We start from the raw sequence: 56,532 nt of genomic DNA on the forward strand, positions 1-56,532 counted from the left end.
GCCGCCGGGTAGAACTCCACGATCTCCCGCGCTTCTCCGATGCGGCGCTGCATGGTCCGGTCGGGTGAGCGGAGGACGCCGCCGATCTCGGCGGCGATCGACCTGAGCGCCATGTCGTGCGCCCGCACGTTCGCCGGTGAACCAGCCGCTTCGGCTTCCGCGAGCTGGCCGGCACGGGCGAGCATCCGCACCTCCGCCACCTGGGCGGCCGCCAGCCTCAGAGCCGCGGATTCCGCCTCGAGCACGAGCTCAGGAAGCGTCACGTCACCGCCAACCGCACCATCGATGACCTGGCACAGGTCACACCACCACCACCGACGAACGGCGCACGGCCGCTGCCTCCGGGTGTGGTCGTGGGGTTCTCCATACCTGCACTGTGACAGGCACCACCGACATTCGCGCGGACCATCATCGTCGACCAGAACCGCAGATCAGATGCACATTCCACCGACATCCAACACCGCGATCCCGAGGCGTGATCCCTGACTCGACGACGCGCTGAGACGAGCGGCGGGATGCGGCAGTACCGGCACCGCTTCAGACCCTCGCCACCTCAGAACGCGCGCGCGCAGGGCAAGACCGAGCCGCCCAGCCGTGCCCCGCCCCGTCAGAACCCGAGCCGCCCCAGCTGCTTCGGGTCGCGCTGCCACTCCTTGGCGACCTTCACGCGGATCGACAGGAAGACCTGCTTGCCGACGAGCGGCTCGATCTCGGCGCGGGCGCGGGCGCCGATCTCCTGCAGGCGCTCGCCGCCCTTGCCGATGATGATGCCCTTCTGGCTGTCGCGCTCGACCCAGAGGTTGGCGTAGACCTCGACGAGCTCCTTGTCGTCGCGCTCGACCAGGTCGTCGATCGTGACGGCGAGCGAGTGCGGCAGCTCATCCTGCACGCCCTCGAGCGCGGCCTCGCGCACGAGCTCGGCGATGCGGTGGTCGAGGCCCTCGTCGGTGACCGAGTCGGCCGGGTAGAGCCGCTCCGACTCGGGCAGCAGCTTGATGAGCTCGCTCGTGAGCAGGTCGAGCTGGATGCGGCTCTGCGCCGAGACGGGGATGATCGTCTCCCACTCGCGCAGCTCGCTGATCTGCAGCAGGCGCTCGGCGACGAGGGGGCGCGGTGCGGCGTCGATCTTCGTGACGATCGCGACCTTCTTCGCCTTCGGGTGCTGGTCGAGCTGCTCGTTGATGAACCGGTCGCCGGGTCCGAGCTTCTCGTCGGCCGGCAGGCAGAAGCCGATGACATCCACGTCGCCCAGCGTCGACTGCACGACGTCGTTGAGGCGCTGGCCGAGCAGGGTGCGCGGCCGGTGCACGCCGGGGGTGTCGACGAGGATCAGCTGCCCGTCGGCGTGGTGCACGACGCCGCGGATCGCGCGGCGCGTGGTCTGCGGCTTCGACGAGGTGATCGCGACCTTCTCGCCGACGAGGGCGTTGGTCAGCGTCGACTTGCCCACGTTGGGGCGGCCGACGAACGTGGCGAATCCGGCACGGAAGAGGTGGTGTCCCATCAGCGCTGCTCCTTCTCGGGCGCCGTGGCGCCGGTGCGGATGCCGCGGGCGGGAGTGCGCACGCCGGCGGCGGGGGTGTCGGTGCCGAACGCCTCCTCGGCGTCGGCGAGGTCGGGGTCGCGCTCGACGACGACCGTGCGCAGGCGGCCGCGACGACCGTCGGTGCGCTCGGCGGTGAGCACGAGTCCGGACACGGTGACGGTCGAGCCCACCTCGGGCAGGCGGCCGAGCACCTTGGTCAGCAATCCGCCGACCGAGTCGACGTCGTCGTCGTCGAGCTCGATGCCGAACAGGTCGCCGAGCTCGTCGGTGGCGAGGGCGGCGCGCACGCGCCACCGTCCCGGCTCGAGCTCGGTCGCGTCGTCGACGTCGCGGTCGTACTCGTCGCTGATGTCGCCGACGAGCTCCTCGATGAGGTCCTCGAGCGTGACGAGACCGGCGATGCCGCCGTACTCGTCGACGACCATCGCGAGGTGGTTCGCCTCGCGCTGCATCTCACGCAGGGTGTCGTCGGCCTTCTTCGACTCGGGCACGAACTGGGCGGGCCGGGCGAGCTCGGTGACGGGCACGGCATCCGCATCCCGGCGTCCTTCGTGCAGCAGCCTGGCGACGTCACGCAGGTAGAGGATGCCGAGCACCTCGTCGACGTCGCGACCCGTCACGGGCATACGCGAGACGCCCGTGCGCAGGAACTGCCCCATCGCCTGGGCGACGGTCACGTCGTCGTCGACCGTGACCATGTCGGTGCGCGGGATCATGACCTCGCGCACGACGGTGTCGCCCCACTCGAAGATCGAGTGGATGAGCTCGCGATCGTCCTCTTCGAGCACCTCGGCCTCGGTGGCCTCGTCGACCATCGAGAGCAGCTGCTCCTCGCTCGAGAACGTCGCCGTCGACGGGCGGCCGGGCGTGACCCGGTTGCCGATCGCGACGAGCAGGTCGGCGACCGGCCCGAGGATGACGCGGATGCCGCGCACGAGCGGCGACGCGAAGCCGATCACGCCGCGAGCGTGCGCACGCCCGACGCTGCGCGGACTCGATCCGACGAGCACGAACGAGGTCGCGGTCATGATGAGCACGCTCGCGAGCAGCACCCACCACCAGTCCTCGATCACGATCGAGAGCGCCAGGGTCACGAGCACCGCGGCGCCGGTCTCCGACACGACGCGGAGGAAGTTGACCGCGTTGACGTGCGCGCCGATGTCGTCGGCGATCGCGAGAAGCGAGCGCCGCGAGCGGCTGCGCGAGGCGAGGTCGGCGAGGTCGACGCGGCTCAGCGCGGCGAGCGCCGCATCCGTCGCCGCGAGAAGGCCGCCGAAGGCGACCAGGACGACGGCGATGCCGAGGAAGACGCCGATCATGGCGCCTACCGTCGTCGCTCGGCGACGGCGAAGCCGAGCAGGATCTCGGCCTGGATGCCGAACATCTCCTTGTGCTCCTCGGGCTCCGCGTGGTCGAAGCCGAGCAGATGCAGCACGCCGTGAGCGGTCAGCAGCAGCAGCTCGTCGAGCGTCGAGTGACCGGCGGTGACGGCCTGGGAGGCGGCGACCTGCGGGCAGAGCACGATGTCGCCGAGCAGCCCGGGCGGGGTCAGCTCCTCGTCGTTGCCGGGGCGCAGCTCGTCCATCGGGAAGCTGAGCACGTCGGTCGGGCCCGGCTCGTCCATCCACTGCACGTGCAGCTGCTCCATCGCGGCCTCGTCGACGAGCTGGATCGCCAGCTCGGCGTCGGGGTGCACGCGCATGTGGTCGAGGGCGAAGGCCGCGAGCCGCTGGATGGCGGCGACATCCGCCTCCATGCCCGACTCGTTGTTGATCTCGATCGACATCAGCGGCCTCTCTGCCACGGCGGGCGGCGGTCTTGCGGGGTGTGGCCGCGGCGTTCGGCGCGGTTGGCGCCCTCGCGGGCGCCGTCGGATCGGGCGTCGCGCTGCTCGCGCTCGAAGCGTCGCGCCTGCTGCTGCTCGTCGTATTCGGTGTAGGCGTCGACGATGCGGCCGACGAGGCTGTGACGAACGACGTCGTCGCTCGTGAGACGGGCGAAGTGGATGTCGTCGATCCCGTCGAGCACCTTCGTCACCAGGCGGAGTCCGCTCGCCGCGGCGGGCAGGTCGACCTGGGTGATGTCGCCGGTGATGACCATGCGGGAGTCGAAGCCGAGGCGGGTGAGGAACATCTTCATCTGCTCGGGCGTCGTGTTCTGCGCCTCGTCGAGCACGACGAAGGCGTTGTTGAGCGTGCGCCCGCGCATGTAGGCGAGCGGCGCCACCTCGACCGTGCCGGTCGCGAGCAGCTTCGGCACGAGCTCGGGATCCATCATCTCGTTGAGCGCGTCGTAGAGCGGCCGCAGGTAGGGGTCGATCTTGTCGGTCAGCGTTCCGGGCAGGAAGCCGAGCCGCTCCCCCGCCTCGATGGCCGGGCGCGACAGGATGATGCGCTCGACCTCCTTGCGCTGCAGCGCCTGCACGGCCTTCGCCATGGCGAGGTAGGTCTTGCCGGTTCCGGCCGGGCCGATGCCGAAGGTGATCGTGTTCTCGTCGATCGCATCCACGTAGGCGCGCTGTCCGGCCGTCTTCGGGCGGATGACCTTGCCGCGGCTGTTGAGGATGACCTGGCCGAGCAGCTCGGCCGGCCTGCCCTCGCCGCGGTCGAGGATGCGCGCCGAGCTGGTCACGTCGCTGGCGCCGAGGTCGGCGCCGTCGCGCACCATCGTCACGAGCTCCTCGACGAGGGTGCGGGCGGCCCGCACCTCGCGGGCGTCGCCCTCGAGGGTCACGTGGTTGCCGCGCACATGCACGGCGACCTCGGGGTACTGCTTCTCGATCGTGGTCAGCAGGCGGTCCTGCGGGCCGAGCAGTCGCACCATGGCGACGCCGTCGACCTCGATCTCCGCGCGGTCGGCGCCGCCGATCGGGGTGGGGCGGGGGTCGATCCCCGCAGAGCTGGTGCCGTCAGGCAAGTTTTCCTTCCTCGAGGCCGCCGCCGAGCACGTGCGCGTGCACGTGGAACACGGTCTGGCCGGCCTCAGCGCCGGTGTTGAAGACGAGTCGGTACTGGCCGCCGGAGTGCTCGTCGGCGAGCTTCTGGGCGGTGGCGACGACGTGGGCGAGCAGGGCCGGATCTCCGGCGGCGAGCTCGCTGACGTCGCGGTAGGCGTCGGTCTTGGGGATGACGAGCAGGTGCACGGGCGCCTGCGGGGCGATGTCGCGGATCGCGATCACCCGGTCGTCGTCGAGCACGATGTCGGCCGGGATCTCACCCGCGATGATGCGGCTGAAGATCGAGGGGGCGCTGTCGCTCATGAGTCCATCGTAATCGGCGGGAACAGGCCGCCGCAGTGCGCTCGCGCCCGGCGAACACCGCCCCGCAGCCGCCGCGGAGACACCGTCGGCGACCCCGCTCAGGACTCGAGCTCCCAGAGCTGCCGGTACCAGCGGATGCGCTCCTCATCCGGCTCGATTCCGTACGCGGCATAGAAGGCGGCGTCGCGCCCCGGCCCGTAGTTCCACTCCAGGCTCATGCTCGCGACGGCGAGGTCGGCCCAGCGGTCGCCGGGCGCCAGATCGCCGAGGTCGACGTGCGCGGCGAAGCGACCGTGCGCATCGAGGAGTGTGTTGGGCGCGCAGGCGTCACCGTGCACGAGCACCGGATCGTCGATCGGCGGACGCGCGCCGAGCTGCGCCGGTTGACGCCCGACCCAGGTCTCATCGGCCCAGTGCGTCGGCACGTCGGCGAGCGGGAGGGCGTGGATGCGCTGCAGCCCCTCGGCGATCGCCGCGATCGCGACCTCGGGTCGCGCGCGGTTGGCGTCGGTGACGGCCGTGTCGCCGGCGAGCGCGGCGGTCACGAGCCAGGCGCCGTCCGCATCCGAGCCGGCATCGAGCACCCGCGGCGCCGGATGCCGGCCCTCGAGCCAGCGCATCCGCTCCTCCTCGCGGCGCAGCGCCGCGGCGAGCACGGGCGGCGACCACTTCACGATGCGCTCGCCGAGCCAGAACGTCAGACCGCCGAGGGAGTTCTGCCAGAGCGCCCGCGGCTCGACCCCGGCCTCCGCCGCGAGGCGGGCGATCACGCGCGGCAGCTCGAACCCGGTCGGGTCGAGCTGGCAGCTGAGGTCGGGGGCCGCCGTCAGGTCGCGGCCGCGCTCGTCGTGCGGATCCGCCTCCGCGGTCATCTCACCAGCGCCCCAGCCGCGCCGCGAGCACCGCGATCGCGGCCGGGCCCGCCGTCGAGGTGCGCAGCACCTCCGCGCCGAGCCGCACGCCGACGGCGCCCGCATCGGCCAGCAGCGCCAGCTCGCGCGGCGAGATTCCGCCCTCGGGTCCGACGACGAAGGTCACCCGTCCCTCGCTCGGCAGCTCGACGCGCGAGATCGGCTCGGCGCCGCCCGGGTCGAGCACCAGCACGAGCCCCTCCGAGCGCGCGAGCTCGGTCGTCGTCTGCGGCGCCGTCACCTCCGGCACGCGGGTGCGGATGCTCTGCTTGGCCGCCTCGCGCGCGATCGACTCCCAGCGGGCGCGGCCCTTCGCGGCCTTCGCCGCATCCCAGCGGGTGACCGAGCGCTCCGCCGACCACGGCACGATGCCGGCGACGCCGAGCTCGGTCGCCGCCTGCACCGCCATCTCGTCGCGCCCGCCCTTCGCGAGCGCCTGCGCGAGCCAGAGCTGCGGCTGCGGATCGGCCTCGACGCGCGTCTCGTCGACCTCGAGCACGAGCTCGCCCGGCTCGACGCTGACGACCGCGCCCGTGACGATCACGCCGTCGCCGTTGCCGATCGAGACGCGCTCGCCGACCCGGGTGCGCGCGACCTTGACCGCGTGCGCCGCCTCCTCACCGTGGATCGCCACCCGCGCACCGGCGACCGCCTGCGCCGCCGTCAACTCGGGGTTGAGATAGAGCCACGCCATCGGTCAGCCCTCCGGGATCAGCGGACCGCGTCGGACGCGGGCCGCGCGCGGGTCGGAACGGGTCAGAAGTTGAGGAAGCGGTCGCGCAGCTTCGCGAACAGCCCCTGCTGGAAGGTCGCGAACTCCGGCTTGATCGGCGGGCGGCTCTGCGCGAACTGCTCGAAGATCGCCTTCTCCTTCGAGTTGAGACGCACCGGGGTGATGACCTGCACGCCGACCTTGAGGTCGCCGCGGCCGCCGCCGCGCAGGTGGGTGATGCCGCGATCCTTGACGGTCAGCACCTCGGCGCTCTGCGTGCCCGGCTTGATCTCGAGGTCGACGTCGCCATCGAGCGAGGCGAGCGTGACCTTGGTGCCGAGCACCGCATCCGTCATCTGCACCTCGACCGTCGCGAGCAGGTCGTCGTTCGTGCGGCTGAAGACGTCGTGGTGCGCGACCTTGACCTCGAGGTAGAGGTCGCCGTTCGGTCCGCCGGCCTGGCCGGCCTCGCCCTCGCCGGGCAGGTGGATGCGCATGCCCGTGTCGACGCCGGCCGGCACGTCGACGCCGACCGTGCGCTTGGCGCGCACGCGTCCCTGACCCGCGCAGGTCACGCAGGGCGAGGGGATGACGGTGCCGTAGCCGCGGCAGGTGCCGCAGGGGCTCGAGGTCATGACGTTGCCCAGCAGCGAGCGCACCGAGCGCTGGATCTGACCCGCACCGCGGCAGATGTCGCAGGTCTGCACGTGCGTGCCGGGGGCGGCGCAGGCGCCGTCGCAGGTGGGACAGCGAACCGCGGTGTCGATCTCCAGATCGCGGGCGGTGCCGAACACGACCTCGTCGAGGTCGACCTCGATGCGCAGCAGCGCATCCTGGCCGCGCTCCGTTCGCGAGCGGGGGCCGCTCTGGCGCTGGGCCGCGTTGAAGAAGGTCTCGAAGATGTCGCCGAAGCCGCCGTTGAACGCGCCGGAGCCGAACGACGCCGAGTCGCCGAGGTCGTAGCGCTGACGCTGCTGCGGATCGCTGAGCACGTCGTAGGCGTGCGTCACCGACTTGAAGCGCTCGGCCGCGTCCTCACTGGGATTGACGTCGGGGTGAAGCTCGCGCGCCAGACGGCGGTACGCCTTCTTGATGTCCTCGGGCGAGGCGTCGCGAGCGACACCCAGCACCTCGTAGTGGTCGGTCGTGGCCACGAAGGTCAGTCCTCTCCGAGCAGTCGCGACAGGTAGCGCGCCACCGCGCGCACCGCCGCCATGTTGTTCGAGTAATCCATGCGCGTCGGTCCGAGCAGGCCCACGTGCGCGAGGCTGCCGCCGGCGCTGTAGCCGCTCGAGACGACGCTCGTCTCCTCGAGGCCGGTGCCCGCGTTCTCGCGCCCGATGCGCACCGCGACCCCCGCCTCGTCGATCTCCATCTCGCCGAACAGCTTGAGCAGGGTCACCTGCTCCTCGATCGCCTCGAGCACCGGGAAGATGCTGCCGGTGAAGTCGCCCTCGGTGCGGGCGAGGTTGGCGGTGCCGGCCATGACCAGGCGGTCCTGCCGGCTGTCGGCCAGCTGCCGCGCGAGCCGCGCCGCGATCCGGTCGGCCAGGGCGCGACGGGGCGCAGGGATGCCGTCGAGCAGCCGGGCGAGCACGCCGGGCGCCTCGCTCAGGGTCACGCCGATCAGCTCGGCGTTGAGTCGGGCGCGCAGCTCGGCGAGGTAGGGCTCCTCGGCGGCGGCCTGCTCGGCCGCGTCCGCGAGCTCGATCAGGCTCTGGTCGACGCGCCCGGAATCGGTGATCAGCACCGACATCAGCCGGCTCGGCGCGAGCGCCACGATCTCGACGTGCCGCACGCGCGACGAGCCGAAGAGCGGATACTGCGCCAGCGCCACCTGGTTCGTGAGCTGCGAGAGCATCCGCACCGTGCGCGCCAGCACATCGTCGAGGTCGTCGGCCTGACCGAGGAAGGCCTCGATCGCGTGGCGCTGCGCGGGGCTGAGCGGACGCAGGTCGGTGAGCTGGTCGACGAAGACCCGGTAGCCCTTGTCGGTCGGCACGCGACCCGACGAGGTGTGCGGGGCCGCGATCAGCTCCTCGTCTTCGAGCTGAGCCATGTCGTTGCGGATCGTCGCGGCCGAGACGCCGAAGGCGTGCCGCTCGACGATCGACTTCGAGCCGACCGGCTCGCGCGACTCGACGTAGTCCTGCACGATCGCGCGCAGCACCGCGAGGGAGCGTTCCGAGACCACGGTGCTCCTTCCCTGTCGCGTCCTGATCGCGTCGCCCCGGCCGTGCTCGCCGTCCGTCTCGCCGATCACGGCGAGGGCGGCGCTGGCACTCCAGTGCGAAGACTGCCAAGTCTAACCGCCGCAACACCGGGAATGTCGTTGCACCGCCGACGAGCCACCCACTACCGTGAGTGCCGCGTCCCGGCTGGTCTTCTGCGACCGAGACGGCGACCGCACGACCTCATCCCGGGAGCCGCCCCCGCGTTCCCCCTCTGAAAGGCATACGCCGCCATGACGGACCCCAACAACCCCCAGCAGCCCGGTCAGCCGCAGTACGGCGCGCCCCAGCAGCCGCAGCAGCCGGCCTACGGCGCCCCGCAGCAGCCGGGTCAGCCCCAGTACGGCGCACCCCAGCAGCCGCAGTACGGCGCCCCGCAGGGGGGCTACGGCCAGCCCGGCCAGCAGCCGCAGTACGGCGCTCCGCAGCCCGCACCCGCCCAGCCGCTCAGCCCGGCCGAAGACAAGCAGTGGGCCTCGTTCGCCCACCTCGGCGGCATCCTCGGCTTCCTGCCGTCGCTGCTCATCTGGCTCATCCTCAAGGAGCGCGGCCCGCTCGTCGCCCAGGAGGGCAAGGAGGCGCTGAACTTCCAGATCACGATCGTGTTCGGCGCGATCGCCGCGTTCATCCTCAACATCATCTTCGGCGTCGTCGCGGCCACCACCGGGGTGCCGATCGGCTTCCTCGGCAGCCTGCTGTCGCTCGCGGTGTGGGTCTGCAGCCTGATCTTCTCGATCATCGGCTTCACCCGCGTCAACGGCGGCGGCGCGTACCGCTACCCCTTCGCGATCCGCATCATCAAGTAATCGCGACGCGCGTCCGACGGCGCCGGATCCCCGAGCGGGGTCCGGCGCCGTCGCCGTCTCCGGCGCGGGCCGAGCGAGCGCGATGGGGAGCGGTGTCCCTCGACCTGGGGCGACTCGGGTGGTTCACTGTCAGTCATGAGCGACGGTCAGACACCCCCTCCCGCCGACACCCCGCAGCCCGAAGGCACGCCGGGCGTCACCCCGCCTCCGCCCGCCGGCGCGACTCCCCCGCCCGGTGCGGTTCCGCCGCCCGGCGCTCCGGGCGCATACCCGCAGCAGGGATACGCCCAGCCGGGCTACCCCACCCAGCCGCAGATGAGCCCCACCGACGAGAAGACCTGGGCGATCCTGCTGCACCTGAGCCCGATCCTCATCAGCTTCATCGGCCCGCTGATCGGCTACCTCGTGCTGAAGGACCGCGGTCCGTTCATCAGCCACCACGCGAAGCAGGCGCTGAACTTCAACATCACGGTCGCGATCGGCTACCTCGCCTCGGCCCTGCTGATGTTCGTGATCATCGGCTTCGTCACCTATCCGATCGTCGCGATCCTCGCGATCGTGTTCGCGATCATCGCGGCCGTCAAGACCAACCAGGGCGAGTACTACCGCTACCCGCTCGCCATCCAGTTCATCAAGTAGGGCTCGCGCCCGAGGGATGCGGTCAGTCGCCGAGCAGGCGACGCACCACCGCATCCGCCAGCAGTCGTCCCGGCCGGGTCAGCACGATCCGGCCGGCGACGGCGGCCCGGCCGTCGACCAGCCCCTCCGCGATGAGCCCCGCGACCGCGCGGCGGCCCTCGGCGTCGAGCACCTCGGTCGGCAGGCCGTCGACGACCCGCGTCTCGAGCAGCACGCGCTCGACGCGGCGCGTCTCGTCGTCCAGGGTCTCGCGCGCTTGCGCCGGCGAGATCCCCTCGCCGATCCGGCCCGCGTAGGCGGCCGGATGCTTCACGTTCCACCAGCGCACCCCGCCCACGTGGCTGTGCGCGCCGGGGCCGACGCCCCACCAGTCCTGGCTCGTCCAGTAGGCGAGGTTGTGCCGCGATCGGCGCTCGGCGCCGCGGGAGAAGTTGCTGACCTCGTACCAGTCGTAGCCCGCCCCGGTGAAGGCCGCATCCGCCATGTCGTAGAAGTCGGCCTGGGCGTCGTCGGAGGGCTCGGGCACCTCGCCCCGCTTGATCTGGCGGGCGAGCTTCGTGCCCTGCTCGACGATGAGCGCGTAGGCCGAGACGTGCCCGGGTTCCTCGGCGAGAACGGCGTCGAGCGTGCGCGCCCACTGATCCGCGGTCTCGCCGGGCGAGCCGTAGATCACGTCGAGGCTCACCTCGAGCCCCGCCTCGCGCGCCCAGCGCACGACCTGCGGCACCCGCGCCGGGTCGTGGGTCCGCTCGAGCGTCGCCAGCACCTCGGGCACGGCCGACTGCATGCCGAAGCTGACCCGGGTGAAACCGGCTTCGGCGAGCGCGACCAGGTCGCGCGCATCCACCGAGTCGGGGTTCGCCTCGGTGGTGATCTCGGCGCCCGGCGCGAAGCCCCAGGTGTCGCGGATGCCGTGCAGCATCGCCGCGAGGTCGCCGACCGGCAGAAGGGTCGGAGTGCCGCCGCCGAAGAACACGGTCGACACCGGGCGTGCCCCGACACCCGCCCGATCGAGCACGCCGCCGGCGAAGCGGATCTCGTCGAGCGCCTGGCCGGCGTAGTCCGACTGCTTGACGCCGCGGATCTCGCTCGCCGTGTAGGTGTTGAAGTCGCAGTAGCCGCAGCGCACCGTGCAGAACGGCACGTGCACGTAGACGCCGAGGTCGCGATCGGCGGCGCCCACGGCGGCGGACGCCGGGAGCGTTCCGTCGGCCGGAGCCGGGTCGCCCTCCGGGAGGATGCTCGGCATCAGGCGGGATCTCTCGTCTCGGCTGCCGCGGCGCTCCCGGCGGCGGGATCCGCCGGCTGGGGCACGACCGCCTCGGGTGCGGTGTCGGCGGCGAGCGGGGTCGCGAGCGCGCGCAGGTAGCGGGCGGTGTAGAAGCCCTGGGTGAGGCGCAGCACGGGGCTCGTGAGCCACCAGAAGAAGCCGCCGGGGCGCGAGAACGCGCGGATCGACACCCACACCGAGCCGTCGTCGCTGCGTTCGACGACGAAGGCCTCCTCGCCGCGCTCGGCATGGCCCGGCAGGGTGCCGTAGGCGAATCCGCGACGGTTGGGCTCGTCGACGACGTAGACGACTCGCGCCGGGAATCGCAGGCGCAGCGGGCCGAAGGGGATGCCGAGCCAGGCGGTGTCGCCGGGGCGCAGCAGCGGGCGTCCGTCGGCGGCGTAGATCCGCTCACCGGAGCCGTCGACGACAGCCGGGGCGATCGGAGAGCCGTCATCGTCGAACCCGACCGGGGTGTAGCCCATCCGGTCGAGCTCCGCGGGCGTCTCGACGACCTCGACGCGGAATCCCGAGCGCTGCTGGATGCCCCAGGTCAGCGTCTCGGTCCAGGCGTGCTCCCAGCGCGCGGGCCCGTGACCGATCAGCGCGCGGCGCTCGAGCGGCCGGTACCCGGTCGGCGGATACTCCATCAGGTCGGGCGCGCGGGTGGCTCCGACGGCGGCGTAGCTGACGGCGCGCTCCCAGATCGGCGCGCGTCTCGACATGACGGCCATGCTAACCCGGGCTCCGCATCCGCCCCGAACCGGGGCGGTCAGCGGGTGACGTCGCCGAGCTGGGTCAGCGCCCTGCCCTGCCGCGCGGCGGCGTCGTCGATCGCGACGCGGGCGCTCGCCTTGCGCTGATCGAAGATCGTGCCCAGGTCGCGGGCGAGCTGCGGGCGGCGGCGCACGAGCTGCTCCAGCTCGGCGATCGGCAGCGAGAGCACGGTCACGTCGTCGACCGCGGTCGCGTCGGAGGGGTTGATCTCGTTCGTCAGCGCCCCGATGCCGACCATCTCGCCGCGGGTGAGGCGCCCGAGGGGGATGTCGCCGCCGCCGTCGACCGGTGAGGTCAGCGCGACGGTTCCGACGGCGATGACGCGCAGCGCCGGCGAGGGGTCGCCGGCGTGCTGCAGCTTCTCGCCCGCGCCGAAGCGCTGCAGCAGCACCCGGTCGGCGAAGGCCTCCGCCTCCGCCTGAGTGAGGCGCAGGCTCGCGGCGACCGACGTGAACAGCGCGAGCCGGCGCTCGGGCGTGTTGTAGTCGTCGGTCAGGTCGTTGTCGAGGTGCAGGTTCGCGCGACGGGCCGCGTACCAGAGCACCGTGTGGAAGCGAGCGGTCGCCTCGGCCTCGATCGCCGGCGAGGCGACGGGGATGTCGACCGCGTACTTCGCGCCGCCGAGCGGATAGGCGCTGGGCGTCTGATCGGCCGCGAGGAGGGGCAGGTCGTCGGCGACGCGACGGAGCAGATCGAGCACCTCGTGCGGCGGGTCGTCGGTCGCGAACGCCAGCGTGATCGACACGACGAAGGCGCCCGGCGCCTTGCTGAGGTTGTCGAAGGAGGCGCCGGCGAGCGTGCCGTTGGGCACGATGTGGATGCCGTTGCCGGTGTCGATGTGCACGGCCCGCCAGTTCACCTCGACGACGCGCCCGCGCACGCCGCCGGTGTCGAGCCAGTCCCCCAGCCGGAAGGGCTGCTCGAACAGCAGGAACAGCCCCGAGACGACCGGGCCGACGGCGTTCTGCAGAGCGAGGCCGATGACGACGGTGCTGACGCCGAGTGCCGTGAACAGGCCCCCGACATCCGCGCCCCACACCCAGGCGAACAGCACGCCGAGGCCGACGAGGATCAGCACGAGCCGGAAGATGTCGACGAAGATCGACGGCATCCGCGCGCGCCAGCTCTCGGGCCGCGCGCGCGTGAAGAGGGCGACGTTGACGCCGTTGAGCACGACCAGCAGCACCGCGAAGCCGAAGAAGGTCGCGGCGACGCGGGTCCAGGTGAGGTCCTTCTCGCCCAGCTGCACCTGGCTGATGAGGATGAGCAGGGCCGCGAGCGGCACGAGGAAGTTGCGCACCAGGCGCACCACCTTCGCCGCCTGCGGGTGCCGTCGCGCCATCACCGCGTACAGCTCGGTCAGCACGAGCAGCACGATCGGCAGACCGATGACGACCGCCAGCGACGGCCAGAACCAGGGCTGCGCTAGCAGGTCAACCACGGCGGGCCTCGCGATCGGCGGCGGAGCGATCGACCTTGAACACCCGCTCGTCGCCGAAGCCGGCCGACTCGGTCAGCGGGATCGTGTCGGGCAGCTGGTCGGCGACGCGCTGGGTGACGAAGATGCCCGGCCCCTCGGCCGCATCCTGCACCCGGTGCGCGAGGCTGACCGCGTCGCCCCACATGTCGTAGACGACGCTCGAGCGTCCGATCAGGCCGCTCGTCACGGTGCCCGAGTCGACGCCGGCCCGCAGCGTCAGGGTCGCGCCGTGCTGCGCCCCGAGGCGATCGAGCACGTTCTGCATCTCGATCGCGAACTCGACCACGCGTCGCGCGTTGTCGACGCGGGGCACGATGAGCCCGCAGCTGGCGAGGTAGCCCTCGAGACGGGTGGTGCGCACCCGCTCGACGCCGAGGCGGGTCGCGGCCTCGTCGAAGCCGCGCACGATGTCGTTGAGCAGGGCGAGGCTCTGCGCCGACTCCATGCCGCGACTGAAGTCATCGAAGCCGACGATGTCGGCGAAGATCACGGACACGTCCTGGTGGTCTTCGGCGATCGTCTCGTCGCCCTGCCGGTAGCGTTTCGCGACCGTCTCGGGCATGACCGTGTGCAGCAGGCGGTCGTACTCGGCGCGCTCCGCATCCAGCAGCTCGGCCTTGATCTCGAGGCTGCGGCTCATGTCGTTGAAGGCGACGCCGAGATCGGCGACCTCGTCGCGGGATCCGGTGTCGACCTGCACGCCCAGCTCGCCGGCGCTGACCCGCTGCACCGCGGTCTGCAGGCGCCGCAGCGGTCTCAGGAAGATCTGCGCCAGCAGCAGCGAGAGCAGGCTCACCAGCAGCGCGATCGCGGCCGTGGAGAGCACGAGGTTGCGGGTGAACTCCGCCGCCGAGGAGTAGGCCTCGGCGGTCGTGATGCGCGCGACGATGACCCAGTTGAGCCCCTCGATCTGCAGCGGCGCGTAGGCCGCGAGCGACTGGCCGCCCACATAGCTCGGCGCTTCGTTCGTGCCCGTCTTGCCCTGCAGGGCGCTCGTGACGGAGGCGTTGCGCAGCGGCTGCAGCAGGATCGTGCTCTTCGCCGCCACGACCTTCTTCGCGGTCGCGGAGGGGGTGCCGCCGGCGATCGCGTCCTTCGCGTAGTCCTTCGGGTGCTGGATCAGCTCCCGCGAGTTGGAGCGCATCGTGCGGTCGTCGCCGGCCAGGTACACCTCGCCGGTCTCGCCCAGCCCCTGCTTCGCCCATCCCTCGTCGCCGGTCATGACGTTGTTGATCGTCTCGACCGGGATCTGCAGGGCGAGCACACCCGTCACCCGCCCGTCGCGGTCGCCGATCGGCGAGAGCGCCCAGGCGGTCGGGCTGTCCAGCGACGGCACGTAGCGCTCGAAGTCGGTGAAGCGGGTCGCGTCGACGCTGTTGGTCGCGAGCACCTCGTCGTAGGCCTTCGCGAGCGCGGAGTCGCGGTACGGCCCGGTGCGCAGGTTCGTTCCGAGATCGGCGCCGAGGTAGGCCGAGTAGACGACGTCGCCGTCGGTGTCGAGCAGCAGCGCGTCTTCGAAGCCGATGCGATCGACGAGGCTCGCGAAGAAGGAGTTGTACTCGGCGTTGGCGGCGGACCAGGCGCTGCCATCGCCCGCATCCGACGTCGCGAGCGCCGTGTCGTAGTCGAGGGCGAGCGGAGCCGTGTACTTCGACTGCAGGTACACGCCGGCCGGATCGGTGGGCGCGAAGGCGGTGTCGCTGAACTGCTCGCCCGCGTTCTTCTCGAGCGCCGGCACGAAGGTGTCGGAGTAGAAGTCGCTGACCGCAGACTCCTCGGCCGGGGTCGGCGTCTGCTTCTGCAGCTCGGCGAAGCCCGCGTTGAAGGCCTCCGACGCGGCGACCGCGCTGTCGTTGCCCGAGGCGAGGATCGCCGTGGTGCGGATGTTCTCCATCGTGCGCGTGATCTCGGCGGCACGGGCTCCGCGGATTCCGACGAGCTGATCGAGCGCGGCCTTCTTCAGCGCCCCGGTCGCGCTGGCGTAGCCGATCGCCCCGACGACGATCGTCGACAGCAGGCTCGTGAGCAGCAGCATGACGAGCAGCTTCGACTGGATGCTGAGGCCGCGGCGGGTACCTCCGCGGCGGGTGCCGAGCGGCAGAGTCGTCGACTCTCGGCTCGGCGCCGACCCGGTCGCGGAACCCGGTCCCGCGAGCGGGTCGGCCGCCGATGCGGCGCCGGTCGCGCCCTGCGACGCGGTCGCGTCGGCTCGGTCGTTCGCGTCGGTCATCGGGCCCCTCCCCTGACCCGCTGCCCGTGTCATCCGCCCAGCCGTGGGTCAGCGGTTGCTCGAACTGTAATGCTCGGTCCACCCCGCAGTCGAGGGTGGAATCGACGAGTGTCGGCTGGCGCCACGAACGCTGACGCTGAGACAGCCGCGCGCCGCCCTCAGGTCGAACCGGCGTCGCGATCGAGATCGGGATGCGCGTCGAGCCAGCTGCGCACGTCGGGCGGGGGCGCCGTCGCGATCCAGGCCTCGACCACGAGCTCGGCGAGCCGCGCGTCGTCGAGCGTCTCGAGCACGGCGAGCACGGCCGGGAACCCGTCGAAGTGCTGGATGGTGAACACGGCGTCGTCGGCGGCCCGCAGCTCCTGCTTCGCGAGCTCGTCGGCGACGCGGAACGCGGTGATCGTGCCCGGCGGAGGCGGACCCTCGCGTCGCACGTCGGCCTTCGTGAACGGCCGGATCCAGACGAAGCCGCTGCCGCCGGCGCGCGCCTTCCAGACCAGGTGCCCGAAGCGCACGCTCTCCTCGGCGCCGGGCATCGCGAGCGCGAGCGCCCGCAAGCGGGCGATGCGGACCGGATCCGGGCTCGCCTCCGCCGTCCCGACTGCCCCGTCACCGCTCATGCGCGGCACGCTACTCCGCGCCGCACCGGGACGAGAAGCTACTTCTTCTTGTCCTTCGACTCGACGTCGCCCGAGAGCGCGGCGATGAAGGCCTCCTGGGGGACCTCGACGCGACCGACCATCTTCATGCGCTTCTTGCCCTCCTTCTGCTTCTCGAGCAGCTTGCGCTTGCGGGTGATGTCGCCGCCGTAGCACTTGGCGAGAACGTCCTTGCGCATCGCGCGAATGGACTCGCGGGCGATGATGCGGGCGCCGATCGCGGCCTGGATGGGCACCTCGAACTGCTGGCGCGGGATAAGCTCGCGCAGGCGCTGGGCCATCATCGTGCCGTAGGCGTAGGCCTTGTCCTTGTGCACGATGGCGCTGAACGCATCCACCGCCTCGCCCTGCAGGAGGATGTCGACCTTGACCAGGTCGCCCGGAGCCTCACCGGCGGGCTCGTAGTCGAGCGAGGCATAGCCCTGCGTCTTCGACTTGAGCTGGTCGAAGAAGTCGAACACGATCTCGCCGAGCGGCAGCGTGTACTTCAGCTCGACCCGGTCCTCGCCGAGGTAGTCCATCGACTTCATGGTGCCGCGGCGGCTCTGGCAGAGCTCCATGATCGCGCCGACGTAGTCCTTCGGGGCGAGGATCGAGGCCGACACGATCGGCTCGAGCACCTCGTGGATCTTCGCGCCCGTCGGGTACTCGCTCGGGTTCGTGACGGTGACGGTCTTGCGGTCTTCGGTCGTCACCTCGTAGGGCACGCTCGGCGCCGTGGTGATGAGGTCGAGGTCGAACTCGCGGCGCAGACGCTCCGTGATGATCTCGAGGTGCAGCAGCCCGAGGAAGCCGCAGCGGAAGCCGAAGCCGAGCGCGACCGAGGTCTCGGGCTCGTACTGCAGCGCCGCATCCGACAGCTTCAGCTTGTCGAGGGCCTCGCGCAGCACCGGGTAGTCGGAGCCGTCGATCGGGTAGATGCCCGAGAAGACCATCGGCAGCGGATCGGTGTAGCCCGGCAGCGCGTCGCTCGCCGGCTTCGCCGAGTTGGTGACGGTGTCGCCGACCTTCGACTGGCGCACATCCTTCACGCCGGTGATGAGGTAGCCGACCTCGCCGACCCCGAGCCCCTTGGTGGGCTTCGGCTCGGGCGAGCTGACGCCGATCTCGAGGATCTCGTGGGTCGCCTTGGTCGACATCATCTGGATGCGCTCGCGCGGGTCGAGCTTGCCGTCGACCATGCGCACGTAGGTGACGACGCCGCGGTAGCTGTCGTAGACGGAGTCGAAGATCATGGCGCGCGCCGGGGCGTCGGCGACGCCGACCGGGGCGGGCACGCGCTGCACGACGCGGTCGAGCAGGTCTTCGACGCCCATGCCGGTCTTGCCCGAGACGCGCAGCACGTCGTCGGGGTCGCCGCCGATCAGCTGGGCGATCTCGCGCGCGTACTTCTCCGGGTCGGCCGCGGGCAGGTCGATCTTGTTGAGCACCGGGATGATCTCGAGGTCGTTCTCGAGGGCCAGGTAGAGGTTCGCGAGGGTCTGCGCCTCGATGCCCTGCGCCGCATCCACCAGCAGGATCGCGCCCTCGCACGCGGCGAGCGAGCGCGAGACCTCGTAGCTGAAGTCGACGTGGCCCGGGGTGTCGATCATGTTGAGGGCGAAGGTCTCGCCGTCGACCTGCCAGGGCATGCGCACGGCCTGGCTCTTGATCGTGATGCCGCGCTCGCGCTCGATGTCCATGCGGTCGAGGTACTGGGCCCGCATGTCGCGGTCGGCGACGATGCCGGTGATGCCGAGCATGCGGTCGGCGAGGGTCGACTTGCCGTGATCGATGTGCGCGATGATGCAGAAGTTGCGGATGCGCGCCGGATCGGTCGAGGCGGGCTCGAGTGGGGTGAGGGCGCGCGGGGACATATCGCCGTCGATTCTCGCATCCCGCGGGCGCGAGCGCGGACACGGGCGCGGATGCCGACGCGGCGCCGCCGGTCGGCGCGGCCGGGCGGGACTGAGGCGCTCGTCTCCGACGAAGTCCTCTGCCGCTCAGTGCTCGCCCTGAGCAGGTGCCGCAGGCCCGCCGGAGTCGACCCCCGTTCGGGTGTCATTTCCTCAAAAAGTGCTGTGCGCTCGCTATTTCGCCCCGTAGCTTGACCGACAGGTGTCCTTGACGAGGACACCTCACAGACTCGACCGAACGGAACCCACGTGAAGATCACCCGACTCCTCGCGGCCTCGACCGGGATCGCCATCGCCGGCGCGCTCGTCGCGACCGCGCTGCCCGCGAGCGCCAACCCCGGCGACGTGTACGTCACCGCCGACCAGATCGGCGTCGAAGGCGACTCCTACCCGGCGCAGTGGTTCGCCGGCGAGCAGCCGACCGGAACCCCGGCCGCGACCGTGACCAGCGACGCCTACGGCCTGTCGGTCGACGGCCGCTACCAGCTGCTGAACGGCGCCAACCTCGGCACCGGAACCTCGATCGAGGATCTCGTCGGCTCGGCGAAGGTCATCGTCTCGCGCGGCAACGCGGCCTTCCAGATCCCGATCTTCGCGCACCCCGACTCGACGACGCAGAAGGGCTTCACCACCCTGCGTCCCGCCAGCTTCAACACCCCGACCGTCTCGGCGGTGCCCGGCGTCGACCAGCAGTGGGTCACGAGCGGCGCGATCCGCGACGCCGACGGCAATATCGTCTACGCGGGCGGCTCGACCGACACCCTCGCCAACCTCCTCGCGGCCGTCGGAACCGAGTACCAGATCCTCGCCAGCGGCGTGTTCCTCAACCCGGGCGAGGTCAACTCGATCGCCGCCATCACCTGGAACGGCGAGACCACCCGCTTCACGAAGCAGGCCGCACCGCAGCAGAACGTCACCACGATCACGCAGCAGGACTTCGAGATCACCGACAACGATGACAACGGCGTGTTCGCCCTCTTCACCGGCCTCATCCCGGGCGAGACCGTTCAGGTCACGCTCGACGACGAGCCCCAGGCCGACGAGGTCGCCGAGGAGCTCGAGGGTGAGGGCGTGCTCGGCTACCAGATCGGCTCGGTCGACGGCGTCGTCGCCCCCGGCACCTACACGGTCGTCGCGACCGGCGTGCTCTCGGGCGTCGTGCAGTCGATCCAGTTCACTGTCACCGGCGCGGCCGTGACCGACCCCGGCACGATCGGCGGCGGAGCGGGCACCGCTCCCGCGGCCGCCGTGCAGCCGACGCTCGCCGAGACCGGTGTCGAGGCGAACATGGGACTGCTCACCGCAGCCGTGCTCGTGCTCGCCGGTCTGACGATGGTGCTGGTGCGTCGCCGCGCCGCGATCGCCAACGACTGAGCTGAGCCCTCAGAGATCCTGACTCACCTGGAACGGGTCGGCCGCCTCGCGCGGCCGGCCCGTTCTGCTGTTCCGACGCCGCACCCGCGATCGGAGCGTCGCTTCGCCTCGCTAGGCTGGGCATCCACCACGACGAGAGGACGGGCGCGCGCCGCATGGCTTCGCAGATGCCGCAGAGCGAGACCTCGCGCATCCGCCTCCGCACCCCGCTCATCCGCCTCGTCGACCTCCTCCTCACCCGCGACATCGGGCTGACGCGCACGCTCGCCGGCATCCGCGCGCTCGTCTGCTCGGGCGCCGGGATGCTCGTCGGCTGGCTGCTCGGCATGGCGCTCGGCCTGCCGCCCGTCGTCGGCGTCATGCTCGGCGCGCTGCCGGCGTTCCTCAGCTCCCTGGTCGTCTCCGACTCGAGCGCGCGGCGCGAGGCCGGCCGCACCGCGCTCATGATCGTGCCGTTCGTCGTCGCCCTGTTCCTCAGCCTCGAGCTGCACCGCTACCGCGTGGTCGAGCTGATCCTGGTCGTCGTGCTGCTCGCGGTGCAGCTGCTCGCGCAGGGTCGCGGCGGCTGGGTCGGCGACGCGGGCGTCGGCGCCTTCGCCGCGTTCATCAGCGGACTGCTGCTTCCGCTGCCCTCGACCGACTTCCTCGAGCTCGCCGCGCTCTTCGCGGCCTCGCTGGCGACGACGATCGTGCTGAGGCTGATCTTCTTCCGCCCGGATGCGCCCCGCTCGCTGCAGCGCACCCGGCGCGCGGTCGGCATCCTCATCGACCAGGTCGTCGCCGGCACGATCGACCTGCTGCTCGCGGCCGAGGGCAACCGCGACCGTCGCGCCGCGGTGCTGCGACGGCGCATCGACCGGCTGCAGATCGCCTCGCTGCTCGCCGACGGGCTGATCTCCGAGGGCGGCCCGGGTGTGCGCGGCGCGCTCGCCCACGCCCTGCACCGCGCGCTGTTCGACGTCGAGCTCGCCGCGGAGACGATCGCGGATGCGGCCGGTCGCCTGCCCGACGACCGGGTGCTGCGCGGACGCGTCGCGGCGGCGCTCGAGGGCGCGGGCAGCGGCCCGGCGGCCGCGGTCGCCGCCGACCGGATCGCCGCGCTGCGTGAGAGCGGCGTCGCGCTCGCCGCCGACGACGGCGCCCGGCGCGAGCTGCGGCGCCTCGAGCTGGCCCTGCGCAACCTCGCGCGCGCCGTCGACGACTGGGCCACGACGCGGCGCGACCTCGACCCGGAGGGAACCTCCATCCCCTTCGAGTCGGCCGTCAGCGTCATCAACGGCCGCATCTCGGGCCCCGGCGAGCTGACCGACACCGTGATCGCGGATGCGACCTCGCGCGGCTTCTGGCGGCGGCTCCGGCTGACCGCCGCCGGCCGCACCGCCGTGCAGGGGCTCATCGCGGTCGCGATCGCCGAGCCGCTCGGGCTGCTCGTCGGCGGCACGCGCTTCTACTGGGCCGTGATCGGCGTCGCGGTCGTGCTCGCCGGGACGACCACGACGCGCGAACGGCTCCGCAAGACGTGGAGCCGCATCTGGGGCACGGCCGTCGGCGGGCTGATCGGCATCCCGCTCGCCGCGCTGACCGCCTCCGCGCACCCCGCCTGGACCGTCGCGATCGTGCTGCTCTGCCTCGGGCTCGGTGTGTTCTTCATCTCGAGCGCCTACCCGGGCTGGGTCATCTCGCTCGTCGTTCTGCTCTGCCAGCTCTACGCGGCGACGCAGCAGCTCACCCCCGAGACGATCCCGCTGCGGCTCGCCGAGAACGGTCTCGGCGCGCTCATCGCCGTGGGCGTCAGCGCCGTCGTGCTGCCGCTCGGCACGACCTCGCTCGTGCGCCGTGCGGTGCGCGAGCTCTTCGCCGAGGTGGGTGAGTTCGCGACGGCGCTGCGCTCGGGCGACGCCGACCTGCGCGCGGCAGCCCGCGCCGTCGACCAGAAGCTGTTCCGCGTCGAGGCGGTGCTCGGGCCGGTGCCGCGCTTCGCCTCGGGCCGCGGCGACCGCCGCGACGGTCGTCTGCGGCTGCTGGTGGATGCGGTGGCCATCACGGTCGCGCGCCTCGCCGCCCAGACCACCCCGGCCGATCCCCCGACCGGCGCCGATCGCCGACGGACTGGCGAGGCGCTCGATGAGCTGACCTCCCGTCTGGCCGACCTCACCGCGGCGCTCGATGCGCGGCGCGGCGCGGGACGCCGTTCTCCCGCGGTCGCCCCCGACGAGCCCGAGACCGTGACCGGGCTGCTCCACCTCGTCGTGCGCGAGAACCCGCTCGAGGCCGACAGCCCGTCGACCCGCACGCGCCTCGAGCTGCTCGCCCGCCTCGACGCGGGGGTCGCCGCCGTCGGCCGCGAGCTCGGCGTCACGTCAGCGAGCGCTCGGCACTGATCGCCCCGAAGCTGTGCTCGCACGGGACCCGCGGCCTCCTTCGCGCCACCTGATCTCGGTTTCGCCGCGCGATATCGTGCGGCGGAACCAGGATCGCCGCGCGATCCGACCCCGAACCGGGGTCAGGGGGCGGGCTTGCGCAGGATCTGCCGCAAGGCGGGGCCGAGGTGCGGGTACTCGAAGGCGAACCCGGCCTCGAGCAGCCGCTCGGGCAGCACCCAGCGGCTCTTGAGCACCAGCTCGGTCTCGGTGCGGATCACGCGCGAACCCAGCTCGAGCATCCACCCGTAGAGGGGCATGCCGAAGGGCACGCCCAGAACGCGCCGCAGCACCGCCATGAACTCGCGGTTCGTCGACGGGAACGGCGAGCTCACGTTGACCGGCCCGTCGAGGTGGCTGTGCTCGAGGAAGCGGATCGCGCGATAGGCGTCGTCGAGGTGCACCCAGCTGAAGCGCTGGTTGCCGCCGGGGGTCCGGCCGCCGATGTTCGGTCCGCCGAGACCGAGGCGCGCGAGTCGCACGAGCGGCTGCAGCGCCGAACCGTCGCCGAGGGTGATCGCCGTGCGCAGTGCGATCTGGCGCACGCCGGGACGGGCGGCGGCGAAGAAGGTCTGCTCCCAGCTGGTCGCGACGTCCACCGAGAATCCGGTGCCGATCTCGCCCTCCGCCTCGGTCATCGGCCGGTCGTCGGCGTGACGGTAGATCGTCGCGGTCGAGGCGTTCATCCACACCGGCGGAGGGGTGGATGCGCGGCCCACCGCGACGCCGATCTCCTCCGTGGTCGCGAGTCGCGAGCGGAAGATCTCGGCCTTGTTCTGCTCGTTGTAGCGGCAGTTGACGCTCTTGCCGGCGAGGTTGAGCACGAGGGCGCTGCCGTCGACGGCGCGCACGATGTTCTCGGTGTCGCCCCAGGTCACGTCGGCGCCCGTGCGACCGATGGTCACGACCCGGTCGCCCTCCGCCCGCAGCAGCTCGGCGAATCGCCGGCCCATGAAGCCGCTCGCGCCGGCGATCACCACCGTGCGCCCGCTCGGCGGGGCGGTGGATGCGCTGGGCAGCGGAGCCGGGTGCGATCCGCCCGGCAGCACCTCGGTGGGCTGGGCCGAGGCCGCGGCACCGGGCGACGGTGTCACCGGCGGCAGCGGCGCCGTGAACTGCGGCTCGGCGAGCCGGGGAACCTGCGTCGTCTCGATCGTCGCCTCGGCGGATGGCGACTCGATCGGCTGCGGGTCGACCGACTGCTCCTCGCTCGGCGGCATCGCTCCGTTCGGTGACGCCTCGATCGGCTGCTCGTCGTACTCCGGACGCTCGGCGTCGCTCACGTGGTCTCCTCTCGCGGGCTTCCGCCCGGCGCCGGCAGGCGCTCGATCCCGGTCAGCAGGTCGGCCTCGGTCGCGGCCAGGCACAGCCGGATCCAGCCCTCGCCGCTGCGGCCGAAGGCGCTGCCCGGGGCGACGGCGACCCGGTCGCGCAGCAGGAAGCGCTCCGCCCAGCCGGCGACGTCGCCGTCGCTGGCGTAGCTGACATCCACCCACAGGTAGAAGGCCCCGCCCGGCGCGAGATAGCGGATGCCGCGGGCGTCGAGCGCGCCCGTCGCCGCGTCGAGGTTGCGACGGTAGTGCGCGGCCGCGTCGGCGACGTGCTGCTGGTCACCCGCGATGGCGGCGATCGCGGCGCGCTGCGCGGGCGGGGCGACGCAGCTGATCGTCGCCTCCTGCAGCGTGCGCAGCGTGGCCGACAGCCCCGGCGGCGTCACGAGGTAGCCGACGCGGATGCCCGTCATGGCGTAGGTCTTCGAGAAGCTGAAGGCGCTGAGCACGCGGTGCTCGTCGCCGGTCTCGGCGGCGAGCGCGGCGATGCTGACGTGCGGTCCGCTCCAGGTGAAGGCCTCGTAGACCTCGTCGCTGAGGATCCAGAGGTCGTGACGGCGGGCGAGCGCCAGCAGCTCGCGCAGCGTCTGCTCGGGGAAGACCCGGCCGAGCGGATTCGACGGCGAGTTGACGATGAGCACGCGCGTCTGCGGCGTGATGCCCGCCTCGATCTCCTCGATCGACGGCAGGAAGCCGCGCTCGGGCGTGAGCGAGTACGGCACCGGGACGGCGCCGAGCATCCGCGCGCCCATCGTGAAGGTCGTGTACCCCGGATCGGGCACGAGCACCTCGTCGCCGGGCGCGAGCGTCAGCTGCAGCGCCAGGTAGAGCGCCTGCGTGGCGCCGATCGTGACCCAGACCTGCTCGGTGTCGACCCGCATCGCGTTGCGTTCCGCCAGCTTGCCGACGATCGCGCGGCGCAGGTCGAGCAGGCCGCCGTTGGGGTTGTAGTCGGTCTCGTCGCGTTCCCAGGCGGCGATCGCGGCGTCGCGGATGTGCGGCGCGATCGGCACGTCGGGCTCACCGACGCCGAGCGAGACCACGTCATCCAGCTCGGCCGCGGTCTCGTAGATGCGGCGGATGCCCGAGCCCGGAACCGCGGGGATGTGGGGCGCGAGCGAGGGCACCTCACCACGCTAGCCCAGCGGTGCCGGATGCGAGCGGCGGGCGCCGGCGCGGACGGCCGCCAGGCGAGCGGCCGGCCCCGACGACGCGACCCGAACGCGGGTGGAACCCGGCGCATCGGCCTGGTAACGTAGACCCTTGGTTTTGCGTGTGGTTCCCACCACGCGACTCGCCGGTGCGCGTCCCTCTACCGCGGCGCCGGCAGCCGCCCCGGCGGCGAGGCGTTCTCGAACGCCGTGACCGAACACACGATCCCGTCAAGGAAAGAACACACGCATGGCGAACATCAAGTCGCAGATCAAGCGCATCGGCACCAACAAGAAGGCGCAGGAGCGCAACAAGGCCGTCAAGAGCCAGCTCAAGACCGCCGTCCGCAGCACCCGCGAGGCCATCGCGGCCGGTGACAAGGAGAAGGCCACCGCCGCTCTGCTCGTCGCGACCAAGCGCCTCGACAAGGCCGTGTCCAAGGGCGTCATCCACAAGAACCAGGCCGCGAACCGCAAGTCGGCCATCGCGTCGCAGGTCGCCGCGCTCTGAGCAGGCACCGCCTGATCTGATCTAGATCTGCACGAAGGCCCCGTCCAGTCGGACGGGGCCTTCGTCGTTCTCAGGGCTCATCGCGCGGATGCGGAAGCGGCGACCGCCGAGCGTCAGACCCGCGACATCTCAGACCCGCGACTCCCCGCGCGCCGCGACGACCGCGATCATCCGCTCGAGCGAGTAGACAGGGTCGCGCCCGCCGCCCTTGACCTGCGCGTCGGTCTCGGCGAGCATCCGGATCGCGCGGCCGAGGCCCTCGTCGCTCCAGGCGGAGACGTCGCGCCGGGCGCGGTCGACCTGCCAGGGCGCCATGCCGAGCTTGCCGGCGAGCTCCCCCGACGAGCCGCGCACGCCGGAGACGCGCGCCATCGACCGCAGCTTCATCGCGAAGGCGGCGACCATCGGCACCGGATCGGCGCCCGAGGCGAGCGCGTGGCGCAGCAGGCGCAGCGCCTCGCCGTGCCGTCCATCGATCGCCGCATCCGCGACGGCGAAGGCCGTGGTCTCGACGCGCCCGCCGTAGTACTTGGCGACGGTCTTCTCGTCGATGTCGTCGCTCGTGTCGGAGATGAGCTGCTGGCAGGCGGCGGCGAGCTCGCCGAGGTCGTCGGTGAAGGCGCCGACGAGCGCGCGGATGGCCCCCGAGGAGATCTTGCGCTTCGCGGTGCGGAACTCGGCCGTGACGAAGTCGACGCGATCGGAGTCGCGCTTGAGCGCGGCGCACACGACCTCGATGCCGCCGGCCGATCCCCCGCGGATCGTGTCGAGCAGCTTCTTGCCGCGGGTGCCGCTCGCGTGCCGCAGCACGAGGTAGGTCTCGTCGGCGGGCGCGGCGAGGTAGGCCAGCGCCTCGTCGAGGAAGGCGTCGCTGCACTTCTCGACGTTGGCGACGCGGATGAGGCGCGGCTCGCCGAACAGCGAGGGGCTCGCGAGCGTCAGCAGCTCCCCCGGCGCATAGGTGCCGGCGTCGATGTCGCTGACCTCGAGGCTCGGATCCTCGGCGCGCAGCACGTCGCGCAGCAGGCGCAGCGCGCGGTCGGCGAGCACGTTCTCGGGACCCGAGATGAGCACGACGGGGGCGGGACGCACCGCATCCCAGCTCAGCTGCGGGATGGCGGTCTTCGCGCTGCGCGCGGCGGGCCTGGCCGGCATCCGCACCTCCGTTCGGTCGTCCCGAGTCTAGGTGCGACGACCGACGCTCATCCGCGCGCGAGGGCCGCGATCACGCCGCCGACGAAGGTGTCGCCGAGCCCGATCGTGGTGGGGTTCTCGACCTCGAGGTGGAAGGCGGGCACGGCGACCCGCTCCTCCCCCGGCCGCGCCGGCGGGAGGGCGGAGAAGGCCTGCGCGAAGTCGACGCCCCGGGCGTGCCGCGCGAGCCGCTGCGTCGCCGCGTAGCGCTCGGGCGTGATGCCGTCGCCGAGGCGGAACCGGGTCGCCGCCATCGTGACGCCGCCGTCGAGAGCGTCCGCGAAGCGGGACGCCTCCGGGCCGACCGCGGCGGCCCAGTACTTCGTGTGCACGAGCACGACCGGAGCGACGACGGCCGCGCGCACGTCGTCGAGCGCCTGCGCGACCTCCGCCGCATCGAGCAGATCGACCGCGCGGCCGAGGTAGTCCTGCAGCTCGTCCTCGTTCATGCCGTGCACGGCGGCGAGCCCCGCGAGCCTCGAGCGCACGCGGGAGCTCATCGCCGGCACGTGGAAGCCCGCGTCTTCGTAGAGCACGAGCGCGCCGGCCGGCAGCCGGTCGAGCGCGCCGACGAGCTCGTCGAGCCGCGCATCCAGCTCGACCTCGTCCTGCATGGAGTTGAAACCCGAGACGAGGAAGAGGGAGGCGTGGCGCAGCGCGTCTCCGAGGTCGCGGCTCAGCCGCAGGTCGCGATTCGGCGGGTCGTTCGAGTAGATGAGACGGTTCGGATGCGGCGCCACGATCTCGACGCCGCCATCGCCGTCGCCGACGCGCACGCGGGCCCCGGCCGGGAACTGCACGATCAGGTGCGGGTCGACGCTGTCGTGCTCGGCGCTGCAGATCCAGTCGATCTCGGGCGGCAGCAGGCGCCTCACGTTGTCGTCGATGCTCACCAGGTGCTGGGTCGACGGGATGCCGAGCCCTGCCATCGCGAGGCCGGCGCGCACCCCGGTGCCGCCGAGCGTGACGACGGTCTCGAAGTGCGCGGCGAAGTCGAGCACCGCGGCCGAGGTCTCGGCGAAGCGCTCCCCGCCCGCACCGCTGCCGAGGAAGGCGAGCACCGACACGAGCAGGTCGCGCTCGGTGCGGATCGGCCCGCGCGCATCCCGCTCGGCCGCGACCTCGGCCGACGTCACCGCGTGCTCGCGGGCGAGCCGCTCGAGCACGGCGGCATCCCAGACGATCTCGTAGTCGACGGTGCCGCCGAGGCCGAGCACGAGCGGGTGGGTCATGGGGATCCTCGGGGGCAGCAGGGCGGGGCGGTTTCGAAAGCCGTGAAGGTTCAGGCGGGACCGGTGCTTCGAGAGCACCGACCCCGCCCGAGTGGATGCGGTGGGCGTCGCCGCGGTGGCGACGGCGACGCCCACCGGATCAGTGCGCGATCAGTACAGCGCAGCCTTGCCGGCCGCGTCGAACAGGTCGATCTTGTGCGCAGCAGTGGCCTTCATGGCCTCGATCGCCGGCGGCTGGATCGTGTTCGGCTCACGCAGCTTCTCGTCGGTGCCGAGGATGCCGCGGATCGCGTTGTGGTACGAGACCTTGATGTCGCTCGAGATATTGATCTTGTTCACACCGAGCTTGACCGACTTGCCGATCTCGTCATCCGGGTTCGCCGATCCGCCGTGCAGCACGAGCGGGATGCCGACGGCCGCCTTGAGCTCCTTCAGCAGGTCGAGCTTGAGCTCGGGGCTCTTCTCGGCCGGGTAGAGGCCGTGCGAGGTGCCGATGGCGACAGCGAGGCTGTCGACGCCGGTCTCCTGCACGAAGCGCACCGCATCCGCCGGATCGGTGTAGATGATCTCGGCCGCGCCGGCCTCGCCGTAGCTGTCGTTCGCGCCGATGGTGCCGAGCTCGCCCTCGACCGAGACGCCGACCGCGTGCGCGGCCTCGACGACCTTCTTCGTGATCGCGACGTTCTCGTCGAAGGGCAGCATCGACGCGTCGATCATGACCGACGTGAAGCCGGCCTGGATCGCGGTGAGCATCTGGTCGTAGGTGCCGCCGTGGTCCCAGTGGATGACGACGGGCACGCTCGAGCGGTGCGCGCGCTGGCGGATCGCGGCGATGAGGTCGGTCGTGACGTGGGCGACCTCGTCGGGGTGGATCGCGATGATGACGGGAGCGTTCTTCTCCTCGCTCACGTCCATGATCCCGGTGAACATGGCCCAGTCGCTGATGTTGAAGGCGGGGACGGCGAAGTCGTTGTCGTTGGCGACCGCGAGCAGTTCCTTGCCGGTGATGAGAGGCACGATTCTCCTTGAATTCCTTGGGTTCCTGGGTGCAGGTGGGTGGACCGTGCGCACGAGGACCGCGCGCACGGAGGTCGGGCGCCGGTCAGCTCTTGACGGATCCGGCGGTGAGTCCGCCGATGAAGAAGCGCTGGAAGAAGAGGAACAGCAGGAGCACGGGGATCGACCCCAGGATGCTCATCGCCATCATCTCGTTCCACTCGTAGGAGTGCTGGCCCATGAGGAGCTGGATGCCGATCGGCACCGTGCGCATGTCGTTGGTGCGCGTGAGGGTGAGCGCGAAGAGGTACTCGTTCCACGCGATCATGAAGGTGTAGATGCCGACCGAGACGATGCCCGGGATCGAGATCGGCACCAGGATGCGCCAGAGGGCGCCGAAGCTAGACGACCCGTCGACCTTCGCGGCCTCGTCGAGCTCCTTCGGCAGGGTGTTGAAGTAGCCCGTCATCATGATGATCGCGTAGGGCAGCGTGAACACCATGTAGGTGAGGATCAGGCCCGCGTAGGTGTTGTAGAGGCCGAGCGTGACCATGAGGCCGAAGTACGGGATCAGCAGCGTGATCGGCGGGACCGCCTGCACGCTGACGATGACCACGTTGAGCGGCTTCTTGAACGGGAACTCGTAGCGGCTGAAGGCGTAGGCCGCGAGGATCGCCACGATCAGCGTCGCGAACGTGACTGCGAGCGAGACCGCATAGCTGTTGATGAAGAAGCGGATCTTCTCGGGGTCGGTGAGGATCGTCACGTAGGCGTCGAAGCTGAAGCCCTTCGTGATGAACGACGGCGGCGAGGCGAAGATCTCCGGGTTCGACTTGAACGAGCTCGACAGCATCCACAGCACGGGGAAGCCGGCGAAGACGGCGCCGAGGCAGAGGGCGATGATGACGCCGACCTTCTCGATGCGGCGGCGGACGGGCGAGCCGGCCTGCTCGGTCGCGGCGAAGCTGTCGGCCTTGCGGCGACTCGGCTTCGCGGCGGCGGATGCGGCGGTGGCGCGGGGTGCGGTGGTGGTCATGTCTCAGTCCCTCGCTCGCTGGTGGCGCACGTAGAAGACGGCCAGGATCATCGAGAGCAGCAGCACGATCACGGCGCTCGTCGAGGCCATCGAGAACTCGTAGCGGCTGAACGCGAGCTTGTAGGTGAAGGTGCTCAGCATCTCGGTGACGTTGATCGGGCCGCCGCCCGTCGTCATCCAGATCAGGGCGAACTGCTGCGAGGTCCAGATCAGGTCAAGCAGGCACATGCTGATGATGATCGGGCGCAGCTGCGGGATCGTGACGTTCCAGAACTGCTGCCAGCGGCTGGCCCCGTCGACCGTCGCGGCCTCGTAGAGATCGCGCGGGATGCCCTGCAGCCCGGCGAGCAGGCTGATCATGAAGAACGGATAGCCGGCCCAGATGTTGATGAAGGTGACCGCGGCGAGCGCGAGCGACGGATCGGCGAGGAACTCGACGCCGTTGTCGCTGAGGCCCAGCGTGACGAGCACGTAGTTGATGACGCCGTTCGGGTTGAGCAGCAGGCGCCAGAGCACCGCGACGATCGCGACCGTGAACAGCCAGGGCAGGAAGTAGATGGTGCGGAAGACCGCCTTCGAGGCGTTCGACAGCAGCGGGGTGTTGAGCAGCATCGCGAAGACGAGGCCGAGCACGAGGTGGGCGCCGACGCTCGTGAGCGTGAAGATCAGCGTGTTGCCGAGCGCGGTGTGGAAGCGCTCGTCGGTCAGCACGTCCACGTAGTTGTCGAGGCCGACGAACTTCGGGTTGTGGTTCGTGATGACGTTGTTCATGAACGAGTAGCCGATGACCATCCCGATGGGGACGAGCATGAGCACGATCATGAGGATCGCCGTGGGCGAGATGAAGGCATAGGGCTCGAGGCGACGGAGGCCGTTCGAGCTGCGGCCGCGGCGGCGCGGCGAGCCCGGGCCGAGGCCGGAACCGGCGCGACGGGCGCGGCTGCCGCCGACCTCGGCGGGCGTCGAGCGCTCGGACGCCGCGGCGGCGACGGGAGGTGCGGAGGTCATGGGTGGTGCGACCTTTCGGACGAGGGTGGGGTCGCGCCGTGGCGGGGTGCCGCAGTGGCAGGTGCCGCCGCGGCGCGACCGGGTGAGAGGAGGGGCGAGCTGCTAGAACTCGGCCGACCAGCTCTTCTGCGCGGCCTCGAGGCCGGCCTTGACGCTCTGGTCACCCGACAGCGTCTTCTGGAACTGCTCGTCGAACTGACGCATCAGGTCCTCCGACACAGGGAGTCCGACGAACTCGTTCGCGGGCTTGCCGGCCTTGTAGATGTCGAAGGCCTCCTTGAACAGCGGGTCGGCATCCGAGAAGTCGGGCTCCGACTCCGTGTTGCCGGGGAAGGCCTTGGCCATGGTCGAGAGCTGCGAGTTGATCTTCTTGCTCATGAGGAACTCGACGAGCTTGAAGGCCTCGGTCTTGTGCTTCGAGCTCTCGCTCACGCCGATGCCCCACGAGGCGTAGGGGATGCCCCGCTCGCCCTCGTAGCCGTCGACCGCGGGCAGTGCCGAGATGCTGAACTTGAGGTCGGGGTTGTTCTGGCGGATCAGGTTGATGTGCGCGAGCGAGTCGATCATCAGGCCGACGCGGCCGTTCGTGAACTCCTCGACCTTGTCCTGCTCCTTCTGCGTGAAGGAGCCCGGGGCGATCGAGCCGTCATCCCACATGCCCTTGATGTACTCGACGGCGCTGGTGACGTCCTTGTTCGTGAGGTCGGGCTTACCCTTCTTGAGCATGCTGCCGCCCGAGGCCCAGACCCACGACATGACGTCGTTCTGGATGCCGTTGGGCGCCTCGCTCGACAGCGGCAGCACCCAGCCGGAGGTGTCGCCGCCGAGAGCGGAGACCTTCTTCGCGGCCTCGGCGAACTCGGTGCGGTTCGTCGGCGGGGCGGTGACGCCGGCCTTGGCGAGCAGGTCGTCGTTGCTGAACATCGGGTAGACGAAGTTGACGACGGGGATCATGTAGGTCGAGCCGTCGAGCTGCACCTGGCTGGCGAGCTTGCTGTCGTCGTACTTGTTGTCCTTGAACAGCTGGGTGAGGTCGGCGAGCGAGCCCTGCTTGGCGAAGTCGCTGACCCAGGCGCCGTCGAGGCCGACCACGTCGGACATCGTGCCGGCGGCGGATCCGGCGAAGAGCTGCTCCTTGGTGCTGGCGTAGGGGCCGGAGAGCAGCTTGACCGTGATGTTCGGGTTCTCCTTCTCGAACTCGTCGATCAGGGCCTGGAACTCGCCCTTGGGGAGCTCGGGCTCCCACCACTGGGCCAGTTCGATCGTGACCTTGCCGTTGCTGTCGGCGGGGGCGCCCGACGAGCACCCGGCGATCATCGAGACGGCGGCGACGGCGGCGATGCCGGTAGCCACGACTCGACGGAAGCGAGCGACGTTGCTCATGATTCTCCGTTCGGAAATCAGACTGCGATGTGGGGTTGTGCGGGAACTTCTCGGTGGTGCAGGTGAAGCAGGTGAAGTGGATGAACACTTGCGTTTTGGTGCTGGTGTCTGCGCTTTTCTGCGCGTTTGGGAACAGTAGCTCGCGAGAGTCGGCGCGTCAATGGCACGAATTCGCGAGCAAAGTCGCATCCGAATGCAGATATCCGTGGCAAAACCGCAGATGTCTGCTAGACAAGCCCCGTGACATCCACCACTCCCGATGCCGCGGGTGACGACCAGCCGCGGCTGCCCGCCGGTCGCAAAGCGCAGCTCGCGGCCTACGTCGCCGAGGTCGAGCAGGTCACCGTCGCCGCGCTCTCGGCCAAGTTCAACGTCTCGGCCGACACGATCCGGCGCGACCTCGATCAGCTGGATGCGGACGGCCTGGTCGTGCGCACGCACGGCGGCGCCGTCAGCCCCACCGCGATGCGCGCGGTCGAGCAGAAGCTCGACATCCGTCTGCAGCTGCAGACCTCGGCGAAGGAGAAGATCGGCGCGCTCGCCGCGACGCTGATCGAGAACGGCTCGGTCGTCATGATCAACGCCGGCACGACGACGCTCGCCCTCGCCCGTCATCTCGGCGATCACCGCGAGCTGACGATCGCGACGAACAATCTGCGCATCCCGGCGGAGATCAGCGACCGCGCCTGCCGCGACCTGTACCTGTTCGGCGGCGCCGTGCGCCTGCGCGGACAAGCCACCGTCGGCCCGGTGTCGTTCCAGCTCGGCGCCGGCAACACCGAGCTCGACCTGCGCTGCGATGTCGCCGTCGTCTCCGTCGGCGCCGTCTCGGCCGACGGCGGCTTCTCGACCAGCAACCTCGCCGAGGCGGCGATGATGGGCGAGATGATCTCGCGGGCGACGCGCGTCGTGATCCTCGCCGACTCGACCAAGTTCGACCGCACGCTGTTCGCGCAGGTGGCCGAACTGGGGCGCGCCGACTTCCTCGTGACCGACGCCGCTCCCCCCGTCGAGCTCGCCGCAGCCCTCGAGAAGGCGGGCGTGCGCGTCATCCTGCCGGGCGACGAGGTCGGGTCGCTTCCGCGCATCCACTGATCGACTCGAGCCGGCTCTCTCCGTCTCTGTCCGGCTCTGGCCTGCTCTGCACTGCTCCTCACGGTCCGCTCGGCGGTCATCCGATCCGCGCGGACCCTCCCCCGACGATGAAAGCGACGACGATGACGCTCCTGCCCCGGCCCGCCGGCCCGATCCGACTGCCCGCGAACCAGCCTCGGGCGCGCTTCTACCGCGGCGGCGAGCGCATCGCCCGGTTCCGGGGTGCGGCGGACGCCGAGCCGTACACGCCGGAGGACTGGGTCGGTTCCGTCACGGCGGTGCGCGGCGCCGCGCCCATCGGTCAGACGTACCTCGATGACGCGACGCTGCTCGCCGACGCGATCGCCGCCGATCCGGAGGGCTGGCTCGGCGCCGAGCACGTGCAGCGCTGGGGCGCCGACCCGAAGCTGCTGGTGAAGCTGCTCGACGCGGGACAGCGCCTGCCGGTGCACGCGCATCCCTCGGGCGACTTCGCCGCAGCCCACCTCGGCGTGGCGCACGGCAAGGCCGAGGCCTGGTACATCCTGTCTCCTGGCGTCGTCTATCTCGGACTGCGGGAGACGGTCGACCCGACTCACCTGCGCGAGCTGGTCGACGGTCAGCGCACCCCGGAGCTGCTGGCGCTGCTCAACCCGATCCCGGTGCGGCCTCACGACACCGTCTACGTGCCGCCGGGAACCCTGCACGCGATCGGCGAGGGGGTCCTGCTCGCCGAGGTGCAGGAGCCCGAGGACCTGTCGATCCTGCTCGAGTGGCGCGGCTTCGAGCTCGACGGCGTCGCCGACGGGCACCTCGATCTGGGGTTCGACCTGGCGCTGAGCGCCGTGCGCACGGTCGGCGAGACGGCCGACGACCTCGCACGCCTCGTGCGGAGCGACCACGATGCGACCTCGAGTCTCGCGGACGAGGCCGCCGAGTACTTCCGACTCGAGCGGCTCGGCGACGGTGCCCGGCTCGAGCCGGGATTCCGCGTGCTGATCGCGCTCGAGGGCGAGACGGCGCTGACGACCGCGACGGGAGAGCTCGCCCTGCCCGCCGGGTCGACGACGCTCGTGCCGTTCGCGGCCGGCGCCGGGCGGCTGGCGGGATCGGGGCTCGTGCTCGCGGCGCGACCGCCGATGCCGTGAGCGGCCGCGGCGTCACTCGCGCTCGCCGGTTGATCGACGCCGGGCTGCTCGCGCACGACCGTGCCGCGGTCGCGGTGACCGAGCGGCTCGGGCTGCCCGGACCGGCCGACCCGGCGCGAGTGATCGCCGTGAAGCTGTTCGACGGACTCGATGTCGAGGTGCTGCCGGGCCGAGGCTTCGACGTCGGCGACGTGCGGCTCGCCGGGGTCCCTCTCTCGTGGATCTCCCCGGTCGCCGACGCGCGTCCGCTGCCGTCGCCCGGCGGCGGCGCCTGGCTCGAGCGCTTCACGGGCGGGCTGATCGCGACGTGCGGTCTGCGCAATATCGGACCGGCACGCGACGGCCAGGGACTGCACGGCGACCTCGGTCAGCGCCCGGCTCGTGTTCTCGGCATCGAGCGCGGCGTGGAAGCGGCTGCCGAGGGCGGACGGGTCTGGGCCCGCCTGCGCGCCGAGATCGATGACGCCGCTGTGTTCGGCGCATCGCTGCGAGTGCATCGCACGCTCACCGTGAGCAGCTCGGTCGCGGCGGACGGGCGCCCCGAGCACCGTGTCGACCTGATCGACGAGGTCGAGAACCTCGGCGCGGGCGTCACTCCGGTGAGCCTGCTCTACCACGTCAATCTCGGCGCTCCGGCGGTGCTGCCGGGTACTCGGGTCGAGGTGAGCGCCGCACGGACCGCGGCGCGCGACCCGCATCCCGAGGTGCCGGATTGGTCGACCCTGCCGACTCCGGTCGACGTGCTCACCGAGGCGGTGTTCGAGCACCACGACGTCGAGGTCGACGACGAGGGCTTCGCGCACGCGCGGGTGCTCGCGGCGTCGGCGCCGGTCTCCGGCGATGTTCGTGGCGGCGCCGATCGTGCCGGCGACGTTCGTGCCGGCGCCGATCCGCACGGCGGCCCGGCGCACGAGATCGACGTGGCCTGGAGTGCGGCGACGCTCCCCCGGTTGTTCCAATGGGCGCTGCCGACGCGGGATCGCTGGGCGCTCGGAATCGAGCCGGCGAACGCCCCGCTGTTCGGCTCGGATCGCGACGCGCCCCATGCGGGCGCTCCGCTCCTCGCCGCCGACGAGCGACGACGTCACGAGCTGCGCATCACGATCCGCTGAACGGAGCGGCGGCTAGGGCGCCGGCCTCCACCGCTTCGCCTCGGCGGCCATGGCTGCGCGCGCGGCCCGCAGCCTCGCGCCGATCGTATCGGCCGGTCGTCAGCCATCGGGCGGAGCGCGCTGGGTCCAGACGCGCAGGTGGTCGCCCGATCCGGCGAGCAGCACGAGGCCGTCCTGGTCGCTGCGCAGCGCCGCCGTCCCGACGTCGGCGAGGATGCCGAGCAGCTTCGCCGTCGGGTGCCCGTAGTCGTTCTCGCCGACGCCGATCAATCCGGCTCGAGCGCGGATGCGACGGTACAGCTCCGGATCCTGGTCGGCCGAGCCGTGGTGGGCGACCTTGACGACGTCGTAGCGGCCCGGGTGGGCGAGCCCGCGCATCCTCGCCTGCGCCGTCTGGCCGAGGTCGCCCAGCAGGAGGACGCTCAGCCCGTCGCGACCGTCGACGGGCCGCACGGAGAGCGTGACGCTCGCGGAGTTGCCCGGCTCGACTCCCCGTGGCGGCGGCCAGAGCACCTCCCACGCCAGCTCTCCGAGACGGCCGTGCTCACCGCGGGAGACCTGGTCGACCCGCGCACCCGCGGCGGCGAGCCGCGCATCCAGCCGGTCGGCGTCTGCGCCGTCGGACGGACCCACCATGACCCGCTCGGCGCGACCGACAATCGCATCGCTGCCGCCGACGTGGTCGAGGTCGTAGTGGGTGAGCACGACGAGCGACAGCCGGTCGACGCCGAGATCAGCGAGGCAGTCCGCGAGCAGCTCGGGATCGGGGCCGGTGTCGACGAGAGCGACCTCGCCGCCGCTGCGCAGCAGCGTCCCGTCACCCTGCCCGACGTCGCAGAGCGCGACGCTCCAGTCGGCGGGACGTCCGAGCTGCTGAGCGAGCGCGGCCCCGCCGATGCCCGAGGCCGTCGCGACGCCCGCGATGACGAGGATGCCCGCCGCGATGCGGCGCACGCCCCGGCCCCGCTGCGCGAACGCCGCGGTCAGCGCCACCACGATGACCACCACCACGAGCACCGCTCCGAGCGCCCCGTCGAGCCAGGGGACGCTGGCCGCGGGGAGATCAGCGGCGAAGCGGGCCACCGCCGCGATCCACGCCGACGGCACCCAGGCGAGAGTGCAGAGCAGATCGCCGAGAGCCGGGAACACCGGCAGCACGAGACAGGCGGCGAGTCCGAGCACGGTCGCGATCGGCGCGGCCGGCTCGGTCAGCAGGTTGGCGGGGACGCCGTAGAGCGGCAGCACGGGCTGCAGCAGGATCAGCACGGGCTGGCAGAACAGCTGCGCCGCGAGCGGCACTGCGATCGCGAGGGCGAGGAAGCGGGGCATCCAGCGTTCGAGACGCCGGGCGAGCGGCGGTGCGAGCACGAGCAGCCCGGCCGTCGCGAGAACCGAGAGCACGAAGCCGTAACTGCGCGCGAGACCGGGGTCGGCGATGACGAGCACGAGCACCGCCGCGCCGAGCACGGGGAGACCGCGCACGGGACGGCCGAGGGCCAGCGTCAGCAGCACGATGCCCGCCATCACCGCCGCGCGCACGACGCTCGGCTCGGGGGTGACGAGAGCGACGAAGCCCAGCAGCGCGATCCCGGAGCCGAGCACGCGCACGAGCCGGGAGGCGCCGAGCAGCGCGAGCAGCCCGAACACCAGCGCGACCACGACAGCGCAGTTGGCGCCGGAGACGGCGGTCAGGTGCGTGAGCGAGGCGACCTTCATCGCGTCGTCGAGTCCCGCATCCAGCTCGGCCGTGTCGCCGATCGCGAGGCCCGGCAGCAGCTGCCCGCCATCACCCGGCAGCCGCGCTGCGGCCTCGCGGAAGCGCGACCGCAGCGCGTCGAGCAGACCGTCGCCTCCGCGGGGCTCCCCCACGACGACCGGGTCGCCGCGGGCGAACAGCAGGACGGCGCTGTCGTCGCCCGGGTCGGTCGCCGCCGCGCGGGCCGTCGCCTCCAGCGTCGTGCCGAGCGGCACCGGGTCGAGACCCTGCGCGAACAGCACGCCGTCGGTGTCGAGCGTGGTCGTCGCGCCGCGCTGCTCGAGGGCGACCACGCGCACGCTCGCCCGGCCGTCCCGCACGGCGGTCGTGGTCACGAGGCGCCAGCGCGCGGTCGACTCCGCGGCGGCGATGCGCTGCAGCGCGGCAGGTCGGCGGTGCTGATCGGCGAGAGCGGATGTCGTCGCGGCGAGCGCGCCGGCGCCGAGCGCGACCGCGATCACGACCACGGCGCCCGAGGAGGCGAGCGCGCCCACGCCCCGCCGCAGGAAGCCCGCCGCCGATGCGACGCCCCGCCCGCCCGCGATCAAGCGCCCGACCGCGCTGGTCGTCGCATCGGTCGACACCGAGGGGCGCAGAGCGCCCGGTCTGACGGGATCGGGACCTCGATCTCGCGCCCGACATCGACGCCGGCGTCCGACTGACGCCGTGCCGGCGAGCAGCAGGGCCGCAGCGGATCCGAGCAGCAGCGCGACCACGAACGCTCCCGCCGCGCCCAGCCCGGTCGCGACGATCGCCGCGCCCCACGCCGCAGCAGCGATGATCGGAAGGCGCAGGTCGGCGGCGCCGGTGCGGCCCGGGTCGATGAGCATCGAGCCGGACGACGACCCGGGACGAGGATCGTCACGCAGGGCGGCCTGCTCCGGCTCGCTCGGCCCCGCCGCAGACCCACCACGGCCCGTCCCGCCGTGCGCCGCGCCGTCGCGATCGCCGATCACACCGTCACCAGCGGCTGCAGCTGCTCGAAGGTCTTCTCGCCGATGCCGCTCACGTCGCGCAGATCCTCGATCGAGGCGAAGCGCCCGTTCTGCTGACGCCACGCGAGGATGCGCTGGGCGAGCGCCGGTCCGACGCGCGGCAGGGTCTCGAGCGCCGTCTGATCAGCGGTGTTGATGTTGATCTTCGTGCCGCCGGCGCCCCCGGCAGCCGATCCCGAACCGGCGCTCGCGCCGACGCTCGATCCGCTCGCCCCGCCGACCGCGCCCGTGCCGCCGACGCCGGCCGCAGCCGCCTCGCCGACGGCCGGCACGTGGAGCTGCTCGCCGTCGTCGAGGGCGCGCGCGAGATTGATCGCCGCCGCGTCGGCCTGGGCTGTCAGTCCGCCGGCAGCACCGACGGCATCCACGACCCGGGATCCCGGCGCGAGCCGGAACAGGCCCGGATGCGCGACCTGCCCGGTCACGTGCACGTAGATGCGCGAGGAGCCGCCCGCGTCGGAGCCCGCCGCCGCGTCGCCGCCGTCGCCTGCTCCCCCGGTCCCGGACGCATCCGAACCCGATCCCGATTCATCTGTCGTTCCCGCCGACGGCGACGCCGACCCCGAGGCCGGCGCGAGCACCGTCGTCGCCCCGCCCGGCGTGAGCGCCGCGGCTGCCGCGGCGACGCCGCCCGCGAGCAGGAGCAGCACGAGCCCGGCCCCGATCCCAAGCCGCACGCGGGCGCTGCGCGGGCGCGGGGTCAGGGCCGAGCTCATGCCCCGACGCTAGGCACCGCCCGCACACGGCAGACGGCCGCCGTCCGATCTGTGGATCGGACGGCGGCCGTCGATGCTGGGGAGGAGTGGCGCGAGCGCTGCCGGCTCAGCCCTTCGTCGCGATGTTGACCACGCGCGGGGCGCGCACGATCACGTTGACGATCTCGCGCTCGCCGAGCGCCCGCTGCACGCCGGCGGAGGCGCGGGCGAGCTTCTCGAGCTCGTCCGACGCGATCGTCGGGGCGACGTCGATGCGGTCGCGCACCTTGCCGTCGACCTGGATGATCGCGGTCACCGACTCCTCGATCAGCAGATCGGGGTCGGCCTTGCGGAAGCCCGCGAACGCGACGGTGTCCTCATAGCCGAGACGGTGCCACATGTCCTCGGCCGTGTACGGCGCGAACAGGCTGAGCGTCACCGCGACCGCCTCGGTCGCCTCGCGCACGGCCGGGTCGCCGGCGCCGGGGCCGGAGTCGATCGTCTTGCGGATCTGGTTCACCAGCTCCATCAGACGCGCGACCACGACGTTGAACTTGAACGCCTCGACCAGGCCGGGCACGTCGTTCAGCAGACGGTGCGTGGCCCGGCGCAGCGCCGCATCCCCGCCCTTCCACTCGACGTCGGGCGCGGTCGTGACCTCGCCGGCGAGACGCCAGGCGCGAGCCAGGAACTTCGCCGAGCCGGTCGGCGACACGTCGGCCCAGTCGATGTCGTCCTCCGGCGGTCCGGCGAACGCCATGGTCAGGCGGATCGCGTCGCTGCCGTACTGGTCGAGCTGCTCCGAGAGGCGCACGATGTTGCCGCGGCTCTTCGACATCGCCGAGCCCTCCATGATCACCATCCCCTGGTTCAGCAGCGCGCTGAACGGCTCGGTGAAGCTCACGTAGCCCAGGTCGAACAGCACCTTCGTGATGAAGCGCGCGTAGAGCAGGTGCAGGATCGCGTGGGTCACGCCGCCGACGTACTGGTCGACCGGCGCCCACTTCTCGGCCTCGGCCGGGTCGAAGGCCTGCGTGTCGTCGTTCGGCGACAGGAAGCGCAGCGGGTACCACGACGAGTCGACGAAGGTGTCCATCGTGTCGGGGTCGCGGCGCGCGGGCGATCCGTCGCGCGGGTCGGGCACGTTGACCCAGTCCTCGGCGGCGCCGAGCGGCGAGGTGCCCTTCGGCTGCAGGTCGAGGCCCTCGGTCGACGGCAGTCGAACCGGCAGTTCCTCGAACGGCACCGGGATCAGCTCGCCGTCCTCGCCGTGGATGATCGGGATGGGCGTGCCCCAGTAGCGCTGACGCGAGATAAGCCAGTCGCGCAGACGGTAGGTCTTCGCGGCGCGGCCGGTGCCGGCGCTCTCGAGCAGCTGGATCATGCGGCCGATCGCGTTCGACTTGCTCAGGCCGTCGAGCGGCCCCGAGTTCATCAGACGGCCCTCGCCGGCCAGAGCGACGCCGGTCGAGGCGGGGTCGAGCGCGGGGATGTCGCCCGACTCCAGCATCTCCTCGGTGATGACCGGGATCGCGCCGGTCACCGGGGCGTTCGTGTCGACGACGACACGCACCGGCAGGCCGAACTTGATCGCGAAGTCGAGGTCGCGCTGGTCGTGCGCGGGCACGGCCATGACGGCGCCGTGGCCGTAGTCGGCCAGCACGTAGTCGGCGGCCCAGATCGGGATGCGCTCGCCGTTGACCGGGTTGATGGCGTGACGGCCGAGCGGCACGCCGGTCTTCTCGCGCGTCGCGTCCTGCCGGTCGATCTCGCTCGTGCGCTGGGTCTGCTCCAGGTAGTCCTGGAAGCGCATCCGCGTCTCGGCATCCGCGCCGGCGGCCAGCTCGGCGGCCAGGTCGCTGTCGGGGGCGATGACCATGAAGGTCGCGCCGAACAGGGTGTCGGGGCGGGTCGTGAAGACGGTGACCTTCGCGTCGCGGCCCTCGACCGTGAAGTCGACCTCGGCGCCGGTGGAGCGGCCGATCCAGTTGCGCTGCATCGCCAGCACCTTCGACGGCCACGAGCCCTCGAGCTGGTTCAGGTCATCGAGCAGGCGGTCGGCGTAGTCGGTGATCTTCAGGTACCACTGCGTCAGCTGCTTCTTGACGACCACGTTGTCGCAGCGCTCGCAGCGGCCGTCGACGACCTGCTCGTTCGCCAGCACGGTCTGGTCGAAGGGGCACCAGTTGACCCAGCTCGCCTTGCGGTAGGCCAGGCCCTTCTCGAACATCTTCAGGAACAGCCACTGGTTCCACTTGTAGTACTCGGGATCGCTCGTGTGCAGCACGCGATCCCAGTCGAAGCTCGCGCCGAGACGCTTCATCGACTGCTTCTGCTGCTCGATGTTGGCGTAGGTCCACTCGCGCGGGTCGATGCCGCGCTTGATCGCGGCGCCCTCGGCGGGCAGGCCGAAGCTGTCCCAGCCGATCGGGTGCAGCACGCGGAAACCCTGCTGACGCCAGTACCGGGCGATCACGTCGCCGAAGGTGTACGCCTCGGCGTGACCCATGTGCAGGTCGCCCGAGGGGTAGGGGAACATGTCGAGCACGTACTTGCGCGGACGCTTGTCGTCGGGGTCGTCCGTGCGGAACGGCCGGTTCTCCTCCCACACCGGAAGCCAGGTGGCCTCGATGCGGGCGAAGTCGTAGTCGTTCTCGTCGGGCTCGGTCGCGCGGTCGTGCTGGGTCACGGAACTCTCATTCGGTGGTGGAGACGGGATGCGAGCATCGCCCGGTCGGAGCGAGGGCATTCCGCGTCTAGGTTAGCGAGCTATTCGCGAGCGGCATTCCCGTGATCTCTGTCAGCGCACGCCGAGCGCCGCGAGCAGCGGCGCGGCCTTGACCCGCGTCTCCTCGAGCTCCTCCTCGGGAACCGAGAGCGCCGTGATGCCGCCGCCGGTGCCCACGCGGGCGCCGCCGGCCGCGTCGAGCACGATCGTGCGGATCGTCATCGCCAGGTCGGCGGCGCCGTCGACGCCGAGGTAGCCGAAGGCGCCGGCGTAGGCGCCGCGCGCCCGGTTCTCGAGCCCGTCGAGGATCTCGGTCGCCCGCCGCTTGGGCGCCCCCGTCATCGAGCCGGCGGGGAAGCAGCTCGCGATCGCATCCACCGCATCCAGTCCCGGGCGCAGCCGCGCGCGTACCGTGCTGACGAGCTGGTGCACCTGCGCGTAGCTCTCCACCTCGAGCAGCTGGGTCACCTCGACGCTGCCGGGGTCGCCGATGCGCGTCAGGTCGTTGCGCATGAGGTCGACGATCATCAGGTTCTCGGCGCGCTCCTTATCGCTCGCGAGCAGCTCGACGGCGAGGCGGGCGTCGGCGGCCGGATCGGCGGAACGCGGGCGCGTGCCCTTGATCGGGCTCGTCTCGACGAACCCGGCCGGGGTCACCGTGAGGAATCGCTCGGGCGAGGCGCTCACCAGGGTCGTGTCGCCGATGCGCAGCAGGGCGCCGTGGTGGGTGGGGCTCGCGGCGCGCACCCGGCGGTGCAGTTCGAGCGGGTCGGGGCGCGCATCCACCCGCACCTCGGTCGTGAGGCACAGCTGATACGCCTCGCCGTCGTGGATCGCGGCCTGGCAGGCCCGCACCTGGGCGAGGTAGTCGGCGTCGCTCGTGACGCGCACGGCCGTCGCCGGCGGCGCTGCGATCGGGCCGGGCAGCGGATGTGCGGATGCGGTGTCGCGATCGACGCGCAGCCGCGCGGCCAGATCGTCGCGCCAGGCGCCGAGCCCGGGGTCCCAGGCCGTACCGAGCGCGATGAGCTCGGCGGAGCCGTCGGGATGCACGACCGCCGCACGGTCGACGACGAGGAACGCGGCGAGGTCGCCGGCGCCGAGGACGTTCCGGTGCGGCACCGCAGCGCCCGTCGTCTCGCCGCGCAGCTCGTAGCCGAGCCAGCCGACCAGCCCGAGGCGGAACGCGAGCGGGGGTACGGCGTCGCCGGCGACGAGGTCGGCGCCGTCGGCCGATTCGGGACGGCTGCGCAGCGCATCGAGCGCGCCCCCGAGCTGCGGCAGCACGTCGACGCCGTCGCGCAGCACGACCCGCTCCCCCGTGCCGATGTAGGCGGGGCCGTCCACGCCGCTGTCGAGCCAGAATCCGTCCGGCCGTCGCTCCATCGGCTGCGACTCGCCGAGCACGAGCGACGCCACCCGCTCCGCCGAGAATCCCTCTCCGAGCGGATGCCGCAGGAGTCGGTCGCGCATACCGTGATCCTAGGGTCGCGCCGCACCCGCGGATCCGCTCCGCGCGCTCCGCCGCGCCCCGCTGTCCCGCGCTCCGCCTCCTCCCCGCTTCCTCCCCTACGGTGAATCGCATGACGACGACCTTCCGCTGGCAGAACCGCGAGCTGGTCGCGGCCGACGACTGCGATGTCGTGCCGGCGCGAGTGGATGCGGCCGACTCCTGGCTGGTGACCGAGGGCCGCGCGCGCGGGATCGGACTGCACCGGCAGCGCTTCCTCGACGCCCTGCCCGAGGACTTCTGGGCGCTCGACCCGAAGGGCTTCTGGGATGCGGCGCTCGCGCTGCTGCCCCGCGAGGGCGACTGGTTCCCGCGCGTGGACGCGCGCACGGCCCGCGCGCCCGAGCTGATCTTCCGACTGCGGCCGGCCCCCGAACGCCGTGCGTCGCTGCGGCTCGTCACCGCCGAGCGCGACCCGCGCACGACCCCGCTGGTCAAGGGCCCCGACCTCGCCGCGATGACCGCGCTCCGCACCGCGGCGCAGGGGCTCGGCGCCGACGAGGCCGTCGTGCTCGACGTCGACGGCGCGGTCGCCGAGGGCTCGACGACGTGCCTGCTCTGGTGGCGGGGCGACGCGCTCTGCGTGCCCGAGGAGGCGATCGCGCGGGTCGACAGCGTCACGCTGCGCAGCATCCTCGCGCTCGCCACCGCGCTCGGCATCGACGTGCTGCACGAACGCGCGACGCCCGACGAGCTTGACGGGCTCGAGATCTGGGCCGTCAACGCCCTGCACGGGGTGCGCATCGTGACCGAGTGGATCGGCGGCCCGGCTCCGGCCGAGCTGCCCGGCCGCCGCGCCGAATGGCAGGCGCGCCTCGACGCTCTGCGTCGCCCTCTGCCGCTCCACGCCGTGCCCGACGCCGCGGCGAGGACCGCCGTGCCCGACGCCGCCGCGCCGACTCCCCCGAGCGGCGGAGCCGGCGGATGATCGCGCACCTCGTCGAGGCCGCCTCGGCCGCGGCTGCCGCGTCCGGCACGGGCGGATCCGATCCGCTCAGCTGGCTGCTCGACCTGGTGCAGTCCGTCGACCCGGTGCTGCGCATCCTGCTCTCGGCGGTCGCGATCTTCGGCGAGACCTCGATCCTGATCGGACTCGTGGTGCCCGGCGACACGATCGTGCTCGTCTCGAGCACCGCGACGGCGAACCTCGCCGAATACCTCGGCCTGCTCGTCGCCGTCATCGTCGGCTCGCTCGGCGGCGAGAGCATCGGCTTCCTGCTCGGCCGCCTGTTCGGGCCGAGGCTGCGGCATTCGCGCCTCGGACGACGCATCGGCGAGAAGAACTGGATGCGCGCGGAGCGCTACCTCGAGCGCCGCGGCGGCCCGGCGGTCTTCCTGTCGCGCTTCCTGCCGGTGCTGCACTCGCTCGTGCCCGTGACCGTCGGCACGAGCGAGATGAGCTACCGCCGCTTCCTGGCGTGGACGACGCCGGCGTGCGTGCTCTGGGCGGGCGCCTACGTGACGGTCGGCTGGCTCGCGGCCGGCAGCTACCGCGAGCTCTCGGCGCAGCTGCACTGGGCCGGGTACCTCTTCGTCGCCGTGATCGTCGTCTTCGTGATCGTCGTCGCCGTCGTGAAGAAGCTGATCGAACGGGCCGAGCGGCGGCACCTCGGCGACTGAGCCGCGTCACCCGCGCGCAGAGCGACGGAACGCAGAACGGCCGCACCCCTGAGGGGATGCGGCCGTTCCGTCGGCAGGTCGACCTACTTGAGGAAGCCGTTGTCGGTCAGCCACTTCGTGGCGATCTTGTCGGCGCGGTCCTTGTCGTCGACGCTCTGCACGTTGAGCGCGACGAGCCCCTCCGGCGTCAGCTTGGCGCTGATCGGATCGATGACCTTCTTGATCTTGTCGGCCTTCTTCGCGTTCACGATCGGCACGACGTTCGACGAGAGGAACAGACCCTCGGGGTCGTCGAGCGTGACGAGCTTCTTCGACTCGATCGAGGGATCGGCGCTGTAGATGTCGGCCACGTTCACCGTGCCGGCGACGAGCGAGTCGACCGTCGTGTCACCGGTCGGCTGGAACGACACATCCACCCCGTAGACCGACTTGAGCCCCTCGGGGCCGTAGGGGCGCTTCTCCAGCTCCGGCGCGCCGCCGAGCTTGAGACCGCTGACGCCCTTGAGGTCGGAGATCGACTTCAGGTTGTTCGCCTTGGCGAACTCCTCGGTCACGTTGTACGAGTCCTGGTCGGTCGCGGGCGAGTACTGCAGCGCCTCGAGGTTCTTCGGCAGCGCCTTCTGCAGCGCGGCGAACACCTCGTCGGGCTTCGTCTCGGTCGCGTCCTTGTCGTAGTACTGCAGCAGGTTGCCGGTGTACTCCGGGAACAGATCGAGCTCTCCGCTCTCGAGCGACGGCATGTAGGCGTCGCGCTGGCCGATCTGGAACTTGCGGGTGACCTTGAAGCCGGCCTTCTCGAGGGCCTGCGCGTAGATCTCGGCGATGATCTCGTTCGAGTAGTAGGCCTGCGACCCGATCGTCACCGATTCGGTGTCGCTCGAGCCCGATCCCGAGGAGAGCGGGTCGCTCGATGCGCACCCTGCCAGGGCCAATGCCGCCCCGACCGCGACCGCCGCGATCGCGGTGAGCCGGCCCTTCTTCCGTGCTGTGAACATATCGATTCCTTCTGGTGATTCAGGTGGTGGGGGTTTCCACCGCCGCGCTCGGACGAGGCGTCCGGGAGCGGGTCCTGCGGGTGTCGATGCCACGTGGCCGCACCGCGGCTGCGAGCAGGCCGAACACGGCATCGAGGAGGAAGGCGAGCACGATGATCAGGATCGCGCCGCCGAGGATCTGGGAGTAGTCGCGCAGCGGGATGCCCTGCACGACATAGAAACCGAGCCCGCCCAGGTTGACGTAGCCGGCGAGCGCGACCGTCGCGACGATCTGCAGCACGGCGCTGCGCAGTCCGCCGACGAGCAGCGGGAGCCCGAGCGGGATCTCGACCTTGGTCAGGATCTGCCACTCGCTCATGCCGACAGCACGGGCGGCGTCGATCGTGCGCCGGTCGATCGCCTGAAGACCCGAGTACGCGCCGGCCAGGATCGACGGGATGCCGAGGATGACGAAGGCGATGAAGGCGCCGACGGCCGTGCGGGTCACTCCGAGCACGAGCACCAGCAGCAGGATGAGTCCGAAGGACGGCAGCGCGCGCGCCGCGCCGGAGATCGCGACGGCGATCTCGCGGCCCTTGCCGGTGTGGCCGATCAGGTATCCGAGCGGGATCGCGATCAGGGCCGCGATGAGCACCGAGAGGAACGTGTAGTAGAGGTGCAGCCCGATCGCCTGTCCGATCGGGAAGCCGCCGCTCCAGTTCGCGGGGTCGAAGATCCAGCCGAAGGCGTCGCCGAAGAGGTTCACGCGGCACCTCCCACGGCCGGGACCGGCACGGCTCGCGTCGTCTTCGCGCGGGGGCGTCGCGACCAGGGCATGACCGCCCGGCCGACGAGCACGAGCAGGCCGTCGATCACGAGCGCGACGAGCATCGTCATCACGACGCCCGACAGGATCTCCTCGACGATCTTGCGCTGGTAGCCGTCGGTGAACAGGTAGCCGAGGCTGCTGATGCCGAGCAGCGCGCCGACCGTCACGAGGGCGATCGTGCTGACCGCCACGACGCGCAGACCGGCGAGCAGCACCGGCCCGGCGAGCGGGAACTCGACGCCCCAGAACCGGCGCCAGGTCGAGTACCCCATGGCGGTCGCCGACTGGCGCACACCCGGGTCGACGGAGCCGAAGGCATCGGCCGCCGAGCGGGCCATGACGGCGACGGCGTAGATCGTGAGCGCGATCGTGACGTTGGCCTCACTGAGGAAGCTGGTGCCGATCAGCGGCGGCAGCAGCGCGAAGAGCGCAAGCGAGGGGATCGTGTAGAGCAGGCCCGTGACGGTGAGGATGATGCCGCGCGTCAGCTTGAAACGCCACGCGAGCCAGCCGAGCGGGATGGCCACGACGAAGCCCACGACGATCGGGAGCACGCTCAGCCGGAGATGCTCGAGCGTCAGCCTGCCGATCAGGTCGAGGTTGTCGACGACCCAGTTCACGACCCGGCCGCCGCTCCCGTGCTCGCCGCGGTTCCGCCGGTCTCGTCGAGCACGCCGGCGGGGTGGCCGTCGGCGTCCACGACGATGCGCCGCCCGTCGACGTCGCGCACGCTGAGCCTGCGCTTGCCGCGGTCGGCACCGACGAAGGTGCGCACGAAGTCGTTGGCGGGGTGGGCGAGGATCTGCTCGGGCTCGCCGACCTGCACGATCCTGCCGCCGCGCTCGAGGATGACGACGCGGTCGCCCAGCAGGAAGGCCTCGTCGATGTCGTGGGTGACGAACACGATCGTCTTGCCGAGCTCGCGCTGCAGGCGCAGCACCTCCTGCTGCAGCTCGTCGCGCACGATCGGGTCGACGGCGCCGAAGGGCTCGTCCATCAGCAGGATGTTGGGGTCGACCGCGAGCCCGCGGGCGACGCCGACGCGCTGCTGCTGGCCTCCGGAGAGCTGAGAGGGGTAGCGCTCGGCCATCGCCCGGTCGAGGCCGACCGTGTCCATCAGCTCGAGCGCGCGCTGGCGGGCCTCCTTCTTCGGCACGCCGTTGAGCAGCGGGACCGTGGCGATGTTGTCGACGACCTTGCGGTGCGGCAGCAGCCCGGAGTTCTGCATGACGTAGCCGATGCTGCGACGCAGCTTGACCGGCTCGATCGTCGCGACATCCTGCCCGTCGATCTCGATCACGCCGGAGGTCGGATCGACCATGCGGTTGATCATGCGCATGAGCGTCGTCTTGCCCGATCCGCTCGATCCGACCAGCACCGTCACCTCGCGCGCGGGGATCTGCAGCGAGAAGCCGTCGACCGCCACGGTGCCATCGGGGAACTGCTTCACGACGTCGCGGAACTCGATCATCGGGTCTCTCCTCGCGCCGCGCGCACGGCCTGGGTGGCAGGTCGAGACCACCTCGCAGAGGCGTCCTCGATTTCAGTCAAACACTATTGACGACCACCGTCATGGCCCGAGGGCGCCGACGCATGACGAAACACAGCGAACGCGCAGGCGCCGCAGCGCCTGCGCGTTCGCAGGTGTGTCGGGCCGAGAGGGCCCGGAGACGTAAGGAGCCGAGACCTCAGTGACGGCCGGGCACGACGATGTCGTGCAGCAGCTGGCGCGCACGCGTCAGCAGCTCGGCGTCGCCGGCCGGGTCGGCCGCGAAGGCGCGGGCGACGAGCGCGTCGGCGACCTCGTATCCGACCTGCACGCGCAGACGGGTCTCGTCGCCGCCGTCGATCTCGAACTTCGCGACGAGGGCGTCGACCAGGTGGTCGGCGACGACGGCGTTGAACGGCTCGCCCTCGGCCGGGCGCAGGTCGATCACGTCGCCGACGCGCAGCGAGGCGAAGCCGGGCTCGGTGCGCACCGCGTCGACGAGGGTGTCGAAGATGGCGCCGACCGCGGCGATCGAGTCGGCGGACGACTCGACGGCGCTGTCGATGCGCTCGACGACGCGCTCGAAGTTGCGAGCCGACAGGCTCTGCAGCACGGCGATGCGGTCGGGGAAGTAGCGGTAGACGGTGCCGATCGAGGCGCCGGCGCGCTCGGCGACCATGGCGGTCGTGAGGCGCTCGTAGCCGATCTCGTCGATGACGGCGGCAGCCGCGTCGAGCAGGGCGGCCAGGCGGGCCGTGCTGCGCGCCTGGACGGGCTCGTTGCGGATGAGCGCTGCGGTGGACCGCGCGGAGGTGACGCTCGTCTGTGACATGACGGAACTCCTAAACTGAATCGGAGTCATGCTCCTAAGCTGAATCGAGGTCAGTGTATCCACTGATGTGCGGATAAAGCTCGACTTGTAGAGAGTGACACACTGGGAATATGCCCGAACCGACGCACCAGTCCGGGGGTGCCCGCAGCGTTCCACACCTCGCGGCGAGGGCAGAAGACGCGTTCCATGCCTTCCGTGAGCGCTGGGGACGTCGTCGTGGTCTCGTGCCCCGCGTCATCCCCTTCGCCGGCTACGGCAGCGCAGGCTGGATCCGCGTGCTGGCCCGCGTCGTGCTCGCGAAGCCCGGACGCCCGAGCGGCGATCGCGTGCAGGGCGCCCGCGGCTGGCGCAGCTTCACCGCCATCCCCCTCACCCACGGCGACGTGACCGTCGTCGCCGGCGGCGTCGAGCACGCCCTGACCGCCGACCGCGGCGGGGTGGTGGATGCGCGGCTCAGCGTCGACCTGCCGCCCGGCTGGAACACGATCCGCATCGCCGCGGAGGGCGAGGAGCCGATCGAGGCCGAGGTCTTCGTGATCGACCCCGCCGCGCGCTTCGGCATCGTCTCGGACGTCGACGACACCGTCATGGTCACGGCGCTCCCCCGCCCCTTCCTCGCGGCCTGGAACACCTTCGTGCTCAACGAGCACGCGCGCCGGCCGGTGCCGGGCATGCCGGTGCTCTACGAGCGCCTCACCCGGCAGCATCCCGGCACCCCCGTCATCTACCTCTCCACCGGCGCGTGGAACGTCGCGCCGACGCTCACCCGCTTCCTCGGCCGCAATCTCTACCCCCGCGGCGCCCTGCTGCTGACCGACTGGGGCCCGACGCACGACCGCTGGTTCCGCAGCGGCCAGGCCCACAAGCGCGGATCGCTGCGCCGCCTCGCCGAAGAGCTGCCGAACGTGCGCTGGCTGCTCGTCGGCGACGACGGCCAGCACGACGAGGAGCTCTACGCCGAGTTCGCGCGCGAGCATCCGGAGTCGGTCGCGGCGATCGCGATCCGGCAGCTCACGCCCGGCGAGGCCGTGCTCGCGGGCGGACGCAGCACGGCCGAGGAGCGCGGCACCGCGGCGCAGTGGCGCTACGCGCCCGACGGCGCGGGCCTCAGCGAGCAGCTCGGCGAGCTGGGACTACTGCGACGCTGAACCGCGACGCCCCTTCCGCATACCCGGCGAGATCCCAGCCGGCGGGCGCGCGGCGGCGGATAGCGTGAACGCGTGCCCCGCTACTCCGACGGCTCGGCCGGCGACGCCGACTACGGCGTGATCGGATCCGGCTACGCCACCCAGCGCCAACCCGATCCGCGCATCGAGGCCCTCATCTGGTCCGCGCTCGGCGACGCCCGCACGGTCGTCAACGTCGGGGCCGGCGCCGGCAGCTACGAACCGCACGACCGCTACGTCTCCGCGGTCGAGCCCTCGGCATCCATGCGCGCCGAGCGCCCCGCGAACCGGGTGCCCGCGATCGACGGCACCGCAGATGCGCTCCCCTTCGACGACGACGCCTTCGACGCGGCGATGGCGACCGTCACGATCCACCAGTGGCCCGACCTCGAAGCCGGTCTCGCGGAGCTGCGCCGGGTCGCGCGCGGGCCGGTCGTGCTGCTCACCTTCACCCCCGAGGTGCCCGAGCGGTGGTGGATGCCGCAGTACGTGCCCGAGCTCTTCGCCGTCGAGGCGGGGCGCATGCCGCCGATCGAGCGGATCGTCGCCGCACTCGGCGCCGGCACGCGCGCCGAGGTCGTTCCGGTTCCGTCCGACTGCATCGACGGCTTCGGTCAGGCGTTCTTCGCCCGTCCCGAGCGCACGCTCGATCCCGAGGTGCGGCGCGCGATGTCAGCCTGGAGCTTCGTCGAGCCCGACGTGGTCGAGCGCTACGAGACCGAGCTCGGTCGGGATCTGGCGAGCGGGGCCTGGGATCGCGAGTGGGGTGCGTTCCGCTCGCTCGCGGCGTTCGACGTCGGACTGCGGCTCATCGTCGCCGACTGAGCCGATCTCGGCTCCGCTGCGACGACGGCCGCCGCGACGCCGGCCGCGACCGTGCATGCGAGAACCCTGGTCGACTCCAGGTAGACCCGTCTGTCCCCCTTGACGCGGGCGGGTGGCTCACGCTGAGATGATCCGGTTCCGCGGATCCCCCCATCGGCGGAACAGGCGCCGGGCGCGAGTCCGGTCGCTGCTCCTTCCCCCGAGAGGATCAGCCGTGATTCACTCCGCGACGCCCGCACGTCGGCCCTGGGCTGCGTGCCGCGAGCGCACGGAGACGTGGAATTCCTCGACGGAGCGCAGCTCCGCGACGGGTAGGACTCCTGCTCCGGCGGCCAATCCCCCCAACGGCCCCGGGGCAGGAGGCAGGGGCGGGCACGGCGGGTAGAACTCCTGGCTGTGCGTCCGGCCGCGGCCAATCCCCCCAACGGCCCCGGGGCAGGAGGCAGGGGCGGGCACGGCGGGTAGAACTCCTGGCTGTGCGTCCGGCCGCGGCCAATCCCCCCAACGGCCCCGGGGCAGGAGGCAGGGGCGGGCACGGCGGGTAGAACTCCTGGCTGTGCGTCCGGCCGCGGCCAATCCCCCCAACGGCCCCGGGGCAGGAGGCAGGGGCGGGCACGACCCGGGCGCCGTCGGTGGCGGATGGGATGCTGACCGCATGAGCGCCGCGTCCCTCACCGCCGATCGCCGCCGCATCGCCCGGCTGCGCGAGACCGCGCTCGGGCTGGCGCATCCGCGCTCCGGCGTCTCGGCCGCCGAGATCGCCCGCGACCTGCTCGCCCTGCAGGCGCAGGATCTGCCCGGCGCGGTCTGGTCGCTCGGGCTGCGCGGCGGGCTGACCGCCGAGGAGGTCCTCGACGCGCAGCGGTCGGGCGAGCTCGTGCGCAGCTGGCCGATGCGCGGCACGCTGCACCTGCTGCACCGCGACGATCTGCGCTGGATGCTGAGCCTCACCGCCGAGCGGCAGCACGCGGCCGCGGCGGGTCGGCACCGCGAGCTCGACCTCGACGAGCCGCAGTTCGCCCGCGCCGCCGACATCGTGCGCGACCGGATGAAGGGCGGCGGCCGGCTGGAGCGGTCGGAGCTGCTGACAGCCCTGGTCGCGGGCGGGGTGCCGACCGACGGGCAGCGCGGCGCGCACCTGATCGGCGCGCTCGCGCGGCGGCTCGTCGTGGTGCTGACCGGTCCGACGGAGTTCGCGCTCGTCGATGACGTCGTTCCGCCGGAGGAGCCGCTCGAGAAGGCGGCTGTGCTCGCACGTCTCGCCGAGCGCTACTTCGCGGGGCACGGGCCCGCTGACGAGCGCGATCTCGCGTGGTGGGCAGGGATCACGCTCGGCGACGCCCGCGCGGGCATCGCCGGCGCGCGCGGACAGCTGGAGGAGCACGAGATCGGCGGGCGCATCCTCTTCTCCCGACCCGGTCTCGAGCCGGCGGCGCCGGCCGTGCGTCTGCTTCCCGGCTTCGACGAGCTGCTCCTCGGCTACACCGACCGCACCGCGACGCTGCACGACCTGCCGCTCGAGTCCGTCGTGCCGGGGAAGAACGGCATGTTCCTGCCGACCGTGATCGTCGACGGCCGCATCGTCGCGACCTGGAAGCGCACGGTCGGCGCGCAGCGGGTGAGCATCGTCGTCACGCCGTTCCTGCGCATCCCCGTCGCTCGCGAGCCCGCGCTGCGCCGGGCCGCCGGCGCCTACCTCGCGCATCTCGGCCGACCGGCCGCGCAGCTCGAGCTCACGATCGCGGACGCGGGCGCGAGCGCCGCGAGCTGAACGCACGGACAGGCGCACGGTCGCCCCGTCAGGCGGAACCCGGTCGAACGTCGTGTCGGCGCGGATCGGACCGGGACGGCTCAGGCGGGGATGTGGTCGAGCCAGCTCAGGCTCGCGAACTCCTCGATCAGGATGCCGAGCTTGTCGAGGTCGGCCGCGACCTCGCGGCGCAGCTCGGCGATCTCGACGCCCTCGCGCACCAGCAGGTCGACGCCGGCCGGCGTGAGGGCCGAGCGCTCGAAGCGCAGGGCGAGGATGTCGCCGTCGATGCCGGTGACCGCCCAGCGGCTGCTCAGCAGGCCGAGCAGCCCGCGGCCGCGCCAGACGAAGCCGTCGCCGCGAGCCCGATCGGTTCCGTTGATCGTGCGCGCCGCATCCTTGCCCGCGTCGCGGTAGTGCACCGTGTCGCGCAGTCGCAGCGGATCGCTCGACAGCAGCTCGTACTCGAAGACGGGATCCTGATTCTCGGCCTTGAGCCACATCGGGAAGTTGGTGGCGCGGAGCGTCCAGCGCCCGGGCAGGGCGTCCGCCAGTTCGGCGGCGGTGGGCGCATCGGTCGTCATCGCGTTCAGCGTAGCGGCGGCTTCCTGTGCGACAGGTGAAGTCGCGCTCCGGGCGCGCCGACCGCTCGCTGAGTCCGCCCGAGGCGGCACGGACCAACGGCCCGCACCTAGCCTGGCGACATGAACCGCGTCGTCGCGCTGCTGCGCTCGAGCCATCCCGGCCCGACGATCGTGGTGACGGCGCTCGGCACCGGGCTGGCGTTCGCCGCGGACGCCGCACCCGTCGCCGTCGCGCTGATCACCGCGGCGGTGCTCGCTAACCAGCTGTCGATCGGCATCGCGAACGACGTGGTCGATGCAGCGCGCGACCGGGCCGCGGGGCGCCGCGACAAGCCGATCGCCGCCGGCGTGGTCTCGCGGCGTGCGGCCCTCATCACCGCGCTCGTGCTCGCGGCCGGGTCGCTCGCTCTGGCGGCGACGCTCTCGCCGGTCGCCCTCGTCGCCGACGCCCTGCTGCTGCTCGGCGGCTGGCTCTACGACCTCGCGCTCAAGGCGGCCCCGGCATCCGCCCTCTGCTACCTCGTCGGCTTCGCCGCGCTGCCGAGCATCGCGACGGGGGCGCTCGCTGAGCCGCGGATCGCGGGTCTCGGCGCGACGGTCGCGGCGGCGCTGCTCGGTCTCGCCGCGCACCTCGCGAACGTGCTGCCCGACCTCGACGACGACCGCGCGGCCGGGGTGCGCGGGCTCCCTCAGCGTCTCGGCCGGAGGGGATGCCTGATCGGATGCGCCGTGCTGCTGCCCGCGACGGGTGTCGCGCTCGCGCTCGGGGCGGGCGGGCATCCCCTCGCCCTCGCCGCCGCGGCGGTCGCGGTGCTCGCAGCCCCCGCCGTGGTGATCGTCGGGCGACGCAGCGGACGCGGGGCCTTCCGGCTCGTGATGGGCGTCGCGCTCGTGCTGGTGCTCGCGCTCGTGCTCGCCGGAGGCGCGCTGCTCTGAGTGCCGAGGGCGGAGTCGACGATCGGCGGCAGTGCGCGCTCAGCTCGTCTCGCGCGGCGCCGCGATGTCGACCGAGGCCGGACGGTGGTCGCGGATGCCGAGGAACGACACCACGCCGCCGATCGCGAGCAGGATCGCCGAGACCACGACGCCGCGGCGGAACCCGTCGTAGTCGAGCTCGCCGCCGATGATCGCCGCGAGCATCGCGATCACGACCAGCCCGGCGACGCGGGAGATCGCGTTGTTCACGGCCGAGGCGATGCCCGACCGGGCGGGCTCGATCGCCCCGAGCACGGCGGACGTGAGCGGCGACACGGTCAGGGTGAGACCGATGCCGAACACGAGGACACCGGGAAGCAGCTGCAGCCAGTAGTCGCGGCCGAACTCGAAGTCGCGCCCGATCAGCAGGTAGAGCAGCACGCCGAGCCCGGCGATGATCGGACCGGCGGTCATGAACAGCCGCGAGCCCCACCTGCCCGCGACGGCCCCGACGCGCGAGCTCAGGCCGATCATCACGAAGGTCGCGGGCAGCGAGGCGAGGCCCGCGAGCGTCGCCGCGACGCCGGCGCCCTGCTGCAGGTAGACGCCGAGCACGAGTCCGCTGAGCGACAGCGCCGCGTAGATGAAGACCGTCGCGATGTTGCCCCAGGCGAAGTCGCGCACGCGGAACAGCGCGAGCGGCAGCATCGGCTCGCGGGCGCGCAGCTGGTGCACGAGGAACACGACCGAGGCGACCACGCCGACGCCGCCGGTGATCCAGATGACCGGGCTGCCCCATCCCAGATTCGGCTGCTCGATGAGGGCGTAGACGAGCCCGGCGAGGCCGACCGTGCCGAGCAGCGCGCCGATGACGTCGATGTGCGCGTCGGGTCGACGCTCGTCACGGTGATGCAGGCGGGCGATCAGCACGATCACGACGGCGATCGGCAGCACGTTGATGAGGAAGGCGAAGCGCCAGCTGAGCAGGTCGACGAAGACGCCGCCGACGACCGGCCCGGCGATCGAGGCGACCGTCGTGAGGCCGGTCCAGATGCCGATCGCCCTCGCCTGCAGGGCGCCGCTGAAGTTCGACGTGATCAGAGCCAGCGAACTCGGCACGAGCAGCGCGCCGCCGACGCCCTGCACGGCGCGGGCGACGATCAGGACCTCGGGGCTCGGCGCCGCGGCGATGCCGACCGAGGCGGCGCCGAAGACGATCAGCCCGACCACGAGCACGCGGATGCGACCGTAGACGTCGCTGACCGAGCCCGCGACGAGGATGAGCGCGCCCAGCGTGATCAGGTACGCGTCGACGATCCACTGCTGCGTCGCGAGACCGCCGCCGAGCTCGCGCTGGATCGCCGGCAGGGCGACGTTGACGACGGTCGCGTCGAGGAACGAGACGAACGAGGCGAGCGCCGCGATGGCGAGGATGAGGCGCTGCTCGCGGGTCATCCTCGGCCCGCCGCGATCGGCCTCATCGCTCACTCTCGGCGGCGCCCCGCGGATCGACCGCCTCGGCGACGGCCCGGATGCCCCGTTCGTCGAAGAGCGGCCCGAAGTGTCCCGCCATCCGCAGCGGCACGTTCACCGCGCCGTCGAGTCGGCTGCCTTCCGGCACATGCGGGTCGACGAGGGGATAGATCGATGTGATGCGCGCGTTGACCTCTGACTCCGCGGCGAGCGCTGTGAGCAGCGGATCGCCGACGCGGAAGACCCTCAGGGCCGGGTTCGGCATGAACCGCGCCATCCTCGATCCGCCGAAGGGCGCGGCGATGGCCACCATGCGATCGATCCGCTGCTCGGTGTCGTCGATCGCCAGCAGATGCTTGCCGATGATCCCGCCCTTCGAATGGGCGACGAGGATCACCCCGTGCAGGTCGCGGCTGACGATCTCGCGCCATACCTCTGCGGCAGTGTCGGGAATCGGCCCCGTGTTGAAACGCAGTGAGGGCAGCGCCAGCACCGGGTGGCCCGACGCGGAGAGACGATCTCCGACGGCACGGAGGTAGTTCCAGCTCTCGTACACACCCGGGATGAGCACCACGGGTGCTCGCGAGCCGCGACCCCACTCGGCCGGCACGGCGGCCGCGACGCTCGCGAGTCGCGCCCGCAGCGCCCACGGGTAGTCGCGCACCAGGAACCGCATCCGACGGTTGAAGCCGGCGTCGGCGCTCATCGCGATCCCTCTTTCGCGGCCCGTGTCCCCATCATCGCGCCCACTCCGCGATGTGCACCGCGATCCGCTTGGGGTCGGTGTGCATGATGACGTGCGGTCCGCGCACGCTGCGGAACTCGCCGTCGCGCAGCCCCTCGGCGAACTTCTGGCCCCACTCCTCGCTGACGATCACATCCTTGTCGCCGCAGATCACGAGAACCCGCGCCTGCAGGTCCGGCATCCGCACCTCCGGCTCATCGGAAAGGAGATGCGGCGCTTGGGCGAGCATGTATCGCAGTCCGCAGCGCAGCAGATAGTCGG

The 56,532-nt window shown here is 71.7% G+C and carries 50 protein-coding genes and 1 pseudogene (1 of these 51 only partly in view); 14 read left to right on the forward strand and 37 right to left on the reverse strand.

All coding sequences use genetic code 11. The features are described 5' to 3' along the window. The 10 genes and pseudogenes from FJ657_RS12685 to hrcA form a co-directional block, all read right to left on the reverse strand. Window positions 1-245: pseudogene (locus FJ657_RS12685) on the reverse strand (HNH endonuclease); the annotation flags it as partial. A gap of 362 nt (window positions 246-607) precedes the next feature. Continuing rightward, window positions 608-1,504: a GTPase Era gene (gene era, locus FJ657_RS12690; RefSeq protein WP_141164099.1), complete on the reverse strand. Its 897-nt coding sequence runs from the start codon at window positions 1,502-1,504 to the stop codon at window positions 608-610. Next, window positions 1,504-2,865: a hemolysin family protein gene (locus tag FJ657_RS12695; protein WP_141164100.1), complete on the reverse strand. Its 1,362-nt coding sequence runs from the start codon at window positions 2,863-2,865 to the stop codon at window positions 1,504-1,506. Before FJ657_RS12695 ends, era begins: the two co-directional genes overlap by 1 nt. A gap of 5 nt (window positions 2,866-2,870) precedes the next feature. After that, entirely contained in the window at window positions 2,871-3,332 is a 462-nt protein-coding gene (gene ybeY / locus FJ657_RS12700) for an rRNA maturation RNase YbeY (protein ID WP_141164101.1), read from the reverse strand. Then, entirely contained in the window at window positions 3,332-4,369 is a 1,038-nt protein-coding gene (locus tag FJ657_RS12705; RefSeq protein WP_141164524.1) for a PhoH family protein, read from the reverse strand. The genes ybeY and FJ657_RS12705 overlap by 1 nt, the downstream gene beginning before the upstream one ends. 85 nt (window positions 4,370-4,454) lie before the next feature. After that, window positions 4,455-4,805, reverse strand: coding sequence for a histidine triad nucleotide-binding protein (locus tag FJ657_RS12710; RefSeq protein ID WP_141164102.1), 351 nt, complete (start codon window positions 4,803-4,805; stop codon window positions 4,455-4,457). 98 nt (window positions 4,806-4,903) lie between these two features. Further along, entirely contained in the window at window positions 4,904-5,677 is a 774-nt protein-coding gene (locus FJ657_RS12715; RefSeq protein WP_141164103.1) for a phosphotransferase, read from the reverse strand. A 1-nt stretch (window position 5,678) separates the two neighbouring features. Continuing rightward, window positions 5,679-6,410 (reverse strand): 16S rRNA (uracil(1498)-N(3))-methyltransferase, encoded by a 732-nt coding sequence (locus tag FJ657_RS12720; RefSeq protein WP_141164104.1) that lies wholly within the window; start codon window positions 6,408-6,410, stop codon window positions 5,679-5,681. Window positions 6,411-6,472: 62 nt separating this feature from the next. Next, window positions 6,473-7,582 (reverse strand): molecular chaperone DnaJ, encoded by a 1,110-nt coding sequence (dnaJ, locus tag FJ657_RS12725; RefSeq protein WP_141164105.1) that lies wholly within the window; start codon window positions 7,580-7,582, stop codon window positions 6,473-6,475. A 5-nt stretch (window positions 7,583-7,587) separates the two neighbouring features. Then, the gene (gene hrcA, locus FJ657_RS12730) at window positions 7,588-8,622 is read right to left on the reverse strand and encodes a heat-inducible transcriptional repressor HrcA (protein WP_141164106.1); all 1,035 of its coding nucleotides are present in this window, start codon (window positions 8,620-8,622) and stop codon (window positions 7,588-7,590) included. Window positions 8,623-8,892: 270 nt separating this feature from the next. Between hrcA and FJ657_RS12735 the strand changes: the two genes are divergently transcribed. Both FJ657_RS12735 and FJ657_RS17420 read left to right on the forward strand, forming a co-directional pair. Beyond that, window positions 8,893-9,465: a DUF4870 domain-containing protein gene (locus tag FJ657_RS12735; protein WP_141164107.1), complete on the forward strand. Its 573-nt coding sequence runs from the start codon at window positions 8,893-8,895 to the stop codon at window positions 9,463-9,465. 135 nt (window positions 9,466-9,600) lie between these two features. Further along, a complete protein-coding gene (locus FJ657_RS17420; protein WP_255447328.1) occupies window positions 9,601-10,104 on the forward strand; it encodes a DUF4870 domain-containing protein in 504 nt (167 codons plus the stop codon). A gap of 22 nt (window positions 10,105-10,126) precedes the next feature. Here FJ657_RS17420 and hemW read toward each other — a convergent pair whose 3' ends face one another. The 6 genes from hemW to lepA all read right to left on the reverse strand — a co-directional run bounded on the left by hemW (window position 10,127) and on the right by lepA (window position 18,376). Further along, entirely contained in the window at window positions 10,127-11,353 is a 1,227-nt protein-coding gene (hemW, locus tag FJ657_RS12745; RefSeq protein WP_141164108.1) for a radical SAM family heme chaperone HemW, read from the reverse strand. Next, on the reverse strand, window positions 11,353-12,099 hold the full coding sequence (locus FJ657_RS12750; RefSeq protein WP_141164109.1) for a DUF1990 domain-containing protein: 747 nt from the start codon (window positions 12,097-12,099) through the stop codon (window positions 11,353-11,355). The genes hemW and FJ657_RS12750 overlap by 1 nt, the downstream gene beginning before the upstream one ends. A gap of 47 nt (window positions 12,100-12,146) precedes the next feature. Next, window positions 12,147-13,592 carry a mechanosensitive ion channel domain-containing protein gene (locus tag FJ657_RS12755; RefSeq protein ID WP_141164110.1) on the reverse strand — a complete coding sequence of 482 codons (1,446 nt, stop codon included), beginning with the start codon at window positions 13,590-13,592 and terminating at the stop codon, window positions 12,147-12,149. Beyond that, entirely contained in the window at window positions 13,585-15,861 is a 2,277-nt protein-coding gene (locus tag FJ657_RS12760) for an adenylate/guanylate cyclase domain-containing protein (protein ID WP_181408972.1), read from the reverse strand. The genes FJ657_RS12755 and FJ657_RS12760 overlap by 8 nt, the downstream gene beginning before the upstream one ends. A 158-nt stretch (window positions 15,862-16,019) precedes the next feature. Beyond that, on the reverse strand, window positions 16,020-16,481 hold the full coding sequence (locus FJ657_RS12765) for an MmcQ/YjbR family DNA-binding protein (protein ID WP_141164112.1): 462 nt from the start codon (window positions 16,479-16,481) through the stop codon (window positions 16,020-16,022). Between the two features lie 38 nt (window positions 16,482-16,519). Further along, the gene (lepA, locus tag FJ657_RS12770; protein ID WP_141164113.1) at window positions 16,520-18,376 is read right to left on the reverse strand and encodes a translation elongation factor 4; all 1,857 of its coding nucleotides are present in this window, start codon (window positions 18,374-18,376) and stop codon (window positions 16,520-16,522) included. 288 nt (window positions 18,377-18,664) lie between these two features. Here lepA and FJ657_RS12775 point away from each other — a divergent pair, with 288 nt between their 5' ends. Further along, on the forward strand, window positions 18,665-19,789 hold the full coding sequence (locus FJ657_RS12775; RefSeq protein WP_141164114.1) for an LPXTG cell wall anchor domain-containing protein: 1,125 nt from the start codon (window positions 18,665-18,667) through the stop codon (window positions 19,787-19,789). Between the two features lie 155 nt (window positions 19,790-19,944). After that, window positions 19,945-22,170 (forward strand): FUSC family protein, encoded by a 2,226-nt coding sequence (locus FJ657_RS12780; protein ID WP_141164115.1) that lies wholly within the window; start codon window positions 19,945-19,947, stop codon window positions 22,168-22,170. A gap of 122 nt (window positions 22,171-22,292) precedes the next feature. Here the strand turns inward: FJ657_RS12780 and FJ657_RS12785 are convergent, their stop codons facing one another. Then, window positions 22,293-23,492: a TIGR01777 family oxidoreductase gene (locus FJ657_RS12785; RefSeq protein ID WP_369407410.1), complete on the reverse strand. Its 1,200-nt coding sequence runs from the start codon at window positions 23,490-23,492 to the stop codon at window positions 22,293-22,295. Beyond that, entirely contained in the window at window positions 23,489-24,667 is a 1,179-nt protein-coding gene (locus FJ657_RS12790) for a pyridoxal phosphate-dependent aminotransferase (RefSeq protein ID WP_141164116.1), read from the reverse strand. Before FJ657_RS12790 ends, FJ657_RS12785 begins: the two co-directional genes overlap by 4 nt. 274 nt (window positions 24,668-24,941) lie before the next feature. Here FJ657_RS12790 and rpsT point away from each other — a divergent pair, with 274 nt between their 5' ends. After that, window positions 24,942-25,202, forward strand: a complete 261-nt coding sequence (gene rpsT, locus FJ657_RS12795; protein WP_141146089.1) for a 30S ribosomal protein S20 — start codon at window positions 24,942-24,944, stop codon at window positions 25,200-25,202. A gap of 129 nt (window positions 25,203-25,331) precedes the next feature. Here rpsT and holA read toward each other — a convergent pair whose 3' ends face one another. The 6 genes from holA to FJ657_RS12825 all read right to left on the reverse strand — a co-directional run bounded on the left by holA (window position 25,332) and on the right by FJ657_RS12825 (window position 32,051). Next, complete coding sequence (gene holA, locus FJ657_RS12800; protein ID WP_141164117.1) at window positions 25,332-26,357, reverse strand: DNA polymerase III subunit delta; 1,026 nt, start codon at window positions 26,355-26,357, stop codon at window positions 25,332-25,334. 47 nt (window positions 26,358-26,404) lie between these two features. Continuing rightward, window positions 26,405-27,628 carry an ADP-dependent glucokinase/phosphofructokinase gene (locus FJ657_RS12805; protein ID WP_141164118.1) on the reverse strand — a complete coding sequence of 408 codons (1,224 nt, stop codon included), beginning with the start codon at window positions 27,626-27,628 and terminating at the stop codon, window positions 26,405-26,407. Window positions 27,629-27,778: 150 nt separating this feature from the next. Beyond that, window positions 27,779-28,645: a ketose-bisphosphate aldolase gene (locus FJ657_RS12810; RefSeq protein ID WP_141164119.1), complete on the reverse strand. Its 867-nt coding sequence runs from the start codon at window positions 28,643-28,645 to the stop codon at window positions 27,779-27,781. A gap of 85 nt (window positions 28,646-28,730) precedes the next feature. After that, on the reverse strand, window positions 28,731-29,660 hold the full coding sequence (locus FJ657_RS12815) for a carbohydrate ABC transporter permease (RefSeq protein ID WP_141164120.1): 930 nt from the start codon (window positions 29,658-29,660) through the stop codon (window positions 28,731-28,733). 3 nt (window positions 29,661-29,663) lie between these two features. Continuing rightward, window positions 29,664-30,668, reverse strand: a complete 1,005-nt coding sequence (locus FJ657_RS12820) for a carbohydrate ABC transporter permease (protein ID WP_141164121.1) — start codon at window positions 30,666-30,668, stop codon at window positions 29,664-29,666. 102 nt (window positions 30,669-30,770) lie between these two features. After that, the gene (locus tag FJ657_RS12825) at window positions 30,771-32,051 is read right to left on the reverse strand and encodes an ABC transporter substrate-binding protein (RefSeq protein WP_141164122.1); all 1,281 of its coding nucleotides are present in this window, start codon (window positions 32,049-32,051) and stop codon (window positions 30,771-30,773) included. 240 nt (window positions 32,052-32,291) lie between these two features. On the opposite strand from FJ657_RS12825, the gene FJ657_RS12830 reads away from it, so the two are divergent. The 3 genes from FJ657_RS12830 to FJ657_RS12840 all read left to right on the forward strand — a co-directional run bounded on the left by FJ657_RS12830 (window position 32,292) and on the right by FJ657_RS12840 (window position 35,385). After that, window positions 32,292-33,146 (forward strand): DeoR/GlpR family DNA-binding transcription regulator, encoded by an 855-nt coding sequence (locus FJ657_RS12830; protein WP_141164123.1) that lies wholly within the window; start codon window positions 32,292-32,294, stop codon window positions 33,144-33,146. Window positions 33,147-33,268: 122 nt separating this feature from the next. Next, a complete protein-coding gene (locus FJ657_RS12835; RefSeq protein WP_141164124.1) occupies window positions 33,269-34,273 on the forward strand; it encodes a class I mannose-6-phosphate isomerase in 1,005 nt (334 codons plus the stop codon). Between the two features lie 29 nt (window positions 34,274-34,302). Next, the gene (locus FJ657_RS12840) at window positions 34,303-35,385 is read left to right on the forward strand and encodes a DUF4432 family protein (RefSeq protein WP_181408973.1); all 1,083 of its coding nucleotides are present in this window, start codon (window positions 34,303-34,305) and stop codon (window positions 35,383-35,385) included. Window positions 35,386-35,484: 99 nt separating this feature from the next. On the opposite strand, the gene FJ657_RS12845 is transcribed toward FJ657_RS12840, so the two are convergent. The 4 genes from FJ657_RS12845 to FJ657_RS12860 form a co-directional block, all read right to left on the reverse strand. Further along, entirely contained in the window at window positions 35,485-37,971 is a 2,487-nt protein-coding gene (locus tag FJ657_RS12845; protein WP_141164126.1) for a ComEC/Rec2 family competence protein, read from the reverse strand. Window positions 37,972-38,093: 122 nt separating this feature from the next. Next, window positions 38,094-38,852, reverse strand: a complete 759-nt coding sequence (locus FJ657_RS12850) for a ComEA family DNA-binding protein (protein WP_141164127.1) — start codon at window positions 38,850-38,852, stop codon at window positions 38,094-38,096. 106 nt (window positions 38,853-38,958) lie between these two features. Continuing rightward, entirely contained in the window at window positions 38,959-41,520 is a 2,562-nt protein-coding gene (gene leuS, locus FJ657_RS12855; protein ID WP_255447329.1) for a leucine--tRNA ligase, read from the reverse strand. Window positions 41,521-41,631: 111 nt separating this feature from the next. Further along, window positions 41,632-43,032, reverse strand: a complete 1,401-nt coding sequence (locus FJ657_RS12860; RefSeq protein WP_255447330.1) for an anthranilate synthase component I family protein — start codon at window positions 43,030-43,032, stop codon at window positions 41,632-41,634. Window positions 43,033-43,142: 110 nt separating this feature from the next. Between FJ657_RS12860 and FJ657_RS12865 the strand changes: the two genes are divergently transcribed. Continuing rightward, window positions 43,143-43,997, forward strand: a complete 855-nt coding sequence (locus FJ657_RS12865) for an aminotransferase class IV (RefSeq protein WP_141164129.1) — start codon at window positions 43,143-43,145, stop codon at window positions 43,995-43,997. Next, on the forward strand, window positions 43,994-44,689 hold the full coding sequence (locus FJ657_RS12870) for a DedA family protein (protein ID WP_141164130.1): 696 nt from the start codon (window positions 43,994-43,996) through the stop codon (window positions 44,687-44,689). Before FJ657_RS12865 ends, FJ657_RS12870 begins: the two co-directional genes overlap by 4 nt. Before the next feature lie 83 nt (window positions 44,690-44,772). Here FJ657_RS12870 and FJ657_RS12875 read toward each other — a convergent pair whose 3' ends face one another. From FJ657_RS12875 to FJ657_RS12895, 5 genes are all read right to left on the reverse strand, one after another. Continuing rightward, entirely contained in the window at window positions 44,773-45,684 is a 912-nt protein-coding gene (locus FJ657_RS12875; RefSeq protein ID WP_141164131.1) for an ABC transporter substrate-binding protein, read from the reverse strand. A 19-nt stretch (window positions 45,685-45,703) separates the two neighbouring features. After that, entirely contained in the window at window positions 45,704-46,429 is a 726-nt protein-coding gene (locus FJ657_RS12880) for an ABC transporter permease (RefSeq protein ID WP_141164132.1), read from the reverse strand. After that, window positions 46,426-47,112: an ABC transporter permease gene (locus FJ657_RS12885; protein WP_141164133.1), complete on the reverse strand. Its 687-nt coding sequence runs from the start codon at window positions 47,110-47,112 to the stop codon at window positions 46,426-46,428. The genes FJ657_RS12880 and FJ657_RS12885 overlap by 4 nt, the downstream gene beginning before the upstream one ends. Further along, entirely contained in the window at window positions 47,109-47,963 is an 855-nt protein-coding gene (locus FJ657_RS12890) for an ABC transporter ATP-binding protein (RefSeq protein ID WP_141164134.1), read from the reverse strand. Before FJ657_RS12890 ends, FJ657_RS12885 begins: the two co-directional genes overlap by 4 nt. Before the next feature lie 217 nt (window positions 47,964-48,180). Next, on the reverse strand, window positions 48,181-48,813 hold the full coding sequence (locus FJ657_RS12895) for a TetR/AcrR family transcriptional regulator (RefSeq protein WP_141164135.1): 633 nt from the start codon (window positions 48,811-48,813) through the stop codon (window positions 48,181-48,183). 110 nt (window positions 48,814-48,923) lie between these two features. Here FJ657_RS12895 and FJ657_RS12900 point away from each other — a divergent pair, with 110 nt between their 5' ends. The 3 genes from FJ657_RS12900 to FJ657_RS12910 all read left to right on the forward strand — a co-directional run bounded on the left by FJ657_RS12900 (window position 48,924) and on the right by FJ657_RS12910 (window position 52,575). Further along, on the forward strand, window positions 48,924-49,961 hold the full coding sequence (locus FJ657_RS12900; protein ID WP_141164136.1) for an App1 family protein phosphatidate phosphatase: 1,038 nt from the start codon (window positions 48,924-48,926) through the stop codon (window positions 49,959-49,961). Between the two features lie 72 nt (window positions 49,962-50,033). Next, window positions 50,034-50,804 (forward strand): class I SAM-dependent methyltransferase, encoded by a 771-nt coding sequence (locus FJ657_RS12905; protein WP_141164137.1) that lies wholly within the window; start codon window positions 50,034-50,036, stop codon window positions 50,802-50,804. Between the two features lie 655 nt (window positions 50,805-51,459). Beyond that, a complete protein-coding gene (locus FJ657_RS12910; RefSeq protein WP_141164138.1) occupies window positions 51,460-52,575 on the forward strand; it encodes a winged helix DNA-binding domain-containing protein in 1,116 nt (371 codons plus the stop codon). Between the two features lie 80 nt (window positions 52,576-52,655). Here FJ657_RS12910 and FJ657_RS12915 read toward each other — a convergent pair whose 3' ends face one another. Continuing rightward, on the reverse strand, window positions 52,656-53,138 hold the full coding sequence (locus FJ657_RS12915; RefSeq protein ID WP_141164139.1) for a hypothetical protein: 483 nt from the start codon (window positions 53,136-53,138) through the stop codon (window positions 52,656-52,658). Between the two features lie 120 nt (window positions 53,139-53,258). Between FJ657_RS12915 and FJ657_RS12920 the strand changes: the two genes are divergently transcribed. Next, on the forward strand, window positions 53,259-54,074 hold the full coding sequence (locus FJ657_RS12920; RefSeq protein WP_141164140.1) for a UbiA family prenyltransferase: 816 nt from the start codon (window positions 53,259-53,261) through the stop codon (window positions 54,072-54,074). A gap of 39 nt (window positions 54,075-54,113) precedes the next feature. Here the strand turns inward: FJ657_RS12920 and FJ657_RS12925 are convergent, their stop codons facing one another. The 3 genes from FJ657_RS12925 to FJ657_RS12935 all read right to left on the reverse strand — a co-directional run. Next, window positions 54,114-55,508, reverse strand: a complete 1,395-nt coding sequence (locus FJ657_RS12925; RefSeq protein WP_141164141.1) for an MFS transporter — start codon at window positions 55,506-55,508, stop codon at window positions 54,114-54,116. 22 nt (window positions 55,509-55,530) lie between these two features. Continuing rightward, on the reverse strand, window positions 55,531-56,100 hold the full coding sequence (locus FJ657_RS12930; protein ID WP_141164142.1) for an esterase/lipase family protein: 570 nt from the start codon (window positions 56,098-56,100) through the stop codon (window positions 55,531-55,533). Window positions 56,101-56,263: 163 nt separating this feature from the next. Beyond that, window positions 56,264-56,532, reverse strand: partial view of an alpha/beta fold hydrolase gene (locus FJ657_RS12935; protein ID WP_141164143.1) — the end only. The gene runs 703 nt beyond the window's last position; the window shows 269 of its 972 coding nt (coding positions 704-972); its start codon lies off the right edge, out of view — the gene reads right to left on this strand; the stop codon is at window positions 56,264-56,266.

It is taken from the genome of Schumannella soli, from assembly GCF_006517435.1.
GTDB classification, from domain to species: Bacteria; Actinomycetota; Actinomycetes; order Actinomycetales; family Microbacteriaceae; genus Schumannella; species Schumannella soli.

Excerpts from the sequence above, each read along its gene's own strand:
- FJ657_RS12895 (WP_141164135.1), bottom strand. The coding sequence starts at position 48,813 with ATGTCACAGACGAGCGTCACCTCCGCGCGGTCCACCGCAGCGCTCATC.
- FJ657_RS12720 (WP_141164104.1), bottom strand. The coding sequence starts at position 6,410 with ATGGCGTGGCTCTATCTCAACCCCGAGTTGACGGCGGCGCAGGCGGTC.
- FJ657_RS12695 (WP_141164100.1), bottom strand. The coding sequence starts at position 2,865 with ATGATCGGCGTCTTCCTCGGCATCGCCGTCGTCCTGGTCGCCTTCGGC.
- FJ657_RS12815 (WP_141164120.1), bottom strand. The coding sequence starts at position 29,660 with ATGACCACCACCGCACCCCGCGCCACCGCCGCATCCGCCGCCGCGAAG.
- FJ657_RS12780 (WP_141164115.1), top strand. The coding sequence starts at position 19,945 with ATGGCTTCGCAGATGCCGCAGAGCGAGACCTCGCGCATCCGCCTCCGC.
- FJ657_RS12750 (WP_141164109.1), bottom strand. The coding sequence starts at position 12,099 with ATGTCGAGACGCGCGCCGATCTGGGAGCGCGCCGTCAGCTACGCCGCC.
- FJ657_RS12925 (WP_141164141.1), bottom strand. The coding sequence starts at position 55,508 with ATGACCCGCGAGCAGCGCCTCATCCTCGCCATCGCGGCGCTCGCCTCG.
- ybeY (WP_141164101.1), bottom strand. The coding sequence starts at position 3,332 with ATGTCGATCGAGATCAACAACGAGTCGGGCATGGAGGCGGATGTCGCC.
- FJ657_RS12850 (WP_141164127.1), bottom strand. The coding sequence starts at position 38,852 with ATGAGCTCGGCCCTGACCCCGCGCCCGCGCAGCGCCCGCGTGCGGCTT.
- hemW (WP_141164108.1), bottom strand. The coding sequence starts at position 11,353 with ATGCCGAGCATCCTCCCGGAGGGCGACCCGGCTCCGGCCGACGGAACG.
- holA (WP_141164117.1), bottom strand. The coding sequence starts at position 26,357 with ATGCCGGCCAGGCCCGCCGCGCGCAGCGCGAAGACCGCCATCCCGCAG.
- FJ657_RS12835 (WP_141164124.1), top strand. The coding sequence starts at position 33,269 with ATGACGCTCCTGCCCCGGCCCGCCGGCCCGATCCGACTGCCCGCGAAC.
- FJ657_RS12890 (WP_141164134.1), bottom strand. The coding sequence starts at position 47,963 with ATGATCGAGTTCCGCGACGTCGTGAAGCAGTTCCCCGATGGCACCGTG.
- FJ657_RS12760 (WP_181408972.1), bottom strand. The coding sequence starts at position 15,861 with ATGACCGACGCGAACGACCGAGCCGACGCGACCGCGTCGCAGGGCGCG.
- FJ657_RS12710 (WP_141164102.1), bottom strand. The coding sequence starts at position 4,805 with ATGAGCGACAGCGCCCCCTCGATCTTCAGCCGCATCATCGCGGGTGAG.
- FJ657_RS12735 (WP_141164107.1), top strand. The coding sequence starts at position 8,893 with ATGACGGACCCCAACAACCCCCAGCAGCCCGGTCAGCCGCAGTACGGC.
- FJ657_RS12865 (WP_141164129.1), top strand. The coding sequence starts at position 43,143 with ATGACGACGACCTTCCGCTGGCAGAACCGCGAGCTGGTCGCGGCCGAC.
- FJ657_RS12920 (WP_141164140.1), top strand. The coding sequence starts at position 53,259 with ATGAACCGCGTCGTCGCGCTGCTGCGCTCGAGCCATCCCGGCCCGACG.
- lepA (WP_141164113.1), bottom strand. The coding sequence starts at position 18,376 with ATGTCCCCGCGCGCCCTCACCCCACTCGAGCCCGCCTCGACCGATCCG.
- FJ657_RS12820 (WP_141164121.1), bottom strand. The coding sequence starts at position 30,668 with ATGACCTCCGCACCTCCCGTCGCCGCCGCGGCGTCCGAGCGCTCGACG.
- FJ657_RS12805 (WP_141164118.1), bottom strand. The coding sequence starts at position 27,628 with ATGACCCACCCGCTCGTGCTCGGCCTCGGCGGCACCGTCGACTACGAG.
- FJ657_RS12900 (WP_141164136.1), top strand. The coding sequence starts at position 48,924 with ATGCCCGAACCGACGCACCAGTCCGGGGGTGCCCGCAGCGTTCCACAC.
- rpsT (WP_141146089.1), top strand. The coding sequence starts at position 24,942 with ATGGCGAACATCAAGTCGCAGATCAAGCGCATCGGCACCAACAAGAAG.
- FJ657_RS12870 (WP_141164130.1), top strand. The coding sequence starts at position 43,994 with ATGATCGCGCACCTCGTCGAGGCCGCCTCGGCCGCGGCTGCCGCGTCC.
- FJ657_RS12915 (WP_141164139.1), bottom strand. The coding sequence starts at position 53,138 with ATGACGACCGATGCGCCCACCGCCGCCGAACTGGCGGACGCCCTGCCC.
- FJ657_RS12705 (WP_141164524.1), bottom strand. The coding sequence starts at position 4,369 with ATGGTGCGACTGCTCGGCCCGCAGGACCGCCTGCTGACCACGATCGAG.
- FJ657_RS12825 (WP_141164122.1), bottom strand. The coding sequence starts at position 32,051 with ATGAGCAACGTCGCTCGCTTCCGTCGAGTCGTGGCTACCGGCATCGCC.
- FJ657_RS12910 (WP_141164138.1), top strand. The coding sequence starts at position 51,460 with ATGAGCGCCGCGTCCCTCACCGCCGATCGCCGCCGCATCGCCCGGCTG.
- FJ657_RS12765 (WP_141164112.1), bottom strand. The coding sequence starts at position 16,481 with ATGAGCGGTGACGGGGCAGTCGGGACGGCGGAGGCGAGCCCGGATCCG.
- FJ657_RS17420 (WP_255447328.1), top strand. The coding sequence starts at position 9,601 with ATGAGCGACGGTCAGACACCCCCTCCCGCCGACACCCCGCAGCCCGAA.
- era (WP_141164099.1), bottom strand. The coding sequence starts at position 1,504 with ATGGGACACCACCTCTTCCGTGCCGGATTCGCCACGTTCGTCGGCCGC.
- FJ657_RS12860 (WP_255447330.1), bottom strand. The coding sequence starts at position 43,032 with ATGCGCGACCGACTCCTGCGGCATCCGCTCGGAGAGGGATTCTCGGCG.
- FJ657_RS12875 (WP_141164131.1), bottom strand. The coding sequence starts at position 45,684 with ATGTTCACAGCACGGAAGAAGGGCCGGCTCACCGCGATCGCGGCGGTC.
- FJ657_RS12845 (WP_141164126.1), bottom strand. The coding sequence starts at position 37,971 with ATGCTCATCGACCCGGGCCGCACCGGCGCCGCCGACCTGCGCCTTCCG.
- FJ657_RS12715 (WP_141164103.1), bottom strand. The coding sequence starts at position 5,677 with ATGACCGCGGAGGCGGATCCGCACGACGAGCGCGGCCGCGACCTGACG.